At 39.5% G+C, this 57,671-nt stretch carries 53 protein-coding genes, 2 tRNA genes, 3 pseudogenes and 1 riboswitch (2 of these 59 running past the window's edge); of the genes and pseudogenes, 24 read left to right on the top strand and 34 right to left on the bottom strand.

Annotated features, from left to right (window positions below; translation table 11 throughout):
* From ftsY to BQ4443_RS12640, 3 genes are all read right to left on the bottom strand, one after another.
* Nucleotides 1-1,302 carry the 5' portion of a signal recognition particle-docking protein FtsY gene (gene ftsY / locus BQ4443_RS12645; protein WP_256330925.1) on the bottom strand. 348 nt of this gene lie to the left of the window's left edge, so the window shows 1,302 of its 1,650 coding nt (coding positions 1-1,302); it begins with the start codon at nt 1,300-1,302; the stop codon falls past the left edge of the window.
* Nucleotides 1,303-1,452: 150 nt separating this feature from the next.
* Nucleotides 1,453-2,583 (bottom strand): RNA-guided endonuclease InsQ/TnpB family protein, encoded by a 1,131-nt coding sequence (locus tag BQ4443_RS06325; protein ID WP_245586970.1) that lies wholly within the window; start codon nt 2,581-2,583, stop codon nt 1,453-1,455.
* Complete coding sequence (locus tag BQ4443_RS12640; protein WP_245586967.1) at nt 2,511-2,723, bottom strand: helix-turn-helix domain-containing protein; 213 nt, start codon at nt 2,721-2,723, stop codon at nt 2,511-2,513. Before BQ4443_RS12640 ends, BQ4443_RS06325 begins: the two co-directional genes overlap by 73 nt.
* 81 nt (nt 2,724-2,804) lie before the next feature.
* On the opposite strand from BQ4443_RS12640, the gene tnpA reads away from it, so the two are divergent.
* The 6 genes from tnpA to BQ4443_RS06295 all read left to right on the top strand — a co-directional run bounded on the left by tnpA (nt 2,805) and on the right by BQ4443_RS06295 (nt 5,722).
* On the top strand, nt 2,805-3,221 hold the full coding sequence (gene tnpA / locus BQ4443_RS06320) for an IS200/IS605 family transposase (protein ID WP_071058400.1): 417 nt from the start codon (nt 2,805-2,807) through the stop codon (nt 3,219-3,221).
* Between the two features lie 158 nt (nt 3,222-3,379).
* The gene (locus BQ4443_RS06315; RefSeq protein ID WP_023950202.1) at nt 3,380-3,676 is read left to right on the top strand and encodes a nucleotidyltransferase family protein; all 297 of its coding nucleotides are present in this window, start codon (nt 3,380-3,382) and stop codon (nt 3,674-3,676) included.
* Nucleotides 3,673-4,056, top strand: a complete 384-nt coding sequence (locus tag BQ4443_RS06310; protein ID WP_023950201.1) for a HepT-like ribonuclease domain-containing protein — start codon at nt 3,673-3,675, stop codon at nt 4,054-4,056. The genes BQ4443_RS06315 and BQ4443_RS06310 overlap by 4 nt, the downstream gene beginning before the upstream one ends.
* 247 nt (nt 4,057-4,303) lie before the next feature.
* Entirely contained in the window at nt 4,304-4,906 is a 603-nt protein-coding gene (gene rsmD, locus BQ4443_RS06305; RefSeq protein WP_023950200.1) for a 16S rRNA (guanine(966)-N(2))-methyltransferase RsmD, read from the top strand.
* Between the two features lie 42 nt (nt 4,907-4,948).
* Nucleotides 4,949-5,452 (top strand): pantetheine-phosphate adenylyltransferase, encoded by a 504-nt coding sequence (coaD, locus tag BQ4443_RS06300; protein WP_023950199.1) that lies wholly within the window; start codon nt 4,949-4,951, stop codon nt 5,450-5,452.
* A gap of 15 nt (nt 5,453-5,467) precedes the next feature.
* Entirely contained in the window at nt 5,468-5,722 is a 255-nt protein-coding gene (locus tag BQ4443_RS06295) for a YfhL family 4Fe-4S dicluster ferredoxin (protein ID WP_023950198.1), read from the top strand.
* A 64-nt stretch (nt 5,723-5,786) separates the two neighbouring features.
* On the opposite strand, the gene BQ4443_RS06290 is transcribed toward BQ4443_RS06295, so the two are convergent.
* From BQ4443_RS06290 to BQ4443_RS12430, 5 genes are all read right to left on the bottom strand, one after another.
* Entirely contained in the window at nt 5,787-6,143 is a 357-nt protein-coding gene (locus BQ4443_RS06290) for a hypothetical protein (RefSeq protein WP_023950197.1), read from the bottom strand.
* A 62-nt stretch (nt 6,144-6,205) separates the two neighbouring features.
* On the bottom strand, nt 6,206-7,456 hold the full coding sequence (locus BQ4443_RS06285) for an LD-carboxypeptidase (RefSeq protein ID WP_023950196.1): 1,251 nt from the start codon (nt 7,454-7,456) through the stop codon (nt 6,206-6,208).
* A complete protein-coding gene (tadA, locus tag BQ4443_RS06280) occupies nt 7,434-8,027 on the bottom strand; it encodes a tRNA adenosine(34) deaminase TadA (RefSeq protein WP_342664077.1) in 594 nt (197 codons plus the stop codon). Before tadA ends, BQ4443_RS06285 begins: the two co-directional genes overlap by 23 nt.
* Before the next feature lie 141 nt (nt 8,028-8,168).
* Nucleotides 8,169-9,356, bottom strand: a complete 1,188-nt coding sequence (locus tag BQ4443_RS06275) for a porin (protein WP_071058399.1) — start codon at nt 9,354-9,356, stop codon at nt 8,169-8,171.
* A 969-nt stretch (nt 9,357-10,325) separates the two neighbouring features.
* Complete coding sequence (locus BQ4443_RS12430; protein ID WP_162146575.1) at nt 10,326-10,478, bottom strand: hypothetical protein; 153 nt, start codon at nt 10,476-10,478, stop codon at nt 10,326-10,328.
* A 225-nt stretch (nt 10,479-10,703) separates the two neighbouring features.
* Between BQ4443_RS12430 and BQ4443_RS12635 the strand changes: the two are divergent.
* From BQ4443_RS12635 to BQ4443_RS06240, 5 genes and pseudogenes are all read left to right on the top strand, one after another.
* Nucleotides 10,704-11,090 (top strand): annotated as a pseudogene (locus BQ4443_RS12635) (Rpn family recombination-promoting nuclease/putative transposase); the annotation flags it as partial.
* A 36-nt stretch (nt 11,091-11,126) separates the two neighbouring features.
* On the top strand, nt 11,127-11,948 hold the full coding sequence (locus tag BQ4443_RS12165) for an Rpn family recombination-promoting nuclease/putative transposase (RefSeq protein WP_371128784.1): 822 nt from the start codon (nt 11,127-11,129) through the stop codon (nt 11,946-11,948).
* Nucleotides 11,949-12,043: 95 nt separating this feature from the next.
* On the top strand, nt 12,044-12,313 hold the full coding sequence (locus BQ4443_RS06250; protein WP_143000569.1) for a hypothetical protein: 270 nt from the start codon (nt 12,044-12,046) through the stop codon (nt 12,311-12,313).
* A gap of 75 nt (nt 12,314-12,388) precedes the next feature.
* Nucleotides 12,389-12,781 carry an IS66 family insertion sequence element accessory protein TnpB gene (gene tnpB / locus BQ4443_RS06245; protein WP_023950278.1) on the top strand — a complete coding sequence of 131 codons (393 nt, stop codon included), beginning with the start codon at nt 12,389-12,391 and terminating at the stop codon, nt 12,779-12,781.
* A gap of 86 nt (nt 12,782-12,867) precedes the next feature.
* Complete coding sequence (locus BQ4443_RS06240; RefSeq protein WP_143000556.1) at nt 12,868-14,481, top strand: IS66 family transposase; 1,614 nt, start codon at nt 12,868-12,870, stop codon at nt 14,479-14,481.
* Between the two features lie 340 nt (nt 14,482-14,821).
* Here the strand turns inward: BQ4443_RS06240 and BQ4443_RS06235 are convergent, their stop codons facing one another.
* The 5 genes and pseudogenes from BQ4443_RS06235 to BQ4443_RS06215 all read right to left on the bottom strand — a co-directional run bounded on the left by BQ4443_RS06235 (nt 14,822) and on the right by BQ4443_RS06215 (nt 21,875).
* Nucleotides 14,822-16,345 carry a BamA/TamA family outer membrane protein gene (locus tag BQ4443_RS06235; RefSeq protein ID WP_071058393.1) on the bottom strand — a complete coding sequence of 508 codons (1,524 nt, stop codon included), beginning with the start codon at nt 16,343-16,345 and terminating at the stop codon, nt 14,822-14,824.
* A 3-nt stretch (nt 16,346-16,348) separates the two neighbouring features.
* Nucleotides 16,349-17,599 carry an HlyD family type I secretion periplasmic adaptor subunit gene (locus tag BQ4443_RS06230; RefSeq protein ID WP_218118035.1) on the bottom strand — a complete coding sequence of 417 codons (1,251 nt, stop codon included), beginning with the start codon at nt 17,597-17,599 and terminating at the stop codon, nt 16,349-16,351.
* Complete coding sequence (locus tag BQ4443_RS06225) at nt 17,589-19,769, bottom strand: type I secretion system permease/ATPase (protein ID WP_071058392.1); 2,181 nt, start codon at nt 19,767-19,769, stop codon at nt 17,589-17,591. Before BQ4443_RS06225 ends, BQ4443_RS06230 begins: the two co-directional genes overlap by 11 nt.
* A gap of 9 nt (nt 19,770-19,778) precedes the next feature.
* Entirely contained in the window at nt 19,779-20,996 is a 1,218-nt protein-coding gene (locus BQ4443_RS06220; RefSeq protein ID WP_176752457.1) for a TolC family protein, read from the bottom strand.
* Between the two features lie 226 nt (nt 20,997-21,222).
* A pseudogene (locus BQ4443_RS06215) lies at nt 21,223-21,875 on the bottom strand (IS1595 family transposase).
* A 528-nt stretch (nt 21,876-22,403) separates the two neighbouring features.
* Between BQ4443_RS06215 and BQ4443_RS06210 the strand changes: the two are divergent.
* The 3 genes from BQ4443_RS06210 to BQ4443_RS06200 all read left to right on the top strand — a co-directional run bounded on the left by BQ4443_RS06210 (nt 22,404) and on the right by BQ4443_RS06200 (nt 28,165).
* Entirely contained in the window at nt 22,404-24,890 is a 2,487-nt protein-coding gene (locus BQ4443_RS06210; RefSeq protein WP_071058390.1) for a GDYXXLXY domain-containing protein, read from the top strand.
* 261 nt (nt 24,891-25,151) lie between these two features.
* Complete coding sequence (locus BQ4443_RS12160) at nt 25,152-26,999, top strand: DEAD/DEAH box helicase (protein ID WP_083331885.1); 1,848 nt, start codon at nt 25,152-25,154, stop codon at nt 26,997-26,999.
* 2 nt (nt 27,000-27,001) lie between these two features.
* Nucleotides 27,002-28,165 (top strand): class I SAM-dependent methyltransferase, encoded by a 1,164-nt coding sequence (locus BQ4443_RS06200; RefSeq protein ID WP_256330924.1) that lies wholly within the window; start codon nt 27,002-27,004, stop codon nt 28,163-28,165.
* Between the two features lie 30 nt (nt 28,166-28,195).
* On the opposite strand, the gene BQ4443_RS06195 is transcribed toward BQ4443_RS06200, so the two are convergent.
* The gene (locus tag BQ4443_RS06195; RefSeq protein WP_071058388.1) at nt 28,196-29,371 is read right to left on the bottom strand and encodes a tRNA nucleotidyltransferase/poly(A) polymerase-related protein; all 1,176 of its coding nucleotides are present in this window, start codon (nt 29,369-29,371) and stop codon (nt 28,196-28,198) included.
* The gene (locus tag BQ4443_RS06190; protein ID WP_176752456.1) at nt 29,368-31,386 is read right to left on the bottom strand and encodes a lytic transglycosylase domain-containing protein; all 2,019 of its coding nucleotides are present in this window, start codon (nt 31,384-31,386) and stop codon (nt 29,368-29,370) included. The genes BQ4443_RS06195 and BQ4443_RS06190 overlap by 4 nt, the downstream gene beginning before the upstream one ends.
* A gap of 70 nt (nt 31,387-31,456) precedes the next feature.
* On the opposite strand from BQ4443_RS06190, the gene BQ4443_RS06185 reads away from it, so the two are divergent.
* A complete protein-coding gene (locus BQ4443_RS06185) occupies nt 31,457-32,041 on the top strand; it encodes a 5-formyltetrahydrofolate cyclo-ligase (RefSeq protein ID WP_023952256.1) in 585 nt (194 codons plus the stop codon).
* A 115-nt stretch (nt 32,042-32,156) separates the two neighbouring features.
* On the opposite strand, the gene metF is transcribed toward BQ4443_RS06185, so the two are convergent.
* The 3 genes from metF to metK all read right to left on the bottom strand — a co-directional run bounded on the left by metF (nt 32,157) and on the right by metK (nt 35,759).
* Nucleotides 32,157-32,993 carry a methylenetetrahydrofolate reductase [NAD(P)H] gene (gene metF, locus BQ4443_RS06180; protein WP_071058386.1) on the bottom strand — a complete coding sequence of 279 codons (837 nt, stop codon included), beginning with the start codon at nt 32,991-32,993 and terminating at the stop codon, nt 32,157-32,159.
* A 2-nt stretch (nt 32,994-32,995) separates the two neighbouring features.
* Entirely contained in the window at nt 32,996-34,393 is a 1,398-nt protein-coding gene (ahcY, locus tag BQ4443_RS06175) for an adenosylhomocysteinase (RefSeq protein WP_023952254.1), read from the bottom strand.
* Nucleotides 34,394-34,501: 108 nt separating this feature from the next.
* A riboswitch (S-adenosyl-L-homocysteine riboswitch) is annotated at nt 34,502-34,578 on the bottom strand.
* 14 nt (nt 34,579-34,592) lie between these two features.
* Nucleotides 34,593-35,759 (bottom strand): methionine adenosyltransferase, encoded by a 1,167-nt coding sequence (metK, locus tag BQ4443_RS06170; RefSeq protein WP_023952252.1) that lies wholly within the window; start codon nt 35,757-35,759, stop codon nt 34,593-34,595.
* A gap of 335 nt (nt 35,760-36,094) precedes the next feature.
* Here metK and BQ4443_RS06165 point away from each other — a divergent pair, with 335 nt between their 5' ends.
* The gene (locus tag BQ4443_RS06165) at nt 36,095-36,988 is read left to right on the top strand and encodes a lysophospholipid acyltransferase family protein (protein ID WP_023952250.1); all 894 of its coding nucleotides are present in this window, start codon (nt 36,095-36,097) and stop codon (nt 36,986-36,988) included.
* An 89-nt stretch (nt 36,989-37,077) separates the two neighbouring features.
* Here the strand turns inward: BQ4443_RS06165 and BQ4443_RS06160 are convergent, their stop codons facing one another.
* The gene (locus BQ4443_RS06160) at nt 37,078-37,716 is read right to left on the bottom strand and encodes a hypothetical protein (RefSeq protein ID WP_023952248.1); all 639 of its coding nucleotides are present in this window, start codon (nt 37,714-37,716) and stop codon (nt 37,078-37,080) included.
* A gap of 29 nt (nt 37,717-37,745) precedes the next feature.
* A complete protein-coding gene (gene pyrE / locus BQ4443_RS06155; protein WP_023952246.1) occupies nt 37,746-38,411 on the bottom strand; it encodes an orotate phosphoribosyltransferase in 666 nt (221 codons plus the stop codon).
* A 188-nt stretch (nt 38,412-38,599) separates the two neighbouring features.
* On the opposite strand from pyrE, the gene BQ4443_RS06150 reads away from it, so the two are divergent.
* The 3 genes from BQ4443_RS06150 to BQ4443_RS06140 all read left to right on the top strand — a co-directional run bounded on the left by BQ4443_RS06150 (nt 38,600) and on the right by BQ4443_RS06140 (nt 41,140).
* Nucleotides 38,600-39,394 (top strand): DODA-type extradiol aromatic ring-opening family dioxygenase, encoded by a 795-nt coding sequence (locus BQ4443_RS06150; RefSeq protein ID WP_071058385.1) that lies wholly within the window; start codon nt 38,600-38,602, stop codon nt 39,392-39,394.
* 86 nt (nt 39,395-39,480) lie between these two features.
* Complete coding sequence (locus tag BQ4443_RS06145) at nt 39,481-40,341, top strand: DMT family transporter (RefSeq protein ID WP_256330923.1); 861 nt, start codon at nt 39,481-39,483, stop codon at nt 40,339-40,341.
* Between the two features lie 13 nt (nt 40,342-40,354).
* Nucleotides 40,355-41,140 carry an exodeoxyribonuclease III gene (locus BQ4443_RS06140; RefSeq protein WP_071058384.1) on the top strand — a complete coding sequence of 262 codons (786 nt, stop codon included), beginning with the start codon at nt 40,355-40,357 and terminating at the stop codon, nt 41,138-41,140.
* Nucleotides 41,141-41,204: 64 nt separating this feature from the next.
* Here the strand turns inward: BQ4443_RS06140 and BQ4443_RS06135 are convergent, their stop codons facing one another.
* The 4 genes from BQ4443_RS06135 to BQ4443_RS06120 form a co-directional block, all read right to left on the bottom strand.
* Complete coding sequence (locus tag BQ4443_RS06135; protein ID WP_071058383.1) at nt 41,205-42,731, bottom strand: acetyl-CoA hydrolase/transferase family protein; 1,527 nt, start codon at nt 42,729-42,731, stop codon at nt 41,205-41,207.
* Nucleotides 42,732-42,957: 226 nt separating this feature from the next.
* The gene (locus tag BQ4443_RS06130) at nt 42,958-44,190 is read right to left on the bottom strand and encodes an AmpG family muropeptide MFS transporter (protein ID WP_083331884.1); all 1,233 of its coding nucleotides are present in this window, start codon (nt 44,188-44,190) and stop codon (nt 42,958-42,960) included.
* 2 nt (nt 44,191-44,192) lie between these two features.
* Complete coding sequence (gene metW / locus BQ4443_RS06125) at nt 44,193-44,810, bottom strand: methionine biosynthesis protein MetW (protein ID WP_031274771.1); 618 nt, start codon at nt 44,808-44,810, stop codon at nt 44,193-44,195.
* A gap of 1 nt (nt 44,811) precedes the next feature.
* A complete protein-coding gene (locus BQ4443_RS06120; RefSeq protein WP_052019395.1) occupies nt 44,812-45,984 on the bottom strand; it encodes a homoserine O-succinyltransferase MetX in 1,173 nt (390 codons plus the stop codon).
* 302 nt (nt 45,985-46,286) lie between these two features.
* Between BQ4443_RS06120 and gshA the strand changes: the two genes are divergently transcribed.
* On the top strand, nt 46,287-47,846 hold the full coding sequence (gshA, locus tag BQ4443_RS06115) for a glutamate--cysteine ligase (protein WP_143000568.1): 1,560 nt from the start codon (nt 46,287-46,289) through the stop codon (nt 47,844-47,846).
* 220 nt (nt 47,847-48,066) lie between these two features.
* Here gshA and BQ4443_RS12425 read toward each other — a convergent pair whose 3' ends face one another.
* Nucleotides 48,067-49,056 carry a c-type cytochrome gene (locus tag BQ4443_RS12425; protein WP_023952717.1) on the bottom strand — a complete coding sequence of 330 codons (990 nt, stop codon included), beginning with the start codon at nt 49,054-49,056 and terminating at the stop codon, nt 48,067-48,069.
* A 180-nt stretch (nt 49,057-49,236) separates the two neighbouring features.
* On the opposite strand from BQ4443_RS12425, the gene BQ4443_RS06105 reads away from it, so the two are divergent.
* The 3 genes from BQ4443_RS06105 (at nt 49,237) to BQ4443_RS06090 (ending at nt 51,047) form a co-directional block, all read left to right on the top strand.
* Nucleotides 49,237-49,311: transfer RNA gene (locus tag BQ4443_RS06105), tRNA-Arg, on the top strand.
* A gap of 552 nt (nt 49,312-49,863) precedes the next feature.
* A complete protein-coding gene (locus tag BQ4443_RS06095) occupies nt 49,864-50,313 on the top strand; it encodes a virulence-associated protein VapD (RefSeq protein WP_023952713.1) in 450 nt (149 codons plus the stop codon).
* 329 nt (nt 50,314-50,642) lie between these two features.
* The gene (locus BQ4443_RS06090; RefSeq protein ID WP_023949285.1) at nt 50,643-51,047 is read left to right on the top strand and encodes a VOC family protein; all 405 of its coding nucleotides are present in this window, start codon (nt 50,643-50,645) and stop codon (nt 51,045-51,047) included.
* Nucleotides 51,048-51,213: 166 nt separating this feature from the next.
* Here the strand turns inward: BQ4443_RS06090 and BQ4443_RS06085 are convergent.
* Nucleotides 51,214-51,789: pseudogene (locus BQ4443_RS06085) on the bottom strand (integrase core domain-containing protein); the annotation flags it as partial.
* Here BQ4443_RS06085 and BQ4443_RS06080 point away from each other — a divergent pair.
* Nucleotides 51,785-52,312 carry a PD-(D/E)XK nuclease family transposase gene (locus BQ4443_RS06080; RefSeq protein WP_071058379.1) on the top strand — a complete coding sequence of 176 codons (528 nt, stop codon included), beginning with the start codon at nt 51,785-51,787 and terminating at the stop codon, nt 52,310-52,312. The pseudogene BQ4443_RS06085 and the gene BQ4443_RS06080 overlap by 5 nt on opposite strands.
* Before the next feature lie 168 nt (nt 52,313-52,480).
* Here BQ4443_RS06080 and azu read toward each other — a convergent pair whose 3' ends face one another.
* The 8 genes from azu to BQ4443_RS06040 all read right to left on the bottom strand — a co-directional run.
* Nucleotides 52,481-52,933, bottom strand: a complete 453-nt coding sequence (azu, locus tag BQ4443_RS06075) for an azurin (protein ID WP_071058378.1) — start codon at nt 52,931-52,933, stop codon at nt 52,481-52,483.
* Nucleotides 52,934-53,410: 477 nt separating this feature from the next.
* A tRNA-Leu gene (locus BQ4443_RS06070) sits at nt 53,411-53,495 on the bottom strand.
* Nucleotides 53,496-53,569: 74 nt separating this feature from the next.
* Entirely contained in the window at nt 53,570-54,580 is a 1,011-nt protein-coding gene (gene secG / locus BQ4443_RS12775) for a preprotein translocase subunit SecG (RefSeq protein ID WP_083331883.1), read from the bottom strand.
* A 16-nt stretch (nt 54,581-54,596) separates the two neighbouring features.
* The gene (gene tpiA, locus BQ4443_RS06060) at nt 54,597-55,361 is read right to left on the bottom strand and encodes a triose-phosphate isomerase (protein WP_023951849.1); all 765 of its coding nucleotides are present in this window, start codon (nt 55,359-55,361) and stop codon (nt 54,597-54,599) included.
* A 137-nt stretch (nt 55,362-55,498) separates the two neighbouring features.
* Nucleotides 55,499-56,074 carry a GNAT family N-acetyltransferase gene (locus BQ4443_RS06055; protein WP_023951850.1) on the bottom strand — a complete coding sequence of 192 codons (576 nt, stop codon included), beginning with the start codon at nt 56,072-56,074 and terminating at the stop codon, nt 55,499-55,501.
* Nucleotides 56,075-56,177: 103 nt separating this feature from the next.
* Nucleotides 56,178-57,158 (bottom strand): NAD(P)H-quinone oxidoreductase, encoded by a 981-nt coding sequence (locus BQ4443_RS06050; protein ID WP_023951852.1) that lies wholly within the window; start codon nt 57,156-57,158, stop codon nt 56,178-56,180.
* Nucleotides 57,159-57,160: 2 nt separating this feature from the next.
* Nucleotides 57,161-57,493, bottom strand: coding sequence for an oxidoreductase-like domain-containing protein (locus BQ4443_RS06045; RefSeq protein WP_023951854.1), 333 nt, complete (start codon nt 57,491-57,493; stop codon nt 57,161-57,163).
* 92 nt (nt 57,494-57,585) lie between these two features.
* A protein-coding gene (locus BQ4443_RS06040; RefSeq protein ID WP_071058377.1) for an RNA-binding S4 domain-containing protein crosses the window boundary here: on the bottom strand, nt 57,586-57,671 show its end. The gene runs 136 nt beyond the window's last position; the window shows 86 of its 222 coding nt (coding positions 137-222); its start codon lies off the right edge, out of view; its stop codon occupies nt 57,586-57,588.

Genomic DNA, 57,671 nt, shown 5'->3' with positions numbered 1-57,671 from the left:
TGCTGTATCCACCATCACAACATTCATTTTGCGTGCCTTACCTGCATTGACCGCATCAAATGCCACGGCAGCTGGATCACCTCCGTCTTGAGAAATCACGTGAACATTGTTTCGTGACCCCCATTCCATTAACTGCTCTCTTGCGGCAGCACGGAATGTATCACCAGCCGCCAATAACACACTCGCCCCACTCTCTTGAAAATGATGCGCTAATTTACCAATCGATGTTGTTTTACCTGCACCATTAACCCCTGCAATCATCACTACATTAGTAATATCGTGGTCAAGCATAAAACGCTTCTCTAGTGGTTTTAAATGTTCCGTCAATAACTGATGCAAGGCTTTTTTCACATCTGCTGCATTATCCAAGCGTTCTTTTTTGACCTTGCTACGTAATTTGCTCAGTAATGATTGTGTCGCTTCAAGTCCAGCATCCGACATAATTAACGCCGTTTCCAATTCCTCGAAAAGATTTTCATCAACTTTAACGCCCACAAAAATCGCACTGATGCTAGACCCTGTTCTTGATAACCCTTTTTTAAGACGGCTTAACCAAGATGCTTTTTCTGCCACAGGCGTAGCACTGTGAATGACCTCTTCAATGACTTCCTCACCACCGCTAACAGACTCATCACCATGATCAAGTATGCTTATTGCTTGTTGCTCTACTTCAGTCGCTTGAGGAGATTCTATCTCTGATACGACTTCTTGAGTCTGAATAACATCTGCTACAGGTTCTACTACTTCTGTGGTTTGAGTCACCTCTACTGGTATTTGTGCTACATCAGATTGTATGGCTACGTCAGATTGCGGCTCACTATGTTTAGCGATGCCCGTATTCTCATTGTCATCTTGATCTTCATCCGTCTCAGTATGATTAGTTGACTCATATCGCAACGGACTATCTTCAGGAATCTCTGCTAGAGCAGCCGCTTCCAATTCCTCATCACTAATCGTACCCGCCATCTCATTGAGTGTGACATGTATATGTACTTTCCCGTCCTGTTCTTCTTGTAATTGACTATCCACCGTAGGTAAATTAGTCACAGTATTGATAGTAGGCTCAGGAATTAGCGTTGGTGAAGGTATCTCAATAGGATCAGGCGTTACCTCCAATATCGTAGAGGGAGATGTTTCTACCGTTTGGCTAATAGGCGTTTCTTGTGTAATTACCGTTGCCGTTGCTACCTCTTCCTGTTCAACAGGTACTGACTCTACCGCCTCCAGCTCAGCATTTTGCTGGTGCTCAAGTTTTTCTTTATCCTTATCACCTGAACGCCAACGCTTAAAAAAACCAAACATAGTGTTTACTCTCTCTCAAAAACTTTACTAATAACCAGTATTTTAACCTTACTTCATAAGGAATCAGATATGCTGATTATTATAATACGTTAGATTATTGTTAAATCAAGAATCTCCTGAGCTGGAGGAGTAATTATGAGATTACTATACTTACACTAACAGAAGCCTGCTGATAGGTTGACATCCTCCCCGCACCAAAGGACGGGGATTCCTACTAGCTCCCATTGCAAGCAATGAGCTACTTTCGGTGGGTTCTTGTTGCTGACCTCCAATGAAGTTCACTTCACAAGCTCTGCGGACATGTCCTGCCCTGATAGTTGATGCGTGAACGATTGCTCGTCCACGCTCTAATACATTTAATGCCCCAACCACATCGACATTTTCTGTGTAGCCACATTCTACGCATTCAAAACTGGCTTGCGTTTGGCGATTTTCTTTGGCTATATGACCACAACAAGGACAAGTTCGGCTTGTGTTTTGCGGTGGAACAGCTACTAAAAAACCACCCTGCCATTGCGTTTTGTAGTCTAACTGACGGCGGAACTCAAACCAAGATTGATCGAGTATCGCTCGGTTTAAACCTGATTTTTGTTTGACATTTTTGCCAGGTTGTTCAGCATCGCCTTTGGCTGATGTTGACATAGTCGACACCTGTAAATCTTCAACATAGATCATAGCGTGGTTTTTGCTGATTTTGCTTGAAGTTTGGTGCAAAAAGTCTTTACGGCAGTTTGCGATTTTATGGTGTAAGTTGGCAATTTTCGCCTTTAATTTCTGCCAATTTCGGCTAAATTTAACCTTGTTTTTAAGTTGGCGTTGAAGTTTTGCTAACTTACCTTTATAGGTTTTAAACGCATTTAATGGTTCAAAAAACTCTCCGCTTGAAAGCGTGGCGAAACGAATAATACCCATATCTATGCCGATTTCACCGCCTTTATGTGTCGGTATTTTATATTCAAATTCGGTTTGAATACTCACAAAAAAGCGACCACACTTTTGGCTAACGGTGACGTTTTTGATTTCACCCACGACATCACGACTATTACGATAGCGAACCCAGCCAATTTTGGGCAGATACAAGCGGTTATTTTGTTGCTCAAGTTTGCAACCTTGCGGAAAGCGAAAGCTCTCTTTTAAGCCTTTTTTCTTGAATTTTGGGAAATCGGCACACTGTTGAAAAAAGTTTTTAAACGCACTTTCCAAGTCTTTTAACGACTGTTGAAGCACTTGGGAATGGCATTCTTTGAGCCACTGTAGCTCTTTTTTCCATTGGGGAAGCAGATTAGCGATTTTAGTGTAACTAAACTGAAGTTGTTATCTTGCTCGTACTGCTCATTTTGCCAAGCCAACGCCCGATTAAATACAAAACGAGAACAACCACAGAACTGTTTAATGCTGCGGATTTGCTCGCCATTTGGCATTATCTCGAACTTAAAGGCTTTGCGTAACTGCATTGACAAGGTTTAGAATGTGATTTTTTTCCTACATTCTACACTTAGTCTATGAAAAAAGAAACTGAAATTAGACACGGAGGACATTGTGTTTTTAATATGCACGTTCACTTAGTCTTTGTAACAAAATACCGCCGTAATGTTTTCACAAAAGCGATCTTAGACAATCTTAGATTGATTTTTGAAAGTGTCTGCAATGATTTTGAAGCGAAACTCGTCGAGTTTGATGGTGAAGACGATCACGTTCATTTACTTGTTGAATACCCACCTAAAGTGGTGGTATCTACGCTGACGAACAGCTTAAAAGGTGTGTCAAGCCGAATGATTAGAAAGAAAAACTACCTGAGCATCCGCAAAAAACTCTGGGGTAATCAGCTTTGGTCACCATCTTATTTTGCAGGCAGTTGCGGTGGTGCACCGATTTCGATTATTCGTCAATATATCGAGCAACAACAAACACCTGATTAGTTAGGTTTGAAACGGCTAACGGCGTTTGTGCCTTATATCTCCGCCCTGAAGGACGGGGTTTTACGGCACGGACTGATAAAAATGACTATATATGGGCTTTGGTAAGTATTTTTATTCGGGTATACTAATACGAGTACAGCTTAAAGTGGAGGCTATATATGAAACCATCCCTTCTACTTGCTGAGAAAATGCAAGATCTTAAAAGGATATTTTCTCGTTACCCTTTTGCAATTAACCCTAGAATTTTTGGCTCAGTTGCCCGAGGTGATGACCATGAAGGAAGTGATTTAGATATTTTAGTTGATATCAAACCTTTCACTAGTCTATTTGCTATAGCTCGCTTGCAAAATGATTTAGAAGAGTTGTTTCCACAACTCAAAATTGATTTAATTGACTCCCATAGCTTTAAAGGAAAGCTTAGTGAAAAAATCAATAATGAGACGATATTGCTATGAGTTTAGATAATGATAAAAGCTTAATCTATTTACAGTATATGCAACAAGCTATAAATGATATTTTAGAACATACTCATAATTTAACCTATGAAGCATTTGTTAAAGATAAAGCTAAACGACAAGCAACCCAGCTAAATTTTATTATTCTTGGTGAAAATGCAGGTAGACTTCTAAATCAAAAGGATAAATTTAAAGATATTGAAGAGATTTTTAAACTATCAAAAACCATGAGAAATTTTATTACTCATCAATATGAAGATGTCAGCTTAACATTAATTTATGCTACTGCTAAAACAGATATTCCCGATTTACAAATTGTCATTAATAAGCTAGTTAAGTCGCTACATCAAACTCCGCCAGATCCAGAAATGGAAATATAAGTATAAAATTGCCATACCTATGCACTGATGATAATACTTCTAGCCTACTAACTCCCCCGTGGTATCCATCACATCGCCAATAAAGTAAAGCTCTAAAGTTTTCTGTCTGCAAGGATTTAGTCGAATATTAACTACTTAACTAACTAAGTAACAATTACTCTGAAAGACTACTCGTCACAACATCAAAAAAGAGCTTATTCTCAGATTGAGGGATTATAATACCTTATCTATAAAAAATTTTTTAAGTATGAAGCAACACCACCCCTCTAGCAAACCTTCCCCCAACAATCCCACTACCAAAGTGCGTATTATTGGAGGAGAGTTAAAACGCACGCTTATTCCTGTAGCTAATGTCCCCGGTTTACGCCCAACACCTGATCGTGTCCGTGAAACCTTATACAACTGGATACATCACCTCTGGCAAGGACAATATCACGATAAATCGGTATTAGATTTATTCGCAGGGTCTGGGGCATTAGGCTTTGAAGCGGCATCTCGAGGTGTTGGTCATGTTCAAATGGTAGAGTCTAATCCTGAGGCATTGCGACACTTGCGTACTATTCGCGATAAATATAATTTAACCACTGTGCGTATTCATAGTCATGATGCCATGCTTGTTCTTAATCGTATGGATGCATCGCGTTTTGACTTAGTCTTATTAGACCCTCCCTTTAACACGACTTTACTTGAGCAAGTCAAACCTTTTTTACCACAGATTCTTAAACCTAATGGATTAGTCTATATTGAATCAGAAAAGGCACAAACCCTTGAAGCTCCTTTTACTTGTATTCGTTCTTCTAAAGCGGGTATGGTTTATTTTCATCTATTTCAATATGAAACATCTGAATAAGGTTTATAATAAAGTATTAACAAAGCTTAAGAGAGAAACCCTATGTTAACTGCTGTTTACCCTGGAACCTTTGACCCAATTACACGTGGTCATGAAGACCTTGTTCGCCGAGCATCTGGTATCTTTGATCAAGTCGTTGTAGGTGTAGCGGCAAGTCGAGGAAAAAACCCTTTCTTCTCTCTTGATGAACGCTTAAAAATTGCTAATGAAGTGTTAGGACACTATCCTAACGTTGTCATTAAAACGTTTGACGGTTTATTAAAAGACTTTGTGCGCCAAGAAAATGCACGTGTGATTATTCGTGGGCTACGTGCCGTATCAGACTTTGAATATGAATTTCAAATGGCTGGAATGAACCGTTACCAATTACCCGATGTTGAAACTCTCTTTATGACACCCTCAGACCAATACCAATTTATTTCTGGCACGTTTGTGCGAGAGATTGCACTTTTGGGTGGGGACGTCAGTAAATTTGTATTCCCTTCTGTTGAACGTTGGCTCAATGAAAAAGTTGCTGCCCGTAAACAACAAGAAGCTTCTAAGTAATCTTAAGGTAGTACCATGGCATTAACTATTAGTGAAGAATGTATCAACTGTGATGTTTGTGAACCGCAATGCCCCAATGATGCCATTTACATGGGACCAGAAATTTATATCATTGAACCAGAAAAATGCACTGAGTGTGTAGGGCATCATGACGAGCCACAGTGTATGGCAGTTTGTCCTGTAGACTGTATTTCACCCCACCCTGAGTGGAATGAAACACCAGAGCAATTAATGGAAAAGTTTAAGCTATTACAGCAACAGAAAAAATAACTTCCCCTTGTCCTGAGAAAAATTCTCTAACATTGACTATGTGATTACAGTAATAGAAAGAGAACTATCCACCTATACCAATCACAGCTTTATCAAAGACCTCGCCGCCTTTAGGTGAAAGCCCTGACGGCGTAAAGTCACCAAGTTCATGCTCTAATTGGATAAAGACTTTATTTCCCTTGCCAAGTGGCTCTTCGGCATAAATACCGACATAACTTTGGTCTTTGAAAGACTGTACGCCAATGCTATGCTGATTAGTAGAAAAGGGAATGCCATTCACTTGCCCTTGTCTACTCTGATGTTGGTAGCTAAGCCCTTGATCAAACTGACCATATAACTTAATAGCATGAGCAGACGGCATAGCGGTGACTAAGCTTGTCACCAATAACAATGTTAAGAGCTTTTGACTGTGTTGCTTCATTAAGTCTCTCCTATAGTTGTCTTTACCACCTTCCCTACGCCTATCTATACCTTGTCACATCCTCACTTATTCTTCTTAGACTTTTTGTGCTGCTTTGATGATTTATCTTTTTTGCTTTTCTCTTTGATAAACTCTTCCGATTCATTACGTGTATCATCAGTAGCCATAGCTGATTTTTTATCACTTTTTTTAGATTTTTTACCTACAGGCTGTGTCTCTGCCTCTTCAACCTCATTATCAGAGATAGGATAATCTTCATCTATAGATGATGCCTCTGTTGTTTGAGCATAATTACCCTCATATACTTCATGCTCATGATCGTGCTTATCAATAACTAGATATGCCATCCCATCTTCTGTTGCAATACCTACTTTTTTCCCTATAGGAAGGGTCACACGCATCTCGCCATGCCCATAAGGTAATCCTGTGATAATTGGTATATTAATCTGGCTACGCAACCATTTAATGACATCTGGCATATCAAATCCATGGTCCGTTTTAGTGATTTTGTAATCTGTAAAATCACCTAATACAATCGCTTTCTGCTTTTCTAGAATGCCTGCATGCAGTAATTGAGTCAATAATCTCTCAATCCGATAAGGATGCTCACTCACATCTTCTAAAAATAAAATCCCTTTTTTAATAGCCGGCAAATAGGGGGTCCCCACCAAAGAGGCAACCATAGCCAGATTACCTCCCCATAAAATGCCCTCTGCATCCACAGGGTCTGAATCAGGTGAAATAAAGCTTAATACCTCTAGCTCACCACGCATTACCTCGACAAAAATATCAGCGATTAAGTCATTGACCTCATTACCACCAAAATCACCCACAGCATTCGGTCCTGTAAAGCTTGGCAAGCCTGTCTTCGCTAAGAGTGCCAAATTAAAGGCAGTAAAGTCACTATAACCAACATAAGTCTTAGGATTTGCCTCAAGAAATTTCCAATCAATCTTGTGCAAAATACGAGTGAGACCATAACCACCACGCGTTGCCATCACGATCTCACATTTACTTTTAGCCGCACGATTAAATGCTTTCACACGCTCCTCATCTGGAGCGGCAAAACGTGAAAACTGCCCATCTGCTGCTTTGTCTATTTTGACGTTGAAACCTAAAGAGTTTAGTTTACGCTTGGCAATATAAAGACGCTCTGGTTCAGCTAAATAACCAGAGGGAGAAATCAAATAAAGACCTAGTTTATGGTCATACTGTTTACTAATCGGCACATCATCCGCCTCATCAAAAAGAATCTGAGCATCATTTAAACGTTGCTCTAATTGTTTTTCATCAGACTTTGTTGGTGTTGACATGATTTTTCCCTTGTCGACGTTCTTTAAAAAATTGGCGTAGCAAAGCGGTGCTTTCCTCTTGCAAAATTCCCATACTCACGCGTGTTTGATGATTTAACTGATGATTAGCATGTATATCAATCACACCACCGCAAGCACCTGTTTTGACATCTCTAGCTGCAAAAACAATTTCACTAAGACGAGAATGCAATATGGCACCTAGACACATCATGCAAGGCTCTAGGCTAACATACAGCTTACAGCCCGTTAAGCGATAATTACCCATTGCCTTGGCAGCCATACGTAATGCCATGATTTCGGCATGTGCTGTAGGATCAGCATCCATAATAGTACGATTATACCCTTTTCCAATGATTTCACCATTAGCAGAAACCACAACGGCACCCACAGGAATCTCTCCTTGCTGATAAGCAAGATAAGCTTGCTCTAACGCCTGACGCATATAGTAATGGTTACTGCTGCCGTTATCATTACTACCATCATTATTAGCATAAGCAATGTTAACAGTGTCGTTAGCACTAACCATCGTACAAGAAGTGTTTATTCCAGAAGATTGACAACTATAATCCATATCATGACTAACATTCGTACCCTAGCTACGCTAGAAAATACTGTTATTTTACTACAAACAAAGCAAAACCCCCTAGCCTAAGCTAGGGGGCTGTGTAGCCTTTCGGCAATTGTTAAGCATGCACTATGTCATGCGAAACAATTAGAAGCGGTGTTGTAAACCAACAACTGCTTGAGTGAAGCGAACTTTTTGGTCATTGTTTTCTTGTTTCCATTTAGATTGACCATAAGAACCTAACACATAAACGTGAGTACGTTTAGATAGGTCTTGTTGGTAACCTAAGCTCCATACGTGTGTATTGATACGCACACCGTCGAAGTCGTTATGTTTGATACGACCACCTTGGTAACCAGCGATGATTTTGCTAGTTTCGCTAGCTTTGAAAGTTAAACCACCGAACCAAGATTGAGCACGAAGACCTCGCTTATCCCAAGCTTTCAATCCGTAAGCAGAATCAGCTAAACCAAATTTACCATTGATTACGCCGTCACGTTGTTGACCATAACCCAAAGCTACTTTAACTGGGTTAAAGTCATAAGCAGCAGCTACTGTCCATGCTTTAGCTGTACGATCTTGCTCACCTAAATCACCTTCAGCTTTTTGTCTGTCGTAGTCAAAAGAAGCACCAACTTCTAAACCACCGTTGTTATAACCAACACCAGCTGTTGCAATTTTAGAAGATTTTTTACCAGTTTGATTGCCATTTGCACTTTCTTTTTCGTCGTTATAGCCAAAACCTACACCGAATTTGAAACCGTCATAGTTTGGAGATAAGTATTTGAATGTTGGGCTTTGGCGAGCAGAGATTGAATCACCAAAAGTAGAACCAGCACCAGCATTACCCCAACCTGTACCAAATGGATCAATACCAGATACTAAATCGTCAGCTACGTTGTATTGACGACCTACTGTGAATGTACCCCAGCTTTCACCAGTTAAACCGATGATAGCTTTACGACCGAATAAACGACCTTGTTTAACTTTTGTTGTACCAACTTCGTTTCCTGCTTTATCTTTTACTGTTAGTGTTGATGTTTCAGCTTGTTCAGAGTGACCAGTTGCTGGATCGAAGCCAGATTCTAATTGGAAGATAGCAGCAGTACCGTTACCTAAGTCTTCAGTACCTTTTAAACCCCAACGGCTACCATTTTTAATGTTGGTTACTGCACCAATTTCACGTAATTTTGTAGAACTACCTTCAGTAGTTGTTTTTTTCTCGCTGTAACCTAAACCAGCGTCAACTAAACCGTATAATGTAACTGATGACTCAGCTTGAGCTACACCAGCAAAACCAGCAACTAAAGCAGCAGCTAATAATGTCTTTTTCATTTGAAATCTCCGTAAGATTTTTGATTAATCTGAAAAGTGATTAAGAAGTAAATCAACCTTTCTCGAAAATTTTCCACAAAGGGAAGTTATGGTTATTGCATCAAATTTTTGAGCAACTGACTAGCACCAACGTTAAGAAAGTTTGCATTCTGTGGTTTTTTTGCCTAATTTTGTCGCTTTAAAACCACTTTTTGATGTTTTTATACTACAAAACCTCATAATTTGATGCTTGTTTCCAACAGTAGCTTTCGCCTGTTTGTTTGCTCAAATTCTTAAGAAATCACTTTAAGTTTGATTTCTTATAAATTCATTATACGCAAGAAATAGTCATCAATTATGTTATTGAAGCATTTAGTTGATAGTGTGTCGTTTATGTACGACAGTATGACGTAAGTGGCTGAGTTAAATTGTGGATCCTTAGTGCCCTTAGTATTCCTTAGTACCCTTAGTATGTTAGTGCTTTAGTCCACTAGAGTCATATAGCGTTTATTCAAGCTTAGTTTATTCAAGCTTAATTAGTAGGTTAAATTAAAGCATTTTAGCCACTAATCATATGTAGGTGCCACAGAATCCAATTTACTTATGCTCACTTATCTTAGATATAAACTAACTCTTTGTGTTGCTGTGATTGTAGCGACATCATTTTTAGCATTTTATATTTTTATCGTTTTATACTTTTAGTGTTTGATGTCCTATCAAAGCTATCCTTATCTATGCATATGCATCATAAATCTTTATAGATAATATATAACGATTCATGATTCACTATCCGCTCGCTTTTAACTGCCCTCGCTGTTAACTTTTAACAGTAACAATAGCAATGACTATTTAAATTATTCCACTATAAAGAATATAACGATGAATGGAATATAGATCTTAACTTTTGTTATTTGTCTAGTATGACAGAATAGTTTTGTCCAATAGAACATCACAACCGCTCCCTTTAGCATGAAATCTTTCTCACTAAACCTAGTAGGATTTCATCATGACCTCTCGAAAAAAACCGTCCCCTTCCTCTACTAACTCTACGCCACCATCTCCAGCTGCTACCGTCACATCTGACCCTACAGCACCTCCCTCCTCAGCGTTCGCCTCTTCTACCGCCAATCCAACTGCGAGCACCGCTGACGCCTCTTCCCTCCCCTTTACCCACCTTGACCTCACTNAAAAAAACCGTCCCCTTCCTCTACTAACTCTACGCCACCATCTCCAGCTGCTACCGTCACATCTGACCCTACAGCACCTCCCTCCTCAGCGTTCGCCTCTTCTACCGCCAATCCAACTGCGAGCACCGCTGACGCCTCTTCCCTCCCCTTTACCCACCTTGACCTCACTCAAGACTGGGTCTTTAAATGGATGTTCGGTCAGCTCGACCATAAGCACCTCCTCATCGACCTTCTCAACACCATCCTCGCCGATAAAGAGCCCCCCATCATCGATATTCAACTCAACAACACCGAACAAATCGGTGAATCCCTCGATAACCGCAACGTCATCTTCGATATTTACTGCACCACCTCTGATAACACTCACCTCATTATCGAAGTACAAAATATCGACCACCCCCACTATATTGACCGTACCTTAGCCTATGCCGTCACTGCCTTAAATAAACAAATCAAAGTCGGTGAGAATTGGCATCGCCCTTTTGACCCCGTCTACGTCATCTCCTTTATTAATTTTATTCAGTTTCCCAAAGAACCCTTTTTTACCCATGCTTCCCTCATCGATACCGATACCCATCACCCGNAAGACTGGGTCTTTAAATGGATGTTCGGTCAGCTCGACCATAAGCACCTCCTCATCGACCTTCTCAACACCATCCTCGCCGATAAAGAACCCCCGATTATTGATCTGCACCTCAACAACACCGAACAAATCGGCGAATCCCTCGATAACCGCAACGTCATCTTCGATATCTACTGCACCACCTCTGATAACACTCACCTCATTATCGAAGTGCAGAATATCGACCACCCCCACTATATTGATCGTACCTTAGCCTATGCCGTCACTGCCTTAAATAAACAAATCAAAGTCGGTGAGAATTGGCATCACCCTTTTGATCCCGTCTACGTCATCTCCTTTATTAATTTTATTCAGTTTCCTAAAGAACCCTTTTTTACCCATGCTTCCCTCATCGATACCGAGACCCATCACCCGATTAGTCATAAACTCAACTTAATTTTTCTAGAACTACCCAAAATCCAGAAAAATACGCTAGACTATCAGAACAGTCGCCTACACACTTGGCTATATTTCATTAAATTCCTTGGAGAGATGAAAACCATGCCACATCAATTTATTACTGACGATACCTTTAGAGAAATCTTTCGCAAAGCCAATGTGGCGAATATGACCGCTCAGCAAGTGGAGGACTTTATTCGCCAGAATAAATACCATTGGAATCATATGATTTCCCTTGATGTCAAATATAATGAGGGAAAAGAAAAAGGGCTCCAGGAAGGGATTAGCATTGGGAAAGAAGAAGAAAAACTCTCCACTGCTAAAAAACTAAAAGCGCGTGGCACAGATATTGCTCTTATCCATGATGTCACTGGCTTACCCCTAGAAATTATTGAAAAACTATAACTACGCAATCACTCAATCAGTCGTGTTTTTAAACAAAAAGGAAAATACATAAAAGAGAACAGTCTTTCCTGACTATTCTCTCTGCCCTTGGAGAAATGAAAACCATGCCACATCAATTTATCACTGACGAGACCTTCCGTGAAATCTTTCGCAAAGCCAATGTCGCTAACATGACTGCTCAGCAAGTGGAGGACTTTATTCGACAGAATAAATACCATTGGAATCATATGATTTCCCTTGATGTCAAATATAAAGAAGTTCACGAAAAAGGTATGGCTCTCGGCAGAGAAGAAGAAAAAATCTCTACCGCTAAAAAGCTGAAAGCTCATGGTACAGATATTACCCTTATCCACGATGTTACGTAAGCGTCCGGTGAATACATGTATTCATTCCTGCTAAATTGCGCGACACTATGGTTTTGTGTATGTTAGGAGAAATCAATGCCGTCTTTAATGCGTATCGAGACCGCCCAACGAGTGGGAATTCAAGAGCAAGCGTCTAGCCTACTGGCACTAGATAGAATCATCCTGGTGAGTGAGGCGACAGATTTACGAGCAGGGATGGATACCTTGCGCACTAAGGCAATTCAGCGCTTTGGTCAGGTAGCACCTCACGAAGCCTATGTGTTTATGAATCGCACGCACACGCTTCTTAAATTACTCATGCACGATGCGATGGGGTCGTGGCTATGTGTTCGTCGACTACATGAAGGACGCTTTCACGGTGCAGGCTCACGGATGAATCCGGCACTGTCAGCAGAACAACTGCAGGCCTTAGCCTTGGGGCTGCCTTGGCATCGTTTAGGTGAAGCCGGTATCTATCGTTATTGTTAGTTTGATCGTGAGCTAAGTGGGGCGATCTTGTCAATTAGGTATTCTCGGGATCGCTTATTTTATCGGCATAAGGCATACTACGTCTTATGCCGAATTCTTTTGCTTTTCTTTCCTCTGATTTATCCCAGTTAACTGCTGAGCAGTTGCGCGAACTCGTGCTGCAACAACAAGCCTTAATTGCTCAACAAGACGCATTGATTGTAAAAAAAGCAGCACAGGTGGAAGAAAAGGATCTGGCCTATCGTCGTGTTCTGAGCGCTTACGAACAAGTGAAGATGGAGTTGGCGATCTTAAGACGCATCAACTTTGCTAAACGTAGCGAACAGCTCCCTGACCTACAAGCGAAACTTTTTGAAGATGACGCCCATGAGGATCTGGCTGAGCTAGAAACGATGTTAGACAACATCGGTCAGCAATTAACGTCCATGAGTGGTCAAGAGCACACACCTCGCACACCGTCTCGTATGCGTTTGCCGGCGGAATTGCCCTCGGTGGATATTCATTATACGTTGGAAAGCACGAGCTGTGGTTGTGGTGCTGAGATGCGTCATCTTGGGGATGATGTGAGTCAGAAACTGGATTATGTACCCGGTACTTTTAGCGTGGAGAATCACATTCGTCCGAAATACGTGTGTGATTGTTGCAAGACCCTCAATCAAGCGCCGGTACCTCCTCACATCATTGATAAGGGGTTGGCAACGACCGGACTGCTGGCGACAGTACTCATCATGAAGTATGCTGACCATCTGCCGTTGCACCGTCAAGAAGCCATCTTTGAGCGCAGCGGTGTACGCATTGCCCGTTCTACGCTGGCGGATTGGGTAGGCACCTGTGGCGCACAGTTACAACCGCTCGTTGATGCTTTACGCCAAGAGGTGCTCTCGCATTCGGTATTGCATGCCGATGAGACCCCCATCACTTACATGCACCATAAAAAGGGCAAAACGCAACGTGGTTATTTCTGGGTCTATGCCCCGGGTGCTTATGAGCAGATGAAAGCGGTGATTTATGACTTTAAGCCAGGTCGCTCAGGCGCTCATGCCCGCGAATTCTTAGGCGATTGGCGCGGTAGTCTGATGTGTGATGATTACGCCGGTTATAAAGCCCTCTTTGCCGATGAGCAAGTGATTGAGGGGGGATGTTGGGCGCATGCGCGTCGCAAATTCCACGATATTTACCAAGCCAACGGCAGCTCAGTGGCTGAACAGGCCTTACAACAAATCCAACGACTTTATCACTACGAGGCCGAGGCCAGGAACTTAAGTCCACCGGAGCGATTAGCTCATCGACAACGCCACATGGAGCCGGCACTTAAGCAATTAGAAAGGTGGTTGCGCAGTCAGTTTGAGCTGGTGCCGCCGAACTCGGCGATCGCCAAAGCCATTCGTTACAGCCTGAACAATTGGCTTGCCTTGACGCGCCTCTTGGAAGACGCTCAACTGCCGATGGATAATAATGCGGTAGAGAATTTGATTCGTCCACTCGCGATTGGTCGCAAGAATTGGCTCTTTGTAGGTTCAGAGAAAGCGGGTCGACGTGCGGCTGCGGTGATGTCGTTAATTCAATCGGCTAAGCTCAATGGCCATGACCCTTATGCTTACCTTAAGGATGTGTTGGAACGATTGCCGACACAGAAAGCGAAGGACATTACTGAGCTTCTGCCTCATCGTTGGCAAGCGCCAAACGACACCAAGAATTAACACAATGCCCCGACAAAATCGGGGCATTGAACGTTTAAAAACGGAAGTCAATCGGAGTTCACCGGACGCTTACGATGTTACTGACTTACCCATAGAAACTATAAGCACTCTACCTAAAAATTTATTTTGCCTAAAAAGAGCATAGTGGATTGATATATTTCAACCCAATTTGTTCCTGTCTTCGTCATTGGGTCACCAAAAACACCCTAGATTTTGACCTAACCCATTGATTTATATGGAAAGTGTGTGGGTAACCCGAAAAAGTGACGAAAACAGGAACAAATATTTGCAAACATACTAACTCAATTGAATGAACAAATAGCGTTTATGACTACTTACACTAAAAACTTCCCATTAGGTTTAGTTGTAATCTTTCAATTCTATCCCTAGGTTTTTTCTGTATGGGGATGGCATAAGAAACAGCGACTATTCCTACTGGTAGCTTCCATTGCAAGGATAGACCTGCTGAAAGGCGTACATGACGAGCATGATAATTATCTAAGGTCAATGGATGTTTTACATTGCTAGTATCCCATACGTTCGCTACATCAACAAACAAAGATGTATGAAGCTTTGTTTGATATTTCTGAGGTATAAAGAAACTAGGAACTTTTAGCTCTATACTACCAGTAGCTAATGCATTGCCTCCAATAATATGTGTACTTTTTTGATTATAGAGAAGTGAAGATGTTAAAACTTTTGGCATAGCCTTTTGACTATATACCGCTTGTGGTCCTATCGCACCATAGGCAAATCCTCGGATAGTTCCTTGCCCTCCAGCTGTATAACGTTGATAAAAAGGAATATCGTAACCACTCATTCCCTTTGCATAAGCTAGATAGGTTTTAATACCCAAAACCCATTCATGCCTACTATCAATGGGATAAAACAATTGCATTTCTAGGCTACTTTTATAATAATGGTTTTCTGAACCTGGTAATGACACACTACCATCCACCTTAAAAGAGAATCCTTTAGTGGGAAGAGTTTTTTGATTTAAGTTGTTCCATGACCACCCAAGCAAAAAATCCAAATCATTACCTTTAAATACCCACTGATGTCGGTTTACACTTACCAAATATTTTGCCCGATGATACTCATTCGCTATATTTTCAACCTTATTTCTAGCGTATCGTATACCTCCATACATTTGAGTGTGTGTATCTAATGGAAAATTAAGTTTCAATTCAAGACCGTAAGATTTACGGCGATAAGGTGATACTGTACGTCCATGTTTATTATCAAAAACATCATAAAAAAAGACGGTATCTAAGTTTGCACCTTGAAAAAAGAAATTGGGTTTAACAATACCAATTTCAGCATTTTTTTCATAACGGTCATGTCTACCTGATACCCGCAAAGTGACATTAGTATCCCATAGATTGCGTTTAATAAGACTTAACTTAGTACTCACACCTTTATTACCATATCCTAGACCAAATGAAATAACGCCATCAGCAGAACTCTGCCCTTGATTATCACTACCTGTATCGGAAAAAATATACTCATCATATGGTAAAGTATTGTTGGTCGTTAATGTCTCATTTAATTCGTGAATATCAAGATTAATATCAACCTTGTCATCATTTAAATAACTAATGTTTGTTTTAACTTCTGCATGATTGCGTCGAAAATCATGGTAGTGAGCAACAATATGCTGTCGAACAATTTCTAATTTACTCTCATCAAATGAGCTACCTACAACTAGATTATTTAAGCGTAAATTATGTTCTATTGCTTCTTGCGGAATGGAAGAATTTCCCGAAATACTGATTTTTGATATGATAGAGGCGTGCACAAAGGATGAACCAATCGCAAAATCCAAAGTAATAAGCAGATAAAGTAACCTTCTAACCACCCTCATTATTTATCGCTCTCTTAGTGCTTGTTTAAGACGTGTAACTGGTTTTGTCAGATATTCAAAAACTGTTTTTTCTCCTGTTTTAATATCAACACTAGCCACCATCCCTGGAATAATGGGCATAGGTTTCCCATGCTTATCAGTAAGTACGCTTTCCTTGGTTTTAATTATCACACGATAATACACCGCATTATTGTTCAGTTTCAACTCACTACGATTCATCTTTTCATCCACCAAAGTATCCGGACTGATTAAGGCTACCTCACCACTCAACCCTCCATAGATAGCATAATCGTAGGCACTTATCTTAACTATCGCTTCTTGACCTGGATATATAAAGGCAACATCATTAGGTCGTATATAAGCCTCTACCAATAAGGTTTCATCAACAGGAACAATTTCAAGAATATCTTGCCCTGCTGACACAACACCACCTATTGTATTGATGCGAATATTCTTAACAATACCTTTAAGTGGTGCTCGAATTTTTGACCGTTCAACAGGATCAGCTCGCATAACCATATTCTCACGGGCTTGAGCTAATTCAGACTCAATTTTGACAAGCTCATTACTCGCCTCTGTTGTATATTTATGTTGCCGCTCAGAAATTTGATTTTGTAAATCTGCAGATTGTCGTTGCATTCGCAATAACTCAACCTGAGAGACAACACCTCGCTCAACCATCGGTTTAGTTATACTAATTTCCTTATCTAACAACGATTTACTTGCACGAAACCCCTTTACGGCTTCTGTCATTGCATTTAATCGTGTTTTATAGGCTGCCGTTTCGCGATCAATAAGCTCCTGCTCAATGCCATCAGGAAAACTAATAGGCTGTTGATAAGCTTCAGCTCGCAATCGAGCAATCATAGCCTCAAGATTATGAACTTTTGCCATACTTTCACGTAAAATGGCAGAGCTACGCGTATCATCCAGTTCAAGTAATACTTGTCCTTTTTCGACAAGATCTCCCTCCTTTACATGCATAACGAGTATTGTTCCCGGATCCAAACTTTGTACTATCTGTTCTCGGCTGCTTGGAATAATACGTCCCTCACCTCTAGAAACCTCCTCAAGTGGACTAAAATATGCCCACACGATAAAAGCCACTAAAAATACAGAAAAGAGCATTATTGTCAGAAAGTAGCCCGTATGTTGTTCTGTTTGTAACGCTGCATTTAAGTCATTTAATAGTCTCAAATCACGCTTGTTAACTTTTTCACTCATAGGCTGGTCATGCTGAAAATTACTCATCATTCCCCTCCTTAATAATAGGTCTAGTATTAGTACTGCTCTGTGGTTTGTTATCAGTAATTTGTCTTAACACCTCATCACGTGGACCATCTAAAATAACGCGTCCGCGATCAATCACAATTAAACGACTCACCAAATTTAACACTCGTTTGCGATGCGTCACGACAATCAGCGTTTTATCTTTAGTCCATTGAGCCAAGCCATTCAGCGCTTGCATTTCTGTCATTTCATCCAAACTGGCAGTTGGCTCATCTAAAAGAACAATACTAGGATGACGTAAGGTAAGTCTAGCAAGCGCAATGATTTGTTTTTGTCCTCCAGATAGACCTGCACCATCTTCTCCTAAAACCATATCTAGTCCTCGTGGATGTCGTTGAATCAATGGTAGTAGGTTAAAACGATTTAAGGCCATAAGTAACTCTTGGTCTGTAGAATAGCCATCAGTTCGTGCCAATGACAAATTCTCCCGCAATGTACCTAAGAATAGGCGAGGGGACTGATTTAAAAAAGCAATTTCATTTCTAACAAAATTAGGATCTAACTGTTTTAAATCCACACCATCTAATGTGACTAATCCCTCTTGCGGTTGATATAACCCAGAGGCTAATTTCAATAATGTGCTCTTGCCACTGCCAATACGCCCCAATATTCCAACCTTTTCTCCAGGTCTGATAAAAAGATTTAAACCTTGTAATACCATCGGATTAGACTCAGAGCGATCCGTTTCATATCTAAAAGTTACATTATTAAACTGTATAGCACCATTAACATGCTCTAATGACAGATAATTCCGATTTGATTCTCGCTCTATTGGTCGCTCAACAATACTATTGATAGCGATAAGTGCATTTCTCGCTTGTTGAAAACGAATTGCCAATCCTGCAATTTGCCCTAAAGGCGCTAATGCACGCCCTGATAATATCACTGAAGCAATGATCGCCCCCATACTAATGCGATCAGCAACATCTTCAGCATTCATTAAATAAGCACCTAATAATACCAAACCTACTGTATTTAGTTGTTGCATAGCTATAGTAAAATTAGTCATTAAACTACTAATAGTTTTGACCTTCATGCCATAATATGCTGTTGTCGAGGTAAAACTATCCCAATGACTTTGTGCCCAACTAGATGCATTATTTGCTTTCAATGTTTCTATCCCTTCAATTGCCTCCACAGCTAATCCTTGACGTTGAGATCCTTCTTTCATAGAGGCTAAGGTATATTTGGCTAAGAAGGGTTGAATCGCAAATCCCATTATCGTTACTATCGGAATAATAACCAATGGTACCAACGCAAGCTTCCCTCCTACAATAGCAATCACTACAATAAATAAAAGAATAAATGGCAAATCCACAAGCCCCAAAACACCTGCACTAGTCATAAACTCTCTGACAGACTCAAAATCCCTTAAATTATTTGCATATGACCCTGATGAGACTGGCTTTTCAGTCATCCTAAGAGACATCACTCGACGAAACAGAGCAGAACTAATAATTAAGTCAGCTTTTTTTCCTGCTACATCCAATAAAAACGCCCTTATTTGCTTAGCAACAAACTCAAAGCTAATGGCTAAAAAAACGCCTATAGTTAGCACCCAAAGCGTTTGATACGCTTGATTTGGAATAACTCTATCATACACATTCATAATATAGAGAGAGCTCATCAATGCCAGTATATTAATCAAAACAGAGCTTAGCAACACCTGAAAATAATAGCTTTTAAAACGCCACAATACTTTCCAAAACCATGCTTTAGGTAGCGTATATTCAGGTAATTCTGATCGATTATCTATGGTTATTTTAGGTTTGATAAACCAACAATAACCTATATATAGTTGCTCTAACTGAGCATGTGATAATCGTTGAACTGGCGCCCCCCCTTGATGAACTATGTAGGTTCGTTTATCTCCCAATCCTTCAATTTTTTCGATAACAGCAGCTTCTTCATTTTGCAGCAGTACCACAACAGGTGTTGATAAAGAAGGGATTTCAAGCAGCAAGCGTCTAGAAAGTGTGTTTTCAAAACCATAACTTTGCAAAACCGCTTGTAACGAAGAATAATTAATATCTAATTGGCTATTACGATTTACATTTGCAGACAAAGCCGCTTCGGAAATAGGCGTTCCCAGTATATGGGTGGCGATAGATAAATGCTTAAGAATACTGTTCATAGTTATGTTTTATAGGTTTTCTGCAAACCCTGCCCAGCTCGCAATCTTAGCTTGTGCTAACAGGTATGCAATAGTGGCTGTCCTAAACTCATGTCTTGCATCAACATAGGCATGCTCAATGCGAGACAAATCAGCATAAGCATCTAGCACTTCAAGGAGAGAGCGTCTAGACACCTTAAATTGCTCTGCATAATTTTTGGCAACATCCGTTTGCACACTTGCATGACGCTTAGAAGTAGCTGCTCTTTTCTGACTATTAACCATTTCTATTTTTGCTGTTTCATAACGCTCATTGATATCTCGTTCAAGTTGATCTTTACGAGCGGTAACCGAATAAAATTTAGCATTAGCATGTTGCGTATTGTAATGTGCGGGACGATTAAACAGATCCCATGAAAATGTAACAGCAATCTCACGATTATGACGTGTCGCTGTGCCTTCAAGATTTAATTGTGGTTTGGTCGCAGCATCAGCAACCTCAATATCGGCTTTCGCACTATTCACTTCTGCTTGTTGCGCTAAAAGACTGGGGTGCATATCTCTATTTGACTTATCATATTTTCTGAAAAAGTCCTCGGCTGTTTGTTTAGAAAAAGGGTCTTTAAGATCTTTTTCTTGAAGTTTGCGCGGGGTATATAAATTCAGCCTGCTTAAGGTTGTTTGCAAATGACGCTCCAAATCCAAAATCGTCGACTCTGCATTTAAATAGCGTGATTCAACTTGAGCAAACTCTGATTGACGGCCTCTATCATATTTTGCGACAACTCTTAAGTGATCTAAAAAAAGTTGATGTCTGCGCAAATTAGCTTGAGCGATAAATAAAGACTCTTTGAAATAAATCGCTTTTAGATAAAGATTAGCAATCGTACTACCTAATTCTTCTCGCGTTTCAAAAAACTTGTAATAGGCAAATCGTTCTTTTTCTTTATCTCTAGTAATGGACGACTCAATTCCTCCCCACGCATATAAATTTAATTTACTTTGTACCCCAATATCTGTTTTACGTCGATAGTCTGATTCATATTGATGATATTGAGTGAGTACACGTGATGAAACCAAGGAAACAGTCGGATAATGCATACTTTCCGAGGATTTACGATTTTGACTTGCCGCATCTTGCTCTGCTTTTGCCTCAAGTAGCCTAGGGTCTTGGCGTAAGGCAAACTGTAATACATCTGGCAAGGTCATCGCATTGACATCATTACTAACTATACTAGTAACAATCATAACAAACCCTAACAGTAACATTTTGTATTTTTTCATTAAAACCAACTTAAAAATCAAATCAATCGCCTAATCGCACTTCATATTCATTTTTATTATATAATAAAAGAAATGAATCTATCACTATTTTCCCCCTTAACAGTTATAAAGCTGAAGTTCATTCTATTTTGTTTAGCTTAATTGTAACATTTCTTGTCTTTTTTGATTTTGGGGCTGACGTAGATAAGATTTAAATCCCACACCATTTTCTCAATGTTTTAAGCTTTTGAGATGGTGTGCCGTAGTTAAAGCGAAACTCACATTCTTTGATAAAAAGATGAAAATGTTTCTTGTTAATGCCGTTGTACTTTCTAAGCACTCGTTTGCTTGATTCCAAAAGTTTTCGATACCGTTGATGTGATTAGAGTCTTTTGCAAATTCTTTGGAATGGTTAATTCTAAAATGCTTAAAATCACTCACATCAAGAGCATTATAGCTTTTGTAGCAGTCTGTATAAACAATACTATCAGGCTTGATTTTGCTTGTAATACTAGGCATCAGCGTATCGGTTTTGGTGTCTTTAACACAGGCGGTATAAACTTTGCCATTTCGCTTTAAAAGACCGAATACAGCAGTTTTGCCAGCAGCACCACGACCACGCTTGCCCTTACGGATACCGCCAAAATAACTTTCATCAAGTTCTATCTCGCCATCAAAGAGTTCTTTGGCTTCTTGGGCAAGATGATATTCTATCACAAGTCTGATTTTATGGTAAAACAATATGGCTGTATTGTACTGAACACCAAGCAAATCTGCCGATGTTCTAGCAGTAACTTCTGCAACAAAAAACTCAAGCAGTTTTAACTGTAATTTTTTACTTAATTTACAACGAGTTAGCTTCATATTTGCAGTATATCATATGTGCTAATCTACGTCAGCCCCTAAATAAATTTACTCACTATTTAATTTCCTAAAACAAAAAGCATACTTCTTTTGAAGTATGCTTTTTCTTGTTGACAAACTCTTATAGTTGATTTTGACGTGCAGGTTTTTATATGAAATCACAAAAAAATCAAGCTATTAGGATTCATTATAAAATACCTGCACGCCGAAAGTGCAACTTTATAGACAGCCTGAAGCATACTTCTTTTGAAGTATGCTTTTTCTTAAGTTAAAATTTTTAATGCTCTCTCTTGTCTACAGTGAGAACATACCTACGAGAACGATTAAGCACTTTTGGAGGAACTTCGCTACTGACGACGAATATCATTCATTTCATAGATGCCATGGGAAAGCACTAAAAGACATTATTCTATGAAATTTGGGATAAAATATTTCTCTGTTTAGCAACTCTTCCTTTCATGCTAATATTAGTTTAGCACCAAAATTCTTTCTGTTAACCATTAGCGCACTATCCTCTAAAGGTTGTCCATGCACAGATTCGCACCTCACCTCTTTACTTCACTTAAAACTCATCTCTCTTTCATTACATTATTAATGGGTGTAGGTTTTGCTTCATCTGGAATAATTACATGGATAGCGGCTAATTGGTCAGTGTTAAGCAATAGTCAAAAACTTTATGGCACTCAGGGTTTATTTTTCCTGTGCGTCATTATGAGTTTTTTTCTCTATAAAAAACAATGGTTCTCTGGCAGTCAGGGTGTTGCTTTTTTAAGTGTTGTCATCATTGGTGGCTTATTCGCACTTATCGGACAAATTTATCAAACAGGCGCCAATGCTTGGGAATTATTTGCTATCTGGTCACTACTACAAATACCTCTTATAGTTACTGTACCTAACCCTTTCAACCTGTCTTTATTAATCATTACGAGTACCTTATCTTTACTCTTTTATCAACAGTACATCTCATCGTTGATAGGTATTTCTCTACTAATCATTGGACTATTTTTTCTGACTGTTAGTGAAGTTTTACGGCATTTTACTGCAGACACCCAATGGCGATTAACGCAACGAATTAGTTCTTTTATTGTGCTATGTGGAAGCATTTATATATTAGAATCTGTCGCTATGCATAGTTTGATTATCGGACTGTCATGTGTACTATTATTTTTTTATACAAAGATTCTTAAAGATGTCGTTATTTCCACGATAGCGATATTAACCATTTTTGCCACTTTACTTACCTCAATCCTCAATCATTTTAATATTGATTTTGATGGTGAGTCACTACTCTTACTCAGCTGCCTACTCATCATAATGTGCATTGCTGGTATTTTTTATCTCCTCCATTATTTCCATAATCAGCAACAAGATCAAGATATACATTGGGCAATACAATCGTTATTTGTTATCTTAATGTCAATTGCTTTTATACCATTTGTCGGAGGGATATTATATTTTATCTCTTCTAGCGATACTGTGCGATTTGTCATTCCTGCTATCGGCTTATACCTTTGTGGTTTTTTCTTATACCAACATCAATCATCATTAATTAAAACACTATTTTCACAAGTACTCATTACTCTTTCCCTTGGACTCTTTCTATCAGAATATCTCTTATCCCAAACTCAATTTAGTCCCTTAAGCCTAACGCCAGATTTGTACGCTGAAGGATTCTCAATACTCATTAGCCCAGAGAATATTCGCTTATTTTTTTATATTCTGTTATCTGTGTTCACCTTTATTCGTATTGATGTTCTATGGATTCGGCTTTTATGCATAAATATGATGCTGTTCCTATTTTATGACGGCATCGCTAATCCAATGATGTTTCTTTATCAATCTAACCTTTTCACTAGCAGCCTTTTCTTAGTTTTATTTAATCCTCTTCTACTGACTCTGGTCAGTGGCGTTTATACCGTAAAAAAACCAAGTGTTCAAAGTTATGCTGTATTTCTAGGTCTGATTTTTTATAGCTTTATTACCTCACCTATCCAAGACATTATTCATAATATTAACGTGACAAGTTATGGCTTTAGCGACAATGACCATAATTTTTTTCATCATATCACTGGTGATTTATTTATATTCTCCGATAATCAACCGTTGGCTTATTATTTAAATAGACTTCCGCTGTACTTAATGTCCTTGGCTCCTGCGTTTACGATGCTCTACATAACTAAAGGATTAAGTATAGGTACCCGTTTACTCTCCATCACATTGGCACTGCTTTTTGGCGTTCTCTGGATTCTAAGCCCTCGTATGAACTTATGTGCTTGTATCATTTTATTGGCCTTCCCATTAACAAGAAGTGGGCTATTATGGCTAGCTATTACGGCTATGTTAGTTCTACTTTCCTGCTTTTACTACAACCTTGATACAGCACTTATTTACAAGTCTTATTTGTTACTCGGGTTAGGTATCCCCTTCTTACTCATCCTTACAGTTACTCGCCATCATTCATCACCTAAACCATTAAGCCTCCCCTCTTTCTCTCTACCTGCTTGGTCAAAAATTGGCTATATCGCAACGCTATGTTTAACATTAGGAATAGCTAATTATGCTATTAATCGCCATGAAAATATTCTCAACAATGGTCAGTCCTTAATTTTTAAACTTTCTCCTACTGATCCTCGTTCATTAATGCAAGGCGACTATATGGAACTGAATTATGAAGAGCTCACTGTTTCTTCTACCGAAGAACTGACTTACGCCCCCTCTTTCTGGCATCAATACGAGACATCTTATTTCCTGTTCACGCTTGATGACAAAGGAATAGCTCATACTTGTTCAATCTCATCCAGTTACCCAAAACACTTCGCTCATTGCCATCCAAACTTAGTGATGAAAGTAAAACGCGATTATAATGGTAGACACCACTTCCCAAGTCACCAATACTTTTTTGCAGAAGGTAAAGCTGAACATTTTGCGCAAGCAGAATATGGCGAATTCAAAGTAGATAAAAACGGAAATGCTGTATTAAAACAATTATTAGATGAAAATCTGACACCATTATAATTTTTTACTCACGTTATTCTTCAAGCCTACCTCTTATGCACAAAGATGAATACCCTCCATTTACGGTTAAATTCACCCCAAAACAACATAAATTATTGATTTTTAAATATTTTTCTTTACTTCACAATCTATATAGGTTAAGCTTGTCGTCTTTATTATGATTTTCATCGCTCCTACCTTCTTGGCCTTACCGTCCTAAATACATGCGGTAATTGGTTGTTCTGGTCGGCACGGTGACCGACTTATAGGAACAATATAGCCATGTCATTTGACACATTGGGCTTAGCCCCCGTATTACTTTCTGCTTTAAAAAAAGCAGGCTTTTCTCAACCAACAAAAGTTCAATCTTCTGCCATTCCTATGGCACTTGAAGGTCATGACTTAATTGTCACCGCCCAAACAGGTAGTGGTAAAACGGCCGCGTTTATGTTGCCTGCTTTACACAAAATGGCGATGCAAAAAACAAAGGATAAGCATCCTAGCGTACAAATGCTTGTTTTAACGCCTACTCGTGAATTAGCATTGCAAGTGGCTGAAGCAGCAAAAACATATAGTGACGGTCTTAAAGATTTACGTATTGCCACTGTGGTAGGTGGAATGCCTTATGGTGCACAAATTAAAGCATTATCCCGACGTGTAGATATTCTGGTTGCTACCCCTGGACGTCTCATTGACCATTTGCAAGCCAAACGAGTCAACCTTAATAAAATTCATAGCTTAGTCTTGGATGAGGCAGATCGTATGCTCGATATGGGCTTTATTGACGATATCGAAAATATTGTGGCACAAACACCAAGCAACCGTCAAACACTAATGTTTTCGGCCACATTTGAAGGCTCAGTCGCAAAACTAGCCGAAGAAATGCTTAACGAACCTCAACGCATTTCCATTGCCGATCAAAAAAATAAACATGAGAACATTAAGCAAACGCTCTTCTATGCAGATGATCAAGGACATAAATTCCGTTTATTAGACTTTTTATTACGTGATGCTGATTTAGAACAAGCGATTATCTTTACATCTACTAAACGTGGGGCAGATGATTTAGCTGAACGTTTAGAGGATGAGGGTTTTGCCGCTGCCGCATTGCATGGCGATATGAATCAACGTCAACGTACTCGCACACTTAACCTTTTGCAAAGAGGTCGTATCCAAATCCTAGTGGCAACCGATGTGGCTGCTCGAGGCATTGATATTCAAGGAATTACGCATGCTATCAACTACGACTTACCTATGCAGCCAGAGGACTATGTCCATCGTATTGGTCGTACTGGTCGTGCAGGACGCAATGGCTTAGCATTTACACTTGCCACACACAGCGAACGATTTAAGGTTCGCCGTATTGAGCAATTTATTGGTCAGACGATTGAAACTGATGTTATTCCTGGTTTAGAGCCAACACCAAAACCTATCAAAACAAAAGATAGCAAAGCTCGTGGAGGCTCTAGTCGTTCTGCAAATGCTCGCTCAGGTAAGGATCGTCAAACGAATCGTGAAAAAGAGAAGGCTCGTGATGGATTTGCGCGTCGCAAAGGCTTAACAAGCGATAAGCACCGTTCAAGCGATAAGGACAGTAATGCTCATCCTGTTTATCATGAGGAGACTCAAGAGTCTCGTTACGAACGTAAAGCGACTAGAAAGTCAATCTCATCTCGTGGCAAAGAGAATACTTTTGAAGCGTCTATTGACAATGCGAATCCGTTTAGTAAACCAAATAAATCTCGCAAGAGTCAGGAGCGTCCTATTAGTCGTTTAGACTTTGTAGAGGATTTTTTTGAGGGTGACTTTGAAGTGATTAGCGAAAAAGAAGCCAGACAAATTAAAAAAAACCTATCAAAAGACCAACCTAAATTTGCTGACTTTGAACGAGGCGCTAGAAGTAACAAAGCCAAATATAATCGTGATAATAAATCAGAAGGACGTGCGAAGAAAACACCAACATCAAGAACACGCTCTACTTCCGAAACAAGTTCAATAGCTAAAAAAGGTCGTCCCTCTACTCGTACGGAAAAAGGTTCATCAAGTACTCGTACAATAAGCCGAGCAAGTAAGGCAAAAACCACATCGGCAACTAAACGTAAGACATCTTCTCGTCATAAATGGGCGTAAATATGAGTGCTAATTTTCCTAGACCTGCACCAGATGCTATAGCACATAGTCAGCAATTCCTTCAATATATTACTGACTCATTGCACAATAAAAAAGAGTTATCTTTTGAAAACTGGATGGATACGGTATTATATAGCCCCGGCTGGGGCTATTACACGGGAGGATTGGCTAAACTCAGTGGCACCAATACACCGACAGAAAAATTAATCGGGGACTTCACTACCGCACCAGAGCTAAGCCACTGGTATGGTAGAACACTAGCCAAGCAAGTCGAACAAGTGCTTGCTGCCAGTGATAGCCAATGCATTTTAGAGTTTGGTGCAGGTAGTGGCAAACTAGCATTTGATATGCTTGAAACATTAAATAATTCAACTATTAACTATTTTATACTTGAATTATCTGCTGATTTAAAACAACGACAACAACAAACCTTGGCAAAATTTTCTAATCAAGTTAAATGGCTAGATCAATTACCGCCATCATTTTCAGGTTGCATCATAGCCAATGAAGTGATGGATGCTATGCCCGTAAAATTACTAGAGTGGAATGCTCAAGGCGATTTACAAGAAGTCTTTATTTCTCTGGATGATGTATCGAACATCCACTATGTTTTACATCCTGCATCAAACGAATTACAGCAACTATTTTCACAGCGTATGCCAACCCTCTCAGGCTATCGCACAGAGATTAACTTGCGAGCTGAAAGCTGGATAAAAGAATTAGGTAGGTGCTTGAATAAAGGTGGTATTTTATTAATCGACTATGGATTTCCTCGTCAGGAATACTACCACCCACAACGCCATCAAGGAACCTTGATGTGCCATTTACAACACCATGCTCATAGCAACCCATTAATTTATCCGGGACTACAAGATATTACCGCTCATATAGATTTCACCGCTATGGCAGACGCTGCATTAGAAGGCAACCTTGAAGTGTTGGGTTACACTAGTCAAGCGCGTTTTTTAATGAATTGTGGCATATTGCAGCAATTATCTCAGCTCAACCCCGATGATGTACATCACTATGCCAAAGAAATCGGTCCTGTACAAAAGTTATTATCCGAAGCAGAAATGGGCGAATTATTTAAAGTGATGTTACTAGGCAAACAGCTAGATATTGATCCTATAGGCTTTAGTTACGCTGATAGACGTTATACCCTTTAATTATGTTCTTCAAAATGGTATTAATCAAATTCAAGGCATCTGTAAAACCTGCTCTCTAGCCTCTCTCACCATTTTTTTAATTAAAGTAACATTGCCTGCTTGCTGTTTTGCAATCTCGCCTGCTGGTACTGATTTAAGACGTTGAACTATCTCTTCCCAGAACCACATACTCTCTTGTTCACGCTCATGTCCTAATGGAACCCCTACCACCAACAAACTGACTTGAATTAACGCTAACAATCGATCACTCTTACGAATACCATCCATTATTTCTACAAAATCAACTACTGCTTCAGCAAGTACCGGTGACAAAGGGAATTCCCATACAAGAGAGATTTCTGAGATATGGTTTAACTGTTGTAATGCCACTTGCAAATAACGTGCATAATCCCCTTGCTCTCTAGCCACCCGCAAATGTTTAGCCATAGCTTCACTATCTGCTGCTGCTAATCCCAATAAAGCATACCGTTGCGATAAGTCAAACCCCAATAGAGCAGCATGGTCTAATTGCTGGCTAAGTGTTTCAGTCCAACAAAGAAAAGGAAGCACCCTCTCTAAGGCACCAATCTCTTGCAGTAAGTCAAAACATCGGCTGGGTTTAGTTTGCATCAAAGCACGTGATATTTCTTTCCAAACGCGCTCTGCTACCAAAGCATCAACTTCCCCACTAGTCACCATATCACGACATAACTGCATCGTTTCTGGTGCAACAGTGAAATCAGTAAAACGTGTTAAAAACCGCCCTAATCTTAATAAACGTACAGGATCCTCACTAAAGGCATCCCCTACATGACGAAAAATCTTTAACCTTAAATCATCTAGCCCATGATACGGATCATAAATCACCCCCTGTGTATCACTAGCCATCGCATTAATAGTGAAGTCTCGTCTTTTTAAATCTTCAGCTAGCGTAACATCTGTACCCGTATAAAAAGTAAACCCTTGATAACCTTTAGCCGTTTTGCGCTCTGTTCTCGCTAAGGCAAATTCCTGTTTAGTCTTAGGATGTAAAAATACAGGAAAATCTCCACCTACGGCAATAAATCCCCTAGCCGTCATCTGTTCTGGCGTAGCACCTACAACAACCCAATCTTTATCACCAGGGGGCAATTGTAGTAAAGCATCCCTAACAGCTCCACCAACACAATAGATAGACAATCCCTGAGTGAACGAATCAGGCGTAAAGGCTAGCGTCGATTCTATCATGGCGTAACCATACCCAAGCGTTTTTTCAATGAACTACTAGTTTTACCGTTTAGCAACATATCGTACCAAACAGCATTGGATAGGACATGTTTAACATAGAGTCTGGTTTCCGTAAAAGGAATAGTTTCTGCAAAAATAGCGCCATCCATTCTTTGCGTAAGATTATCTCTCCAACGAACAGCACGGTTAGGACCCGCGTTATAACCTGCTGTTGCCAAAATTTCATTCCCTCCTAGTTTTTCCAGCATAATACGTAAATAATTCGTTCCTAAAATCGCATTCGTTTCAAATTCATTGACTTTACTAGGTGAAAAATCATACATACCAATTTGTTTAGCCACTAAGCTTGCTGTACCTGGCATAACTTGCATTAAACCTGATGCACCAACACCAGAACGAGCGACTTGTACAAAACGTGATTCTTGACGAATCAAGCCATATACCCATGAGGGATCAATTCCTACTTGCCTTGCTTGTTGTCCCACACGACCATTAAATGGAGCAATATAACGTTGCGCAAAATTAATTTCTTTTTTTGTTAGTAAGGATGTATTGATCACTCGATCAAATATCTGCTCTTGCTCTGCCCAAGCTGCTGCTGCTAATAAATCCCTATCTTTTAAACCATCAATCGCATAAGACCATTCTGGTACTGCCTCTGCTCGCCAGCCAAGCCTAAATAATGCCACGGCTCTTTGTAAGCCTGTATTTTGTTTAATATGTGCTAGCTCTTTATCTGTAACCGGTGCGGCCTGTGGAGGAATAACAATTTTGCCTGTCAATTCTTCTTGTGCTAGCTGACCATAGAAATCATGTTGTTCCTGTAGTAATCGATATAATTCTGTCGCCTGTGATGATTTTCCCTGCTGTTGGAGTGCTTTAGCCTTCCAATATATCCATGCTGTCTCTTTCTTTTGTTCTGGATTCATCAAATCAATACTTTTCTCAACCCATTTCCAGTCAATCGGACTCTGCCGTAAAGCTGCACGTGTACGCCATGCAGAATTATAATCACTTAATCGACTATCTTTCGCTAAGCGATACCAGGCATCAGCTCTTACTTCCTGATTAAGCACAGCAACAAGCGCAAATTGAGAGTATGCCCATTGTAAATCTTTAGCACTTAATAATTCAGGCCCTCTATTCTCCAATATAGTAATACCCATATTCCGATCTTGACGGGCTAAGCGACTAAAAGCAATCGCTCGTAACTCAGCTTGTTGAGGAGATCCCGCTGTGCCAGATTGCGTAGCCAGCCATTGCATTGGGTTTACTATAATCGCTTGATATTGCATAAAGTCTGTTCCATCAAACAAAAACCCTGCATACTTTTTCGCCATAAACTTGTTGTCATATTCGACCGCATCACGAAACAAGTCAGTTAAACGAGACTTACTCAATTGCCCTGAGCGATACAATGCCCCAACCATTTCTGCACAACGCTCATTTCCCTTGATAACCCTAATAACTTTGGTACTATCTACATGTTGTCCACTAGCGGCTAACGCCTGATTATAGGCGCAAATAGCCTGACTATTATTAATATGCACAGGACCCAATGTCGATGCGGTCCTATAATCCCCTTGCTTAACCGCTGCTATGATCCATTCTGCTTTTAAACGATCGGCAACATAAGTTCGTGGATTATCCTTAATGAATTTCTTCAACTCTGTTGTTGGTAAAAAGCCTTGTGAACTTGTCAATTGTTGGCGCAAGTACCAATACATCGGATAGTTGCCTAACTCATGATCATTTTGAGCCGAATAAGCATATCCAGGCAAGGCATCCCATTGCCGCATTCGCATGGCATCATAAGCTGAAACAACGCTTTGTCTTGCCGCCATATCTACCGTTTTTAGAGGAGCATACTCAACTCGAGGTTTGGAGGTTACCGCACTTTGCTCAATCTCTGCTTCTTCAGGACTGGAATGAATAATTTTATTACTCTGCGCAGTAGAAGAACACGCCGTGAGTGTAAGAGCGAATAAACTTATACTTAAAAAAGTTAATCTCATTTTTTTCATGGGCAACCTAAAGTAGTGTACAGTCTTAATAACGTGACCTTTTATTGAATACAAAATCTTTATGACATTTACTGATTATAGCCGTTTACGTCAGATACTTAAGGAAAAACGAAAAGCCTTAACGATTCCTAAACGACAACAGGATAGTGATACTCTTTGCGCTAAAGCTTTGTCTATCATCCAACAGCATATCCCTCCCCATAAATGGATCGCGGCTTTTTGGCCAATTGGGGATGAAATGGATATTCGTCCTTTGTTAACCTCATTAGATAAGTTAGGGTATCGCATTGGCTTACCTAGTATTAAGGAAAAAGACAGCCCGTTAACTTTTTTTGCTTGGTCCTCAAATACTGAATTTAAAACCGGTTTTTTTAATATCCCTGAACCGAATCAATCAACATTATTTACAGATGCTCCTGGCCTTGTTTTAACGCCTGTATTAGGATTTACCAAAACAAAAGATCGTCTCGGCTACGGCAAAGGCTATTACGATCGTACGATAGCGTTATGGCGTCAACAAGGTTACTCACCCTTCTGCATTGGTATCTCTTGGGATGAGGGGCTGATTGACAATAAGGACTACCAAGCTGCACCACATGACCAGACGCTAGATATAATCTTAACTCCATCATTTATATTTACATAAACAACAAAGAGCTCACCTCTTATGAGTTGAGCCCTTATTTTGCTGGCAAACCTTTAATAATCATTTATAGGTATGGCGCGCAGATTTTTCCAATTTCTCGTCAAAAAGTCACCTCTTAGAACTCTAAATTTTCCCAAATTGCTAAGGTAGTTGCAGATTGATTAAGTGTATAAAAATGCAAGCCTGGTGCACCATTATCAATCAATGTTTGACATAACTGCGAAATTACATCAATGCCAAAAGCACGAATTGATGCCTTATCATCCCCAAATTCAGCCAATCTTAAACGAATCCAACGAGGGATTTCTGCACCACACATTTGTGAAAAACGACTAAGCTGGGAAAAATTATAAATTGGCATAATCCCTGGCACAATAGGAATATGAATCCCCTTAGCTTGTACCCTATCTGCGAACTCAAAATAGGCGTCTGGATTAAAAAAGTACTGAGTTATCGCACTATTTGCACCAGCATTTACTTTAGTTATAAAGTTTTCCAAATCGGCTGTTGGCGACTCTGCTTGAGGATGCATTTCTGGATATGCTGCCACCTCAATAAAGAAATGGTCACCATAATGCTCTCTAATCAATGCAACTAAATCACTCGCATGACGTAATCCATTCTCTAACAACCCCATACCAGAGGGTAAATCGCCACGTAATGCAACAATACGATTGACACCCATCTGTTTAAATTGCTCAAGAATAGCCAAAATTTGCTCAGGACGATTACCAATGCAAGAAAGATGAGGAACAGCTTCCACGCCTTGTGCTTGCAACATTTTAACCGTCTCTATAGATCCCTCTTGAGTAGAGCCACCCGCACCAAAAGTCACACTAATAAACCCCGGTTTCATAACGAGTATTTCTTGTGTGGTCTTTTGTAACCGTTGTGCTGACTCCTCATCTCTCGGAGGAAAAAACTCTAAACTAAAAAAATGCTCTCTACTCATAATTAATAACGATAATGATCAGGTTTAAAAGGTCCCTCAACAGAAACACCAATATAATCAGCTTGTTGCTGTGTTAAGGTCGTTAACTGCACACCTAATTTTTTCAAATGTAGACGAGCGACTTTTTCATCTAGGTGTTTAGGTAATACATAAACTTTGCCTGCTTGATAATTTTCACCACGTGTAAATAATTCAATTTGGGCAATAGTCTGGTTAGTAAATGATGCTGACATTACAAACGATGGATGGCCAGTAGCACAACCTAAATTTACTAAACGACCTTTTGCTAACAGAATAATACGTTTACCGTCAGGGAAAATCACATGATCTACTTGTGGTTTAATTTCTTCCCATTGTAAGTCTTCAAGAGCAGCCACATCAATTTCATTATCAAAGTGACCAATATTACATACAATAGCCTCGTTCTTCATTTTTTCCATATGAGAACGTTGAATAACATGATAATTCCCAGTCGCCGTGACAAAGATATCTGCTAGACCCGCCGCTTCATCCATTGTCACAACCTTGTATCCTTCCATTGACGCTTGTAATGCACAAATTGGGTCTACTTCACATACCCACACTTGGGCGCGTAAAGCAGCTAACGCTTGCGCACAACCTTTACCTACATCACCAAAACCTACCACAACAGCTACTTTACCGGCAACCATAACGTCTGTAGCGCGTTTAATGCCATCAACTAATGATTCACGACATCCATATAAATTATCAAATTTAGATTTAGTCACAGAGTCGTTTACATTGATAGCTGGAATACGTAACTCACCTTTTTGTGACATTTGATAGAGACGATGAACACCTGTTGTTGTTTCCTCAGTCACGCCTTTAATGCAAGCTAAACGCGTAGAATACCATGTAGGATCTTGAGCAAGTTTTTCTTTAATAGCGGCGAATAATACTTTTTCTTCTTCACTACTTGGATTTGCTAACACACTGCTATCTTTTTCTGCCTTAGCACCTAGATGTAGTAATGTTGTGGCATCACCACCGTCATCTAAAATCATATTAGCTTGCTCACCAGGCCATTCAAAGATTTTATGCGTATATTGCCAATACTCTTCTAATGTTTCACCTTTAACAGCAAACACGGGTATTCCTCTAGCGGCAATAGCAGCGGCTGCGTGGTCTTGTGTAGAAAAAATATTGCACGATGCCCAACGTACTTCTGCACCTAATGCAACTAAGGTTTCAATCAAGACACCTGTTTGAATCGTCATATGCAAACTACCTGCAATACGAGCACCTTTAAGTGGTTGTGATGCAGCAAACTCTTCTCTTGTCGCCATTAAACCCGGCATTTCTGTTTCGGCAATAGCCAATTCTTTGCGGCCCCAATCAGCTAGACCAATATCAGCGATTTTATAATCAACTTGACTCATCTTTAATCCTTTAAATTTAACGAGTGACTCTTTATTGGCTTAGTCACCCAAAAAACCAAATCTTATCGGCAATAAAAAAGCACTCATCTTCTTGCTCTATTTCTGCAAATAAGATGAGCGCCGTTAATATCTGAAAGTGGTTTGAGCCTAGCAGAGTAATCCCTGTTGCAGCGCCCCTCAAACTCATTTTACTAAAAAATTATTTTACTGCTGCCTTTAATATAGCCGCTTTGTCAGTCGCTTCCCAAGAAAACTCTGGCTCTGAGCGTCCAAAATGACCATAAGCAGCCGATTTGCTATAAATTGGGCGCAATAAATCTAACATTTGCACAATACCTCTTGGGCGTAAATCAAAGTGCTCACGCACCAATAGGGCTAATTGCTCATCTGGAATTACGCCAGTACCTTCAGTGTAAACAGTGATATTAATTGGTTCTGCCACACCAATCGCATAACTTACCTGAATCTGGCATTGACGAGCCAAACCTGCTGCCACGATATTTTTTGCTACATAGCGTGCAGCATAAGCAGCTGAACGATCAACTTTTGAAGGATCTTTACCTGAGAATGCACCACCACCATGAGGGCAAGCACCACCATAAGTATCCACAATAATTTTACGTCCAGTTAAACCACAATCTCCTTGTGGCCCACCAATCACAAAAACCCCTGTTGGATTAATAAAGAACTTCGTTTTCGGTGTAACTAAACCATCTGCAAAACTTGGTTTAATAATTTCTTCAATCACCGCTTCTTTAATTTGTGCTTGCGAAATATCAGGATGGTGTTGAGTAGATAATACGACAGTATCTACTTCTGCTGGCTTGCCATCTACATAACGGAATGTCACTTGTGATTTTGCATCTGGACGCAACCAAGGCAATGTACCATTTTTACGTAATTCACTTTGGCGTTGTACTAAACGGTGAGCATACCAAATAGGGGCAGGCATTAAATCAGGTGTTTCATCACAAGCATAACCAAACATAAGTCCTTGGTCACCTGCACCTTGATTAAGAATTTCTTCTGCTGTTCTATCAACCCCTTGGGCAATATCAGGAGATTGCTTATCATATGCCACTAAAACAGCACAACCTTTATAATCAATACCATAGTCTGTATTGTCATACCCAATACGCTTGATTGTTTGGCGCGCAATATCAATATAATCAACATTTGCTGTCGTCGTAATTTCCCCTGCTAATACAACTAAACCTGTATTACATAAGGTCTCAGCAGCGACTCTGGCGTTGGGATCTTGTTCTAAGATTGCATCCAAAATTGCATCAGACACTTGATCTGCTACTTTGTCTGGATGCCCTTCAGATACTGATTCTGAGGTAAATAAATATTCGTGTGTAGACATAAACTATGCGTCCTAAAAGAAATAATAGAGAACGCGTTGCAACTTAATAAAAGTGCGACGCTTTAGCGGAATATTTACTCTGCCCCGCAAGTTGTCTTTAACTCGGCAGATAACTTTACATTTTAATCTAATTTTCAATAAGATATTAAAAAAAACCAATATCTGTATAAGATTAATGTTTCTCTTCTGTCATTTACAGAATCATCACTTATTAAGCTAGATTTGTAAAAGACTACTATACGCTCTATAATTTGATGCGTAAACATTACTCTTATTGATATTACACATTCATTAACATAACGACTCGTCAATGTTAAGACTATTAAAATACGCTCATGGAAAACACTTTTAAATACCGCTTGCTGGAGTTTATTTTCAAAGGAATAGGCTCACTCTCACATAGCAATCGCTTACGTTTGGGTGCGGTGTTATCTTGGTTTTTACCCTTTATTGTCAAAAGACGTGTACATATTATTCGCACTAATTTCAAGCTTGCTTTTCCAGAGGCTTCAAAACAACAAATTGAGCAATGGACCAAACAAAATATTCGTTTGACGACACAGTCATTTATTGATCGTGGGGTTCTTTGGTATGCACCCCTTGATAAAATACATGAGATGACCACCTTAGAAGGTGTTGACTATCTAAAACAGGTTCAAGCTAACCATGAGCCACTCATGATTTTAGCCCCCCATTTTATTGGTTTAGACACAGCAGCCACCATCTTAACAACGCATATTCCTGATGGTTGTACCATGTACAAATCACAACATGATCCTGTCTTTGATGCCTTGATTCGCAAGGGTAGAGCTCGCTTTAATACAGTGCATTTATTAAGTCGTCAGGACGGAATTCGTGGCATTATTCGCCATATGCGCAATGGCGTTGCTTTATATTATTTGCCTGATATGGATTTTGGGAGAGATGAGTCTATTTTTGTCCCTTTTTTTGGCATCCAAAGTGCCACCTTATCGAGCACAGCACAAATTGCTAAAACATTTAAGGCTAAAGTTTGTCCTGTCGTCACTCGCTTAGATATTAAAACAGGCATCTATCATATTAAGGTACTACCACCATTAGATAACTTTCCAGGAGAAGACACAATTGAGGAGGCTACCGCACGCCTAAACCGCTTATTAGAAGAATGGATTAGACAAGATCCTGTTCAATACTACTGGATTCACCGTCGATTTAAAACAAGACCTGAGGGCGAAAAAGAATTGTATTAAAAATATTGCGTTAATTTAGTTTAATCTTAACTATTTTTAACTTAAACAATCTTCACGCCCTATAAATTTCCACCCCATAAAAAACGTCATTACACAACAAATACATGAACTAAATCAGGGTGATTAATTTGTGTCACCAGAATATCTTTTACACGTTGTTGCCATAGCGTTTTAAAAAGACGCAATTCATCAGCATTAGCCTGTCCTGTAACCGCTTTGGACATAACCTGCGTCATTTCTGGCGCAAACGGTACAATACTTGGATTAAAAATAACATTCACCATTTTGCCTGTATCTCGTCGACGTAATGCCATTGTGCCTTGAATTTCACCATCAAAAGATAATAAGTGCCGACGAGAAAAATATCCAGCGGCACCAATACCTCCAAACCCCATTTCTGTTGCTGCACCTGTTAATAATGTCGCTACGGACGCAATAACACCCGTTGTTCCTGTTTCTCTTGATTCCTGCATAATGACTTCAATTCCTCCACGATCAGGTAACTCGTCCTCTTCGTCGTATAAAGCTTCAAGACCTCGAAGCACCATTAAATAGGCACCTGCAACCGTTGGGCAAGAATGACCGGCTAAACGAACCGCATCTACATAACGATACTCAATAATGCCGTCCTTAGCTGCCCCTAAAAAATCAGCTAAGGCATCTTTAACTCTTATCGTAGGAACTTCATCGAAAAACTGAGGATAACCACTTTCTGTAAACGTAATCATGTTTGCTCCTTATCCTATATACCATAACCTTATATACCATAACGATTTCTATAAGCTACCACTGACTCTTTATACATATCAAAAGAATGATCTTGATTTAAAAATTGCATAATATCGTTCAATGAAGCAATACTCACTACAGGCATACCATACTTTTGCTCAACCTCTTCTACAGCAGAATGAGCAGATAGTGCATCATCTGCACCCGCTCTCTCCATTCGGTCTAAAGCAATCAATACCGCTGCTGGCGTCGCACCCGCATTTTTAATAATTTCTACTGATTCTCTGACTGATGTTCCTGCTGTAATAACATCATCAATAATCACTACCTTACCTTGTAAGGGTGCGCCCACTAAGACCCCCCCCTCACCATGATCTTTAGCTTCTTTACGATTAAATGCAAACGGAACATCTTTATTTAATTGTGGGTGATTTCCTAACGCAACCGCTGTTGTGGCGGCTAATGAAATGCCTTTATAAGCTGGTCCAAACAACATATCAAACTCCACCCCAGACTCAACTAAAGCATTAGCATAAAATTGAGATAACGCACCTATTGAACGACCAGTATTAAACAATCCTGCATTGAAAAAATAAGGACTTAAGCGACCAGACTTAACTTTAAATTCTCCAAACTTTAATACTCCCTGCTCCAATGCGAAACGAACAAAATCAAGGCTGTTATTCTGTGACATACTAATTTCCAATTTTAACGATTAAACATAGGCATATTTTAATACTTTTACACCTTTTCGCCGTCTATCAATAGGGAGCGGATTTGATTTAATTATTTCTTATTTGGAAAAGATTCATCTATTTTTTATATCTTCATTTCTATAAAAACCCTCTATACAATAACAACATCAACAATTGAGGATTTATCATGAAACAAGCTGTTTACTTTATTTCACATGGTGGTGGCCCTTGGCCATGGATTGAACAATGGGCAGAGGATTATGCTGGTCTACGACAATCATTAGAGCACATCGCCACTGAACTACCTGAAAAACCCAAAGCCATTTTAATGATTTCTGCACACTGGATTACGCAAGGTCATTTGGCTATTATGCATCAGCAGCAACCTAAAATGCTTTATGATTATTATGGTTTCCCTGAGCATACTTACCATATTCAGTATCCTGCCCCAAGCGATCCTTTGCTAGCAGAATACATTCAAGACAAACTGGAGCAAGCTAATTTCAGTGTAATAAAAGATACTGAAAGGGGTTTTGATCATGGCGCATTTGTGCCACTTGCTTTGGCGTTTCCTGATGCGGATATACCCGTGATTCAGCTCTCAATTGAACGCCATTTTGACCCTGCCTATCATATTCGTTTGGGAGAAGCATTAGCCTCATTACGAGAAGAAGGTATATTGATTATTGCTAGTGGTCTAAGCTTTCATAATATGCGCTTATTTAATGCTCATGGCACACAACCCTCTAAAGAGTTTGACCAATGGCTACGTAATGCACTCTCGCAAGAGTCAAATGATCGAAAAGAAGCGCTAATTCATTGGGAAACTGCACCTTCTGCTCACATCGCCCATGCCATGGAGGATCACCTCATTCCTTTAATGGTAGCTATTGGTGCTGCCGGTAATGATATGGTTGAGATTAACTATCACGAAGACAATGTAATGGGGGGTGTTACTGTCAGTAGCTTTAAATTTGGCTAATCCAGCGCTTTAAAGCATTCTGGCTGATTAATATTCAACTTTGCTCTTTTTTCTATATAATCTTTTTATTTAACCTTCTTTATTCCATGATGCCCAATTATCGAAAAGGATTATTATTTGCTCATTTTGCTGCTCTCCTATTTGGCATGACAGGCATCTTAGGTGCACTCATTAAGACAGATGCGGCGCTGATTACTTTTGGTCGAGCAGCCTTTGCCTTTGTCAGCTTATTTATCGTAGCAAGGTTGTTAGGACAACAATTAAAAAGCGTTATGACTAAACCACTGTTTGCAAAACTAGCTTTCTCTGGTGCGTTATTAGCCATACACTGGGTGACATTTTTTTATGCGATAAAAATAGGTGGCGTGGCAATGGCGACCCTAGGTTTTGCCAGTTTCCCCGCTTTTATTACACTCATTGAACGATTTATCCTTAAAGATAATGTCAACCTTACCTCATGGATATTAGTCATTGTCGTCATGGTAGGTTTATTGTTGGTTTCTCCAGAACTTGATTTAAAAAATAGCAATACTTCTGGGCTACTATGGGGAATTATATCTGGTTTTAGTTTTGGCGCACTTGCTGTAGTCAATAGAACCATAGGCCAGCAATTACATCCCATTACTATTGCATTTTGGCAAAATTTATTTGTCTCTTTATTCACCCTACCGCTACTCACTTTAAGCACATTCAGCATCACTGGAATGGATATATTCTGGTTATCTATTTTAGGTATTCTATGTACCGCTTTATCCCACTTCCTTTTTGTTAGTAGTGTGCAATATATCAATGCTCGTACTACCGGGCTTATTATCTCGCTAGAGCCTGTTTACGCTATTATTGTTGCTTGGTTTTTATTTAATGAAGAACCAACGATTAAAATGTTGATAGGTGGTATGCTTATCATTGGTGCGGCTATTTATCCTCAAAATAAAACCTCACATTAAAAAGGAAAGTATTGTGTTAAGAGTTACCTCCATTAACGTTAATGGTATTCGTTCAGCAACAAAAAAAGGCTTATTTGAATGGCTACATCAACATCAAGCGGATATTATCTGTCTACAAGAAATCAAAATCAGTGATGCAGATTTAACACCAGACTTACGTTCTCCCCTACACTATCAAGGCTATTTTAATCATGCTGAGAAGAAAGGCTATAGCGGAGTCGGTATTTATACCTCCATACCTGCTGACTACGTGTTGGGGATGGACTGTGATGAATTTGACCGTGAAGGTCGCTTAATTAGTGCTAATTTTGGTTCTCTCACTGTCGTCAGTGCTTATTTACCATCTGGATCTAGCGGGCCAGAGCGTCAAGAGGCAAAGTTCCGTTTTCTAGCCAAATTTGGCTCTTGGATTGATGCCATGATGAAACACCACCGCGAAACTGGACATGAATACATTATTTGCGGTGACTGGAATATCGCCCATAAAGAAATTGATTTAAAAAACTGGAAAGGTAATCTAAAAAACTCTGGTTTTACCCCCGAAGAGCGCGCATGGATGACGGAGGTTTTTGAAACTCGGGGCTTTGTAGATGTTTTTCGTCTACTCAACCAAGAGGCCGAGCAATATACATGGTGGAGTAATCGTGGCCAAGCATGGGCAAAGAATGTCGGTTGGCGTATTGATTACCAAATTGCTACGCCGGGTATAGCCCAAAAAGCCAAAGCGGCATATATCTATAAAGATGAGCGATTCTCAGACCATGCACCATTAACTATTGATTATGATGTCAGTCTCTAAAAAATACTAAAGGGGCTTACGTTATAAAACGTGCCCCCGATATTTATACTAATAAAGTATAAAGTTATTTTTTCATCGTGCCAGTTTTCAAGTATCTATCATGCCAGCTTAATGCTTCCGAAAGAATATGCGGTGTATGCTGAGCACCAGATTGCTGTGCACGATGGAAATAATCCCATAATGCCTCTTTATAATCCGGATGAACACAGTTTTCAATGATTTTTTCTGCACGTTGTCGAGGCGACAAACCTCGCAAATCAGCAAGACCTTGCTCAGTCACAATAATTTGTACATCATGCTCTGTATGATCGACATGTGACACCATAGGCACAATTGCTGAAATATCACCATTTTTAGCGATTGACGGGCGCACAAAGAATGAAATAAAACTATTTCGAGCAAAATCACCAGACCCACCAATACCATTCATAATGCCACTCCCCATGATATGGGTAGAATTCACATTACCATAAATATCACATTCAATCATGCCATTAATAGCGATTGTCCCTAAGCGACGAATCACTTCTGGGTGATTACTAATTTCTTGTGTACGTAAAATAATACGCTCACGATAGAAATCAATATTTTCGTTGAGTTCATCCACACCGTCAGGACTCAATGAAAGAGAGGTAGCTGATACCATTTTCAATTTACCAGACTTAATTAAGCCTAACATACCGTCTTGAATTACTTCTGTATAAGCCGTCAAATTATCAAATTCACCATGTTGCAAACCTGAAATAACAGCATTCGATACATCACCTACACCAGATTGCAAAGGTAATAAGTTAGGGGGCAAAATACCTTTGCGAACCTCTTCTTTTAAGAAATTTAAAATATGACTCGCAATTTTTTTGGCGACCTCATCAGGCTCACTAAAATGATTAACTCTATCGCGATCGTAAGTTTCTACTATACCAATGATTTTTTCTTGTGGGCATTGATAATAAGGGGAACCTATACGATCATCAGGTTCATTAATCAATACAGGTTTACGATGTGGGGGTAAAGCAGTACCATAATAAATATCATGCATACCCTCTAGTTTTTCACTTAAAGCATAATTAACTTCAATAATAACCTTGTCTGCTTGATCAATCCACGTTTTATTATTACCAACAGAAGCGGCAGGAATTAACGAACCATCCTCACGAATACCAGCTACCTCAATCACAGCAATATTTAATTTACCTAAAAAACCAAACCACGCATACTGAGCAACATGAGATAAATGGATATCCATATAATGCATTTGCCCAGTGTTAATTTTATTACGACAAGTTGGATCTGATTGATAAGGTAATCGCATATTAATGCCATCTGCCTCAGCCAATGCACCATCTAATTCAGGTGCCGTAGAAGCTCCCGTCCATACATTAATCTTGAATGCCTTACCATTATCATGAGCTTCACGGATACGCTTGGCTAGGGCAGACGGAATCTGCTTAGGATAACCAGATCCAGTAAAGCCACTCATGCCGACAGTAGCCCCTGATGGAATAAGCTCTGCAGCTTGCTCGGCACTCATCACTTTAGCGTGCAAGGCTTGACATTTAATACGAGAAAGGGATTCAAAATGTTGTGTCATGGTAATCTCTTGTTATATGAAATAAGAACCTATAATGAAAGACTCTGCGGTAGTCATCTCCTACCCGAATTATACCAAGCAAACATGACAAATTAAGTAATAACCGCATAGAATAGTTATGTTTTGACACAATTAAATAACTATTTTTAAGTACTTACATCTTCGATTAAAATCGCTTAATTTTTTTATCAACAATCGACAAAATAAGACTATTTCATGGCATACGTTATTCAATCGCCATGATACGTGCTTTATGCCATCTCAACAAAAATAAACCTGGCAAAGCAATCAACACAGTACATAAAAAGAAAGCTGGCCACCCTAAGGATTCAACAAGAGGAGGTGTTAATGGCCCCGCCAAAAAGACTCTACCCACTGAGGATAATGCTGTTAATAAAGCAAACTGGGTTGCCGTGTATTTGCTATTACAAAGCCCCATCACCAAGGCAACAAACGCTGTTGTACCCATACCTCCACTAATATTCTCAAGCCCTACAGCTAATGCCATTATGGGAAGATTATGTGGAGTAATCGCCACTAGCCAATACGCCAAATTAGACACAGCTTGCAGCACACCAAATAACATCAATGAACGATATAATCCGAGCTTATTCATCAAGGCACCACCTACCAGTGCACCAATGATAGTAGCAATAACAGCTAAAATTTTGTTTACCCACCCAACTGTTTCTGCGGCAAAACCAGCTCCTCGAATTAAAAATGTCGTTGATAGTGCCCCTGCAAAAGCATCACCTAATTTGTATAACACAATCAACATTAAAATCGCCAATGCTTCTGGTCGAGAAAAAAACTCTTTAAAAGGCACGATAAATGCTTCTTGCAAGGTTCTAGGCGCTTGCACTTCACGAGTTTCGGGAGCTATAGCACTGCAGATGGCAAACACAAACATCAAACAACCCATCGCCATATACATACCGCCCCAGCCCAACCAACGTTCTGCCAGAACAATCCCTAAGCCCCCAGATATGATCATACCTATACGATACCCTAAGGTTCGCACTGCTACACCATGAGCTCGTTCATCCTTATCTAAAACCTCGGTACTATAAGCATCAAAAGCAATATCTTGTGTTGCGGATAAAAAGGCCAATGTAGTGGCTAATAAGGCTAACCAAATCAAGTCTTGCGCTGGATTCAATAACCCCATCAACAACATGACAGTTCCCAAAGCGACCTGAGAAACCACCATCCAACTACGACGACGCCCTAAAAATGGTGGGGCATAGCGGTCAATTAAGGGAGCCCATAAGAATTTAAAGGTATATGCCGTACCAACAAGCGTTAAAAAGCCAATTTGTTTAAGCGAAACACCTGCAACTGTTGCCCAAGCCTGAAATGTCCCCCCTGTTAATGCCAATGGCAAGCCACTTGCAATACCCAATACAAGCAGAGGATAGACCCTAGGACTTAAATACTTTTTAATAGATTCACTAATCACGTTTATTGACTCACTTGATTTGACTCAAAATAATAAACGGCTAATGTACTACGCCACCCCGGGAATACTGAAATTTCCTCACCCTCTTTAAAAGTAGCTCTTTCTTTGATTCTTAAACCAACTTTTGTAGCCAAATCTTCAAAATCACTGAGTGTACATAGATGAATATTTGGCGTGTTATACCATTCATAAGGCATTTGTCCCGTAACTGGCATACGACCGTGCAAAATTGACCACCAATGCGTCCAATGTCCAAAATTAGGGAAAGACACTACTCCTTTACTCGCTACTCTACCCATTTCTTTCAGAATATGTTCAGTATTCAACATGGCTTGTAACGTTTGCGATAGTACAACGACATCAAATTGTTTATCATTAAACAGGGCCAGTCCCTCTTCCAAGTTCTGTTGAATAACTTCAACCCCACGACTGACACACGCAACAACACGCTCATTGTCAATTTCAACACCTATCCCATCCACTTGTTTTTCTTCTTGTAAGTATGACAATAATGTACCATTACCACAACCCAAGTCGAGTACTCGACTCCCAGAAGGGATCCAGTTAGCGATACGTTGTAAATCAGGACGCAACATAATTGTTGATTGCTGAGAACTCATTCTATACTCCTAACTCAGTTGCAATACGATTAAAATACGCCGCCACTACTTCATGATAGGTTTTATCGTTTAATAAAAACGCATCATGCCCATGAGGAGCATCAATTTCAGCATAGGTAACATGATGTTTATTATTTAATAATGCCTTAACGAGCTCTCTAGAACGCTCAGGAGGAAAACGCCAGTCAGTAGAAAATGAAATCGTTAAAAATTTTGCTTTTACATTTTCTAATGCTTTGCTTAAATCACCATTACCATATTGCTTGGCAGGATCAAAGTAATCAAGAGCTTTCGTAATCAGCAAATACGTATTAGCATCAAAATAGGTAGAAAATTTCTCACCCTGATATCGCAGATATGATTCAACCTCAAACTCTACATCATAACCATATTGATAACGATCTCCCTCTGCTGTATAACGACGATCTCGTCCAAATTTTTCCGCCATATCATCGTCAGATAAATAGGTGATATGACCAATCATGCGCGCTACAGACAGACCTCTTTTAGGGACGGTTTGATAATCATAGTAATGCCCCTCATGAAAATCGGGGTCTGTGATAATTGCTCTCCGTGCAACTTCGTTAAACGCAATATTTTGTGCAGACAACCCAGGCGTGCTCGCAATGACAATACAATGTTCCAATCGTTCTGGCCATTGTATAGCCCAGCTTAATGCCTGCATCCCACCTAATGAACCACCCATGACAGCAGCAAATTTCTTAATACCAAAATGATCGGCTACTCTGACTTGTGCATTTACCCAATCTTCTACAGTAACCACAGGAAAACTAGCCCCCCATGGCTTTTGTGTTTCTGGGTTAATACTGGCAGGGCCTGTTGAACCAAAGCATGAGCCTAAATTATTCACCCCAATCACGAAAAACTTATTGGTATCTAATGGCTTACCCGGCCCAACCATATTGTCCCACCAACCAATATCTTTGAAGTCCTTAGCATTTATACCAGCCACATGATGTGAGGCATTCAATGCATGACAAATTAATACAGCATTTGAGGCGGTTTCATTGAGCGTGCCATAAGTTTCTACCGCTAACGTATATTGCTGGATAATCTGACCACTGGATAACTCCAATGGATCGTTAAAGTCAATATAAGTTGGGCTAACAACGCCCACTGATTGAAGTTCAGAAGAAGAATTTAATGAGACCATAGAGAGGGACCTCTTTAGCTGGATTTGTAGGCGCCCGCAAGCAGATCAAAGCAAATCGGCGCTCGTGTTAATCAAAATGTCGTTTTATTTTAGCACTTTTCAATTAGGATAATGATCATTCACTCAGCAAGCGAACAACTCTTTCGAATAGCCAATATTTGTAGAATTTATGCTAGCTCTTTTAATAATCCTAAAATCTACACCCCTTAAAAACCACTCCACCCCTTCCTGTATAAGGTTATCTGCATTTTTAAGCGAAATTCTATTAAAATGTATATATCTTAAAAGCATATAGGTGCATCGTGCAAAACTTATCCTCTCTTCAACAACAGCCAGAATTATTAAAAGAAATCCAGCGTGGCATTGAACGCGAAGCTATACGTATCACTAAAGATGGACAAGTCGCACTTGATAAGCACCCTACAGTGCTTGGCTCTGCACTTACACATCCTAATATTACAACAGACTATTCAGAGGCATTAATTGAACTAATTACTAGCCCCCACAAAACTGTTGAAGAACTCCTTATGGAACTTCACCATGTTCATCAATTTGTTGTCCAAAGCGTACCCGATCAAAATCTATGGACACAATCCATGCCTTGCCACCTCCCAGAGGAAAAGGATATTCCTATTGCTGAATACGGTACCTCAAATTCTGGCACACTACGTCATGTATATCGTGAAGGCTTAGCACTACGATATGGTAAGAAAATGCAATGTATCGCAGGACTACATTATAATTTTTCACTCCCACCAGAACTATGGCAGTTACTCCCTATAGAAGGGAATACCCAGCAAGAAAAACAAAATGTCGGTTATATGGCATTAATTCGCAATTTTAAGCGCTATGCTTGGTTACTAATGTATTTGTTTGGGGCATCACCCACCATTAATGGATCCTTCCTTAATGAGGAACAAAAGAAACGTCTTACTCCCCTTGTTGAAGGAGAAGATCATACATACTATTTACCTTATGCTACTAGTCTAAGAATGAGCGATTTAGGGTATAGAAATGACGCTCAATCTAACCTTAAATCATGTTTTAATACCTTAGAAGGCTTTGCACAACTTATCTATGATGCAGTTACTACACCTTGGCCAGCCTACGAAGCACTCGGTACACAAAAAGACGGTAAATGGATTCAATTAAATGGGAATATCCTACAAATTGAAAATGAATTTTATGCCACTATTCGTCCTAAACGCACACATGGCAGAGGTGAGCGTCCTATCACGGCATTATTAAAAGATGGGATTCAATACATTGAAGTTCGCTGCATCGATATTGATCCCTTCCATCCTCTTGGTATAAGTGAGGATACCTGCCGATTCCTGGACGCATTTTTACTTTATTGTGCTTGCACCCAAAGTGCTGCTTTTCCAGGAACTGGACAATGTAAAGAAAGTGAGAGCAATTTTAATAAAGTAGTAAACTATGGTCGCCAGCCTGGTCTAACACTCCTAAATCAGGATAAAGACATCTCGCTAAAAGAGTGGGGCTTAGCACTTATTGAACAAATCAAAATTGCCGCGACATTATTAGATAAAGCTTATAATACACAAGCTTATAGTCGTTCTCTTGATGCTCAAAAAACTAAACTATTAGATTCAACACTGTGCCCTTCTAATCAAGTATTAGCACTATTACAAAAAGAAAATAATCACTTTAATGAGAGTATTACTAAGCTTAGCCAATTTAATACTGATACATTAAGAGTCGTCCCCCTCAATAAAGAACTTTACGACAAATTTCTACAGCAAGGTAAAGAAAGTATTGCCCAACAAGAACAAATCGAGAAGTCTGATCATATTGACTTTGCAACCTACTTACAGCAATTTATGGATGCATTAAAAATTTAAACTTAAACTATCCCGCTAGCATAGAATTTAGGTTAATAATTTTTAATCCTATGCCCCTATTATGTGGGGTACTTAAGATGATTATTTTTGACGTGCAGATTTCCTCAACCAATACATCACTGATTAAGTATCAAAATCTGCACGCCGAAAACTTTACTATCAACAAATTAAAAGGGGATGATATTTATATCACCCCCTTCTCATTTTGTAGATTGCCAGATTAGTTTTTCAAAGAAACAATCCATTCAGCAAGAATTTGTGCTTCTTCATCGCTTACAGGGTTAGGAGGCATTGGCACTGCTCCCCATTTACCAGAACTACCGCCCTTAATACTAGCAGCAACTGTTGCTGGATCAGAGTATTTTGCAGATACATCATTGAATGCGGGACCAACAACCTGAGCTTCTACACTATGGCACGCAGAACAAGCTTTCGAATTAAATAAAGCTTTTGCTTTTTCAATGTCTACTGTACCTTTAGTAGCAGCAGGTGCTGGTGCAGCTGCTGCTGGAGCAGTCTCATCAGGTTTAGCTTCTGTCGTTGCTGCTGGTGATGCTTCTGCTGGTTTAGCTTCTGTCGCTGCTGCTGGTGCTGCTTCAGCTGGTTTAGCTTCTGTCGCTGCTGCTGGTGCTGCTTCAGCTGGTTTAGCTTCTGTCACTGTTGCTAGTGCTGCTTCAGCTGGTTTATCAGCTTTTTTATCATCGACTTTATTAGCATCGGCACCTTTGTCAGCAGGCTCAGCAAGCTTACCACCTGATGCATTAGCCATAAATACAACCGCACGTTGAACTTCTAAATCACTTAGCTTAGGATTACCACCACGAGACGGCATTCCATTAAAACCTTCAAGTGCATGCTTAAATAGAGTAGCCTCACCTTGTGCAATACGAGGTGCCCACGCAGCACTATCACCCTTCTTAGGCGCCCCTGCTAGCCCAGCATCATGACAGGACATACAGACGCTTTTGTAAACCTCTTCACCTGTTAAAGGACCTTTCTTACCACTATCTAATGTAATAGCTGGTGCCCCCGTATTATATTTAGCTACAGGTGCAATACGATCCTCAATAGCATCAGATGTTAATAAGGCAGGGTCAGTATCTGAAGAGCTGAATGTCTTTATTAAAATAATGATAAGGATGATAGGCAATAACAATACCAACGCCAGTTTTAATAATGTTTGGCTTGATTTATTAGCGTTCGTGCTCATAAAAAATCCTAAAAAAATAAGAAATAAATACTAATAATATGTGATTATAACTTTACTCTACACTTGAGATAATAGGATTTATCATTATTCTTCAAAATATCTTTTTTTTTGCGGAAATATTTACTTTTTTGCCACGTTTATGCTTAAATTTTAAATTATTTCACTTACAATAGAGGCTTTCTCACCGTAGTTCAATGGATAGAATAAGAGTTTCCGAAGCTCTTGATACAGGTTCGATTCCTGTCGGTGAGGCCATCAACAAATTCAAAAAAATTTATTTTTATTCAAAACAGTTTAAAAATATTAATAAAAACAACTGGTTAAAATAAAATTTCCTTCCTTTTTCTTTATTTTACTTCGATTAAATTTAAGCCTATTGATTAAATTATGTAGGTAAATTATCATTAGTTTACCTACACAAGTTAGATTTTTACCCACACAGATTTAGTTTGTTTTTATTTTGTAAAAATGAATCATTCCTACCTTAATCACGAATTATTTTCATTAAAATTTTCTAGCTTGTGTTTTTTACCCACCAACTTGCGTTTTTCCCCCAAATTTGTGGAGTTTTTAGCGCAATTTGTGGTTTTTTCCTCTGTATGGCTCATGGATAGATTAATTTTAGCTAGAAATCCATTTAAAATAGAAATGTTAGAGAAGTTAGCTACTCTCTCCACAGAAGAACAACTAAATATCATTCAACAAGTAAATAATCTATATGCTTTATATAGCATTGTTAACGCATCTAAAACAACTAATTAGTAAAATACTCCCTATTCAGAAAAACATTGAAGAGGTTAACCAAATATGAGTAAGTATTTAATCACATTCGACATGGATACAGATTGTTTAAGAGAACAATATCACGCCATGAGCTATCAAAACGCTTATGCCGATATAAAAGCAATCCTGTTAAAGCATGGATTTAACCATTTACAAGGTAGTGTTTATTTAGGTAATGATGGCATTAGTGAAGCTCATGGGACATTAGCTATTCAAGAATTAACAGCTAGATATGACTGGTTTTTTAGTTGCGTTTCTAACATCAAGTTTTACAGACTTGAAAGCGATTTAAACGCCGATTTCATCGCTCGTGGAGTTTATGAAGCCAAACAGTTATTTAATCAACGTTTAGCAAAACTAGAAGCCGAATTAAAAGACGCTGGGTTACCTACAGCCAAAATCAAAGAAATCCTTAGTAAAGAAGTATTTTTATTGGAAGATAACCAACCTATTAAAAGCAAAAAAACTAAATAACCTCTAAAACAACATTTAAAACGCCCTTTAGAGGCGTTTTTTTATATGCGGTTTAGCGGTATTCACAACATCATTCAAATTTAATACTGAACTTTTTATTAAAGGAAGTTAAAGCAAAAATATCTCTAGATCTCCAAAAACTCCACAAGTCGCCCTATTTTTTATTTAACTTATTGATATATATAATATAAAAACCACTAGTTGGAATAAAATAACTACGTCAAGATATAGTAGGCAAATATGTAGGTAAAAACAAATTCAACTAATTTATTTAGTGAATCTCAACGACTATAATGCAGTTGAGATAGCAAAAGCAGAGGAACTAATTAATGCATAATCAAACATTAATAACTGTCCAAGATGTGCAATTAAGTGCTGAGTGGTACAAAAATAATCTCGGATTAGCCAAAGGACACGGTGGGTCTCATTACGAACAACTGATTCACAATGGGAAACTCATTCTGCAACTTCATAACATGGATCCTGATGAGAATCATGGTATCTTATTAACTCCAGAGGGGACACTAGGAAACGGTGTTTTAATCTGGATAAGTATTGATAATTTTGATGAAGCCATCAAGAGATTACGTGATAATCATACCAAGTTGGATAAAGAACCATTTTTCAATGAACGAGCTAGGCAATGGGAAGTATGGTTACGAGATCCTGACGGATATAGAATTGTATTATCTGGTCCATCAGAATACCCAATTACTGAATTGAGTGAATCATAATAGGAATATGACTAATTGAAGAGGATGGGCATTAAAGCCCATCCTCTCGCAAGCATTATTTGTGAACAAAAGGTCCTAAAGCCAACAGTCTTTGCCATTAAACTGTAGAAGTTCAGACTTCATCTGACAGTTCCCCGTTTGACAAGCGGTGTCTGTCAGATTAGATTTAGCTCAGCTTTTTGCTGTTCCAAATCTGTTTACCATCAATCAATGTTTCTATGGGTGTTCGCCCACAGCACATCTTTCCTTGATGAGTTCGTTCATTATTATAGAAATCAAGCCATTCGTCTAGGTCTTTTTGCAAACTATCTAAATCAGCATAGAGTTTTTTGCGGAACGTTACTTGATAAAACTCCTGCAAAATGGTCTTATGGAAGCGCTCGCAAATACCATTGGTTTGAGGTGATCGAGCCTTAGTCTTTGTATGCTCAATTTCATTAATAACTAGATAAAGCTCATAATCATGATGCTCTACCTTACCGCAGAACTCTGTTCCTCTATCTGTCAGAATGCGTAATACAGGTAAATCATGCTCTGCATAAAAAGGTAATACACGATCATTAAGTAAGTCTGCAGAAGTAATAGGGGTTTTAGAGGTGTATAGCTTACAATGCGCTACTTTACTGTAAGTATCGACATATGTTTGCTGATAAATACGTCCTACCCCTTTTAAATGCCCCACATAAAAGGTATCTTGTGAACCCAAATAGCCAGGATGCGCGGTTTCAATCTCACCCATGGCTTGCTCTTCATCTTTCTTGCANATTAGTCATAAACTCAACTTAATTTTTCTGGAACTACCCAAAATCCAGAAAAATACGCTAGACTATCAGAACAGTCGCCTACACACTTGGCTATATTTCATTAAATTCCTTGGAGAGATGAAAACCATGCCACATCAATTTATTACTGACGATACCTTTAGAGAAATCTTTCGCAAAGCCAATGTCGCGAATATGACCGCCCAACAGGTGGAGGACTTTATTCGTCAGAATAAATACCATTGGAATCATATGATTTCCCTTGATGTTAAATATAATGAAGGGAAAGAAAAGGGGCTTCAGGAAGGGATTAATATTGGGAAAGAAGAAGGCTTAGCACTAGGCAGAGAAGAAGGGATAGCCATTGGTCAAGAGAAAGGGATGTCTATTGGCAGAGAAGAAGAGAAGCTCTCTACCGCTAAAAAACTAAAAGCGCGTGGCACAGATACTGCCCTTATCCATGATGTCACTGGTTTACCCATAGAAATAATTGAGAAACTATAAGTACACAATCACCCAATAAGTTGTATTTTTCATTAATAACAAGTCGTATTTTCCATTAAGTAAACAACGTCACTTAAAAAGTAAAAAGTAAAATATTATCAAAGAGAAAGAGGATATTCAGAAAAGAATATCCTCTTTATTTATTTCTATTTTTCTAGTTAGATACTATTAATCAGTTACTTTTACAGTACCTTTCATCATAGCGATATGACCAGGGAATGAGCAAAAGAATGTATAAGCGTCATCTTTAGATAAATTAGCAGGATCTAATGTTAGCTTATCAGACTCACCGCCACCAATTAATTTAGTGTGTGCAATAACTCTAGCATCATCTGCTTTGATATAGTTAGCATCAGGACCCGCCGCTGCGCCATCAGTTGCGATACCTGTTACATCAGCCTCTTTAGAAACGACAATATTATGACCCATTGCCGCTTTTGGCATTGAACCTACATGCTTCAACTCAATATCAAATGTTTTGCATGCTTTGCTTACCACGATTTCTTTAGTGTTGTATTGCATTTGGTCGTTTGACTCAACAACAGCACTACATTCAGCAGCCATTACTGGTGTAGCAGCTACGGCAAATACAGCCGCTAAAGCAAATTTTTTCATTGACATAGTATAACTCCTCTAAAAACATACTAAAAATTCAATTTTCAGGAATTAGCATATAACTAAACTCTTTATGATGCAAGGCGTGCCAAACGCTATTTAGTTTCATTAACCATCACATAAACTACTGTAAATATCATCTATTTTTCAGAATATACCCTCTAGTTCATCCTATTTTGCATTTAATTTCAAAAAGCCATACAGTTGTCTATCACTTATTACCCTACTAAAAAGCTCAGATAAGCTGTTTCATTAAGTTTCATGACCCAATTGAAATAGGTGGTTACCATATTTTTTATCAACCACTATCAATATCACTACCTACCTTTCTTTAAAAAGAGTCAATAATATGACTACTCTTGAGAAGTGGCAATTAGTGATTAGCAATTGACGATTAACTTTTAACAACAATAAATAATACCAAAGAAAAATCCCTGATTCCTTAAAAGAAATCAGGGACTTACGGACAAATGAAATACATTTTGGTGCTCACGACGAGATTTGAACTCGTACAGCTCTCGCCACTACCCCCTCAAGATAGCGTGTCTACCAATTCCACCACGTGAGCAATAAAGTCGTTATTATACATAACTTATCTGAGAAATTCAGAACTTTTTGACAGTTTAATGTCAATTTTCTAGTCTATTGCTGAGGTGCTTTTGAACCACCTACATTAGAATCTTTCTCTGTAGAGATAGGTGAAGTCACCTCTTTCTCCATCGCTTTGCTCGTCTCTTTCACCGCCGCTGTTGCTTGATTTGTCGCTTCTTGTGATTTAGTCATCACTGCTTCACTCGCCTGTTTAGCATTTTCAGTAGCCGTTGCTGCATGAGAATTTGCTACATCCTGTACCTTATCTTTAGCAGCCTCTACTTTATCTGCTGCTTGCTCGACTTTATCAGAAGCAGTAGCAGCCGTAGTAGCAGTAGCATCTTTTTGAGCTGCACCATCAGCTACCGTTGAAACTGATTTGTCAGCCGCTTCAGCCGTCGTTGTAGTTGCGCTTGCTGCTGAGTTTGCTGCAGCAGCATCTACTGTTTTAGCGCTTGTTGCTGCAGTAGTATCAGCAGTTGATGTACTCGTGCTAGATGTGGCAGGTGCTGTTGCAGATGATGTTGTTGCTGTTGTCTCTGATCTAGTCATTGATACATCAGGTGTTGCTGTGCCAGAAGATGCTGAAACAGCAGTATCACTAGAAGAGGACGAAGCACTATTTGTCGCCGTATTAGTCTCATTGGCAGGAGCAGATGTTGCTGTGCCTGTTGTACTAGATGTGTTAGCTGTCGCAGCGTCAGCGTTACTAGCTGGTGCTGTTGGCACTGCCGATGTAGTATTATCAGGTACTGCTGTAGGCGTTGGCGCAAAACCTTCCATCAAACTACCGCCTGATGTAGGTGCTTTTTTCTCCAATCCACCTGACCCAACATAAGCCAAACCTAATGTACTCGCAAAGAAAATAACTGCAGCCCATTTTGTCATACGTGAAAAGAAATTTGCAGAGCCAGCCGATCCAAAGATACTACCAGCTGAGCCACTTCCAAATGATGAGCCCATATCTGCACCTTTTCCCTGCTGTAATAGCACTAGTGCAATAATCGCTAAAGCACTAATAACCTGTACGGCAATTAGGATTGGGAATAAATAAGTTAACATAACTACTCCGAAAAAATTAAGCTATTGCAATAGCCAAAAACTCATCTGCATCTAAGGCAGCGCCACCAACTAATGCACCGTCAATATCTTGCATAGCAAACAAACTTGCCGCATTAGCTGATTTAACACTACCACCATATAAAATTTGTACCTGCGGCGCTTGCTGTTGTCGTAATAACTCACGGATAAAGGCGTGCACTTCTTGGGCTTGTTCTGGCGTAGCCGTCAGCCCAGTCCCAATTGCCCAAACAGGTTCATAAGCAACTACTATATTTTTGAGTTGCTCTCCCAACGCAAGCACAGGCTTTAATTGCTGTTCAATAATGGCTAATGTATTACCCTCTTGTCTCTGCTCTAAAGACTCACCAATACAAACTATTGGCGTCATGCCTTGACTAAGTGCCAAACGGGCTTTCTCTGCCACCTGTTGACTAGTCTCACCATGATAACTACGTCGTTCTGAATGCCCCACAATCGCCCATTGACACGCAAAATCCATAAGCATACCCACGGATACTTCACCTGTGTAAGCACCTTCAGTGTATAAGCTTATATCCTGAGCTCCCCAAGAAATACTGGATCCGCTCAATGCCTGTTGTACTTGCGCTAGATAAGGAAACGACGGGCAGACAGCTAGTTGCACCGTTGCATACTTTTCTGGTGTCGCCTTAGTTTTCTCTAGTAAGCCAGCCAATAATGTCTGGTTTAACGCCAGACTTCCATTCATTTTCCAGTTACCTACTACAAGACGAGACGTACTTTTACGTATCTCATCACTCATATGTTTCTAGCCTTTTGAATTAGCAATTTAAAGTAAACCAACTATTATAAATTGAACCTATTTATTTTGTCAGTAATTTTATAGAGATACCTTAAAAATCAGTTGTTTAATGACTAAAATTACACCATTAATATTATTTAGATGCTTGAACATCTATGCTTGGTTGGAGAAACTATAACAGGCGAAACTGGCATTGCAAGTGTTTTAGCCATTAATACAGCGCCTTCGCCATACGTATTAAGTTGCTCAGCCAAGCCCAACTGTTGAGCATTGATAGGTTTAAAACCTTCTTTTTGCCACACCACCTCTGCACCCTGAACAGCCACAAGATAGGCAGACTTAAGCGTAGGTAACTGTTGTGCTTTTTGAAAAATTGCCCTTAAAAAAGCCTGTCTAACACCACGACCTCGAGCAAATGTGCTTAACGCCATATCATGCAAATATAATAGACTAGGCTTTTTAGGACATTCAAAGTTCTCTGTATGTAAACAAGGAAATTGTTCTAAACTCGCTAGCACACACATAAAATAGCCCAGCACTTGTCCTTGCAGATTGGTCGCGACAAGGCAAAAATCCGGAGATTGCTGTATTTTATTAATGAATGCTTCAGATGTTTCATGGTATTCCTCTGGATAACACTCATGTTGGATCCTATTAATGGCAGCAATATCACCCACTAATGCATGACGAATGATAAAAGAAGCTTTTTGCATTTTTAACGCTTGACTTTATGTATATTGAGTAAAGTATTGGACAGTAAGGTCAAATTGTTTCCAAGTGACCTTACAAACGATTCTACCTAGCTAGTAGCACCCTTTATTCAAGGGTTAAGACAATTTTACCGATTTGTTCGCCTGCATCCATCATCGCATGAGCCTTTTGCACATCCTCAAATGGGAATGTCGCGTATACCACAGGTTTTAGCTTACCTTGTGCAAACAAAGGCCAGACTTTCTCAGCAAGATTTTTCGCAATATCGGTTTTAAATTCTGCTGAACGAGGTCGTAATGTTGATCCCGTAATAGTTAAACGACGACGCATTAATAAATTACTATTAATCGTCGCTTTACTACCACCTAATTGAGCAATAATCACAGTACGACCATCTTCTGCTAAGGCTTGTAAGTTACGATTGATATACTCACCACTTACCATATCAAGAATTACATCGACCCCTTTACCTTGGGTTAATTGCTTAATTTCCTCAACAAAATCTTGTGTTTTATAGTTAATACCTTTATCAGCACCTAAGGTCTCTACCGCCTTGACTCTCTCATCAGAGCCCACTGTCGCAAATACCTTATGCCCCAGTGCTTTTGCCAACAAAATAGCTGTCGTGCCGATTCCTGAAGCACCGCCATGCACTAATAAGGTCTCATCACCTTTTAATTGTCCACGATCAAATACATTACTCCAGACGGTAAAATAGGTCTCTGGTAAAGTAGCTGCTTCCACAAGATTCAATCCTTTTGGAATGGGTAAACAATTCCCCGCTGGCGCTGCACAATATTCCGCATAGCCACCACCGGGCGTTAATGCGCAGACTAAGTCACCAATCTTAAAAGAAGTACCTGATAAATCTCCCTCTACAATCTCCCCTGCTACTTCTAAACCGGGTAAGTCAGATGCATCTGGTGGTGGTGGATAGGATCCTTGTCGCTGAAAAACATCGGGACGATTGATACCTGCAGCATGTACCTTAATTAAGACTTCCCCCTTTTTTAATGCGGGCTTTTCACGTTCAACAATCTGTAATACTTCGGGTCCACCTGGTGTGGTGATTTCAATGGCCTTCATCATTATTCCTTCTCTAATAAACTGTTTAACATCGCTATTTGCTTATCATAAGCTTCTTTTTCACGTGCATAAATGCTATATACACAAGCATCACCACAATCACTACCACAGCACTCCCAACTTTCTGGATAAGTCGGAGGCGTCAACTCTTCTATAAGCACCGATAATGTTGATTGGCTCTCACTACTGTCTGAGCGATTATCATTGTGACTCACAGAATGGCTATTGCTTTGTACATTCTCATCGAGTGGTTGTTTATTATTATATTGACTCTCTACTTGTTTACTATCATTTGGCAAACTATTGTCTAGTTTACTATCGAGCTCATTACTCATAGTACCAACTCTCTAACTCTTCATGCATCTTATGTAGATCTTGTCTATATTTTCTACAATCCCTATCTTTAGATACGTTACTGCCTAGGGCATTAGGCTTTGACCTCAATCACAACACCATCTAATTCAATCCGTTCATCCGCCCGTATTTTAGCTGTTTTACGCGTTTCAACTTGTC

Source organism: Pelistega sp. MC2 (assembly GCF_900099475.1).
In the GTDB taxonomy this organism is placed as follows: Bacteria; Pseudomonadota; Gammaproteobacteria; order Burkholderiales; family Burkholderiaceae_B; genus Taylorella; species Taylorella indica.
The sequence above is the reverse complement of the archived record's forward strand: the minus strand, read 5'-3'. Positions and strand labels throughout refer to the sequence as shown.

What these genes read in the sequence shown, in the direction of transcription:
- BQ4443_RS12640 (WP_245586967.1), bottom strand. Translation starts at nt 2,723, where the DNA reads ATGCCAAATGGCGAGCAAATCCGCAGCATTAAACAGTTCTGTGGTTGT.
- tnpA (WP_071058400.1), top strand. Translation starts at nt 2,805, where the DNA reads ATGAAAAAAGAAACTGAAATTAGACACGGAGGACATTGTGTTTTTAAT.
- BQ4443_RS06315 (WP_023950202.1), top strand. Translation starts at nt 3,380, where the DNA reads ATGAAACCATCCCTTCTACTTGCTGAGAAAATGCAAGATCTTAAAAGG.
- BQ4443_RS06310 (WP_023950201.1), top strand. Translation starts at nt 3,673, where the DNA reads ATGAGTTTAGATAATGATAAAAGCTTAATCTATTTACAGTATATGCAA.
- rsmD (WP_023950200.1), top strand. Translation starts at nt 4,304, where the DNA reads ATGAAGCAACACCACCCCTCTAGCAAACCTTCCCCCAACAATCCCACT.
- coaD (WP_023950199.1), top strand. Translation starts at nt 4,949, where the DNA reads ATGTTAACTGCTGTTTACCCTGGAACCTTTGACCCAATTACACGTGGT.
- BQ4443_RS06295 (WP_023950198.1), top strand. Translation starts at nt 5,468, where the DNA reads ATGGCATTAACTATTAGTGAAGAATGTATCAACTGTGATGTTTGTGAA.
- BQ4443_RS06290 (WP_023950197.1), bottom strand. Translation starts at nt 6,143, where the DNA reads ATGAAGCAACACAGTCAAAAGCTCTTAACATTGTTATTGGTGACAAGC.
- BQ4443_RS06285 (WP_023950196.1), bottom strand. Translation starts at nt 7,456, where the DNA reads ATGTCAACACCAACAAAGTCTGATGAAAAACAATTAGAGCAACGTTTA.
- tadA (WP_342664077.1), bottom strand. Translation starts at nt 8,027, where the DNA reads ATGGATTATAGTTGTCAATCTTCTGGAATAAACACTTCTTGTACGATG.
- BQ4443_RS06275 (WP_071058399.1), bottom strand. Translation starts at nt 9,356, where the DNA reads ATGAAAAAGACATTATTAGCTGCTGCTTTAGTTGCTGGTTTTGCTGGT.
- BQ4443_RS12165 (WP_371128784.1), top strand. Translation starts at nt 11,127, where the DNA reads ATGTTCGGTCAGCTCGACCATAAGCACCTCCTCATCGACCTTCTCAAC.
- BQ4443_RS06250 (WP_143000569.1), top strand. Translation starts at nt 12,044, where the DNA reads ATGAAAACCATGCCACATCAATTTATCACTGACGAGACCTTCCGTGAA.
- tnpB (WP_023950278.1), top strand. Translation starts at nt 12,389, where the DNA reads ATGCCGTCTTTAATGCGTATCGAGACCGCCCAACGAGTGGGAATTCAA.
- BQ4443_RS06240 (WP_143000556.1), top strand. Translation starts at nt 12,868, where the DNA reads ATGCCGAATTCTTTTGCTTTTCTTTCCTCTGATTTATCCCAGTTAACT.
- BQ4443_RS06235 (WP_071058393.1), bottom strand. Translation starts at nt 16,345, where the DNA reads ATGAGGGTGGTTAGAAGGTTACTTTATCTGCTTATTACTTTGGATTTT.
- BQ4443_RS06230 (WP_218118035.1), bottom strand. Translation starts at nt 17,599, where the DNA reads ATGATGAGTAATTTTCAGCATGACCAGCCTATGAGTGAAAAAGTTAAC.
- BQ4443_RS06225 (WP_071058392.1), bottom strand. Translation starts at nt 19,769, where the DNA reads ATGAACAGTATTCTTAAGCATTTATCTATCGCCACCCATATACTGGGA.
- BQ4443_RS06220 (WP_176752457.1), bottom strand. Translation starts at nt 20,996, where the DNA reads ATGATTGTTACTAGTATAGTTAGTAATGATGTCAATGCGATGACCTTG.
- BQ4443_RS06210 (WP_071058390.1), top strand. Translation starts at nt 22,404, where the DNA reads ATGCACAGATTCGCACCTCACCTCTTTACTTCACTTAAAACTCATCTC.
- BQ4443_RS12160 (WP_083331885.1), top strand. Translation starts at nt 25,152, where the DNA reads ATGTCATTTGACACATTGGGCTTAGCCCCCGTATTACTTTCTGCTTTA.
- BQ4443_RS06200 (WP_256330924.1), top strand. Translation starts at nt 27,002, where the DNA reads ATGAGTGCTAATTTTCCTAGACCTGCACCAGATGCTATAGCACATAGT.
- BQ4443_RS06195 (WP_071058388.1), bottom strand. Translation starts at nt 29,371, where the DNA reads ATGATAGAATCGACGCTAGCCTTTACGCCTGATTCGTTCACTCAGGGA.
- BQ4443_RS06190 (WP_176752456.1), bottom strand. Translation starts at nt 31,386, where the DNA reads ATGAGATTAACTTTTTTAAGTATAAGTTTATTCGCTCTTACACTCACG.
- BQ4443_RS06185 (WP_023952256.1), top strand. Translation starts at nt 31,457, where the DNA reads ATGACATTTACTGATTATAGCCGTTTACGTCAGATACTTAAGGAAAAA.
- metF (WP_071058386.1), bottom strand. Translation starts at nt 32,993, where the DNA reads ATGAGTAGAGAGCATTTTTTTAGTTTAGAGTTTTTTCCTCCGAGAGAT.
- ahcY (WP_023952254.1), bottom strand. Translation starts at nt 34,393, where the DNA reads ATGAGTCAAGTTGATTATAAAATCGCTGATATTGGTCTAGCTGATTGG.
- metK (WP_023952252.1), bottom strand. Translation starts at nt 35,759, where the DNA reads ATGTCTACACACGAATATTTATTTACCTCAGAATCAGTATCTGAAGGG.
- BQ4443_RS06165 (WP_023952250.1), top strand. Translation starts at nt 36,095, where the DNA reads ATGGAAAACACTTTTAAATACCGCTTGCTGGAGTTTATTTTCAAAGGA.
- BQ4443_RS06160 (WP_023952248.1), bottom strand. Translation starts at nt 37,716, where the DNA reads ATGATTACGTTTACAGAAAGTGGTTATCCTCAGTTTTTCGATGAAGTT.
- pyrE (WP_023952246.1), bottom strand. Translation starts at nt 38,411, where the DNA reads ATGTCACAGAATAACAGCCTTGATTTTGTTCGTTTCGCATTGGAGCAG.
- BQ4443_RS06150 (WP_071058385.1), top strand. Translation starts at nt 38,600, where the DNA reads ATGAAACAAGCTGTTTACTTTATTTCACATGGTGGTGGCCCTTGGCCA.
- BQ4443_RS06145 (WP_256330923.1), top strand. Translation starts at nt 39,481, where the DNA reads ATGATGCCCAATTATCGAAAAGGATTATTATTTGCTCATTTTGCTGCT.
- BQ4443_RS06135 (WP_071058383.1), bottom strand. Translation starts at nt 42,731, where the DNA reads ATGACACAACATTTTGAATCCCTTTCTCGTATTAAATGTCAAGCCTTG.
- metW (WP_031274771.1), bottom strand. Translation starts at nt 44,810, where the DNA reads ATGAGTTCTCAGCAATCAACAATTATGTTGCGTCCTGATTTACAACGT.
- BQ4443_RS06120 (WP_052019395.1), bottom strand. Translation starts at nt 45,984, where the DNA reads ATGGTCTCATTAAATTCTTCTTCTGAACTTCAATCAGTGGGCGTTGTT.
- BQ4443_RS12425 (WP_023952717.1), bottom strand. Translation starts at nt 49,056, where the DNA reads ATGAGCACGAACGCTAATAAATCAAGCCAAACATTATTAAAACTGGCG.
- BQ4443_RS06095 (WP_023952713.1), top strand. Translation starts at nt 49,864, where the DNA reads ATGAGTAAGTATTTAATCACATTCGACATGGATACAGATTGTTTAAGA.
- BQ4443_RS06090 (WP_023949285.1), top strand. Translation starts at nt 50,643, where the DNA reads ATGCATAATCAAACATTAATAACTGTCCAAGATGTGCAATTAAGTGCT.
- azu (WP_071058378.1), bottom strand. Translation starts at nt 52,933, where the DNA reads ATGTCAATGAAAAAATTTGCTTTAGCGGCTGTATTTGCCGTAGCTGCT.
- secG (WP_083331883.1), bottom strand. Translation starts at nt 54,580, where the DNA reads ATGTTAACTTATTTATTCCCAATCCTAATTGCCGTACAGGTTATTAGT.
- tpiA (WP_023951849.1), bottom strand. Translation starts at nt 55,361, where the DNA reads ATGAGTGATGAGATACGTAAAAGTACGTCTCGTCTTGTAGTAGGTAAC.
- BQ4443_RS06055 (WP_023951850.1), bottom strand. Translation starts at nt 56,074, where the DNA reads ATGCAAAAAGCTTCTTTTATCATTCGTCATGCATTAGTGGGTGATATT.
- BQ4443_RS06050 (WP_023951852.1), bottom strand. Translation starts at nt 57,158, where the DNA reads ATGAAGGCCATTGAAATCACCACACCAGGTGGACCCGAAGTATTACAG.
- BQ4443_RS06045 (WP_023951854.1), bottom strand. Translation starts at nt 57,493, where the DNA reads ATGAGTAATGAGCTCGATAGTAAACTAGACAATAGTTTGCCAAATGAT.